54 protein-coding genes, 2 tRNA genes, 1 pseudogene and 2 other annotated features (1 of these 59 only partly in view) are annotated in these 57,671 nt (G+C 37.4%); of the genes and pseudogenes, 7 read left to right on the plus strand and 50 right to left on the minus strand.

Features of this window, described 5'->3' with window-relative positions:
• Positions 1 to 536: 536 nt before the first annotated feature.
• From safA to nadB, 4 genes and pseudogenes are all read right to left on the minus strand, one after another.
• Positions 537 to 705 (minus strand): annotated as a pseudogene (gene safA, locus NSQ40_RS29535) (SafA/ExsA family spore coat assembly protein); the annotation flags it as partial.
• A 204-nt stretch (positions 706 to 909) separates the two neighbouring features.
• Positions 910 to 2,016, minus strand: a complete 1,107-nt coding sequence (nadA, locus tag NSQ40_RS22505; protein ID WP_003200876.1) for a quinolinate synthase NadA — start codon at positions 2,014 to 2,016, stop codon at positions 910 to 912.
• A 29-nt stretch (positions 2,017 to 2,045) separates the two neighbouring features.
• Positions 2,046 to 2,879: a carboxylating nicotinate-nucleotide diphosphorylase gene (gene nadC / locus NSQ40_RS22510; RefSeq protein ID WP_003200874.1), complete on the minus strand. Its 834-nt coding sequence runs from the start codon at positions 2,877 to 2,879 to the stop codon at positions 2,046 to 2,048.
• 19 nt (positions 2,880 to 2,898) lie between these two features.
• Positions 2,899 to 4,425, minus strand: a complete 1,527-nt coding sequence (nadB, locus tag NSQ40_RS22515) for an L-aspartate oxidase (RefSeq protein WP_033796432.1) — start codon at positions 4,423 to 4,425, stop codon at positions 2,899 to 2,901.
• 371 nt (positions 4,426 to 4,796) lie between these two features.
• Here nadB and NSQ40_RS22520 point away from each other — a divergent pair, with 371 nt between their 5' ends.
• The 3 genes from NSQ40_RS22520 (at position 4,797) to NSQ40_RS22530 (ending at position 7,217) form a co-directional block, all read left to right on the plus strand.
• Positions 4,797 to 5,939: an IscS subfamily cysteine desulfurase gene (locus tag NSQ40_RS22520; RefSeq protein WP_033796433.1), complete on the plus strand. Its 1,143-nt coding sequence runs from the start codon at positions 4,797 to 4,799 to the stop codon at positions 5,937 to 5,939.
• Positions 5,939 to 6,481 carry a transcription repressor NadR gene (locus NSQ40_RS22525; RefSeq protein ID WP_003200868.1) on the plus strand — a complete coding sequence of 181 codons (543 nt, stop codon included), beginning with the start codon at positions 5,939 to 5,941 and terminating at the stop codon, positions 6,479 to 6,481. The genes NSQ40_RS22520 and NSQ40_RS22525 overlap by 1 nt, the downstream gene beginning before the upstream one ends.
• 88 nt (positions 6,482 to 6,569) lie before the next feature.
• On the plus strand, positions 6,570 to 7,217 hold the full coding sequence (locus NSQ40_RS22530; RefSeq protein ID WP_003200867.1) for an MOSC domain-containing protein: 648 nt from the start codon (positions 6,570 to 6,572) through the stop codon (positions 7,215 to 7,217).
• A gap of 34 nt (positions 7,218 to 7,251) precedes the next feature.
• Here NSQ40_RS22530 and pheA read toward each other — a convergent pair whose 3' ends face one another.
• The 24 genes from pheA to NSQ40_RS22650 form a co-directional block, all read right to left on the minus strand.
• The gene (gene pheA, locus NSQ40_RS22535; protein WP_098802630.1) at positions 7,252 to 8,103 is read right to left on the minus strand and encodes a prephenate dehydratase; all 852 of its coding nucleotides are present in this window, start codon (positions 8,101 to 8,103) and stop codon (positions 7,252 to 7,254) included.
• 96 nt (positions 8,104 to 8,199) lie between these two features.
• Positions 8,200 to 10,113 (minus strand): ABC transporter permease, encoded by a 1,914-nt coding sequence (locus tag NSQ40_RS22540; protein ID WP_003200862.1) that lies wholly within the window; start codon positions 10,111 to 10,113, stop codon positions 8,200 to 8,202.
• A 49-nt stretch (positions 10,114 to 10,162) separates the two neighbouring features.
• Positions 10,163 to 12,076, minus strand: coding sequence for an ABC transporter permease (locus tag NSQ40_RS22545; RefSeq protein ID WP_341286149.1), 1,914 nt, complete (start codon positions 12,074 to 12,076; stop codon positions 10,163 to 10,165).
• Positions 12,051 to 12,827, minus strand: a complete 777-nt coding sequence (locus NSQ40_RS22550; RefSeq protein WP_003200858.1) for an ABC transporter ATP-binding protein — start codon at positions 12,825 to 12,827, stop codon at positions 12,051 to 12,053. Before NSQ40_RS22550 ends, NSQ40_RS22545 begins: the two co-directional genes overlap by 26 nt.
• A gap of 94 nt (positions 12,828 to 12,921) precedes the next feature.
• The gene (locus NSQ40_RS22555) at positions 12,922 to 14,004 is read right to left on the minus strand and encodes a HAMP domain-containing histidine kinase (protein WP_033797278.1); all 1,083 of its coding nucleotides are present in this window, start codon (positions 14,002 to 14,004) and stop codon (positions 12,922 to 12,924) included.
• Entirely contained in the window at positions 13,994 to 14,701 is a 708-nt protein-coding gene (locus NSQ40_RS22560; RefSeq protein WP_003200854.1) for a response regulator transcription factor, read from the minus strand. The genes NSQ40_RS22555 and NSQ40_RS22560 overlap by 11 nt, the downstream gene beginning before the upstream one ends.
• Before the next feature lie 497 nt (positions 14,702 to 15,198).
• Positions 15,199 to 16,485 carry a GTPase ObgE gene (obgE, locus tag NSQ40_RS22565; protein ID WP_003200852.1) on the minus strand — a complete coding sequence of 429 codons (1,287 nt, stop codon included), beginning with the start codon at positions 16,483 to 16,485 and terminating at the stop codon, positions 15,199 to 15,201.
• A complete protein-coding gene (locus NSQ40_RS22570) occupies positions 16,485 to 17,033 on the minus strand; it encodes a sporulation initiation phosphotransferase B (RefSeq protein ID WP_003208615.1) in 549 nt (182 codons plus the stop codon). The genes obgE and NSQ40_RS22570 overlap by 1 nt, the downstream gene beginning before the upstream one ends.
• Positions 17,034 to 17,097: 64 nt before the next feature.
• Positions 17,098 to 17,388, minus strand: coding sequence for a 50S ribosomal protein L27 (gene rpmA / locus NSQ40_RS22575; protein ID WP_000944957.1), 291 nt, complete (start codon positions 17,386 to 17,388; stop codon positions 17,098 to 17,100).
• Between the two features lie 3 nt (positions 17,389 to 17,391).
• The gene (locus NSQ40_RS22580) at positions 17,392 to 17,736 is read right to left on the minus strand and encodes a ribosomal-processing cysteine protease Prp (protein WP_006096063.1); all 345 of its coding nucleotides are present in this window, start codon (positions 17,734 to 17,736) and stop codon (positions 17,392 to 17,394) included.
• 11 nt (positions 17,737 to 17,747) lie between these two features.
• Positions 17,748 to 18,056, minus strand: a complete 309-nt coding sequence (gene rplU, locus NSQ40_RS22585; RefSeq protein ID WP_003200848.1) for a 50S ribosomal protein L21 — start codon at positions 18,054 to 18,056, stop codon at positions 17,748 to 17,750.
• A 14-nt stretch (positions 18,057 to 18,070) separates the two neighbouring features.
• Positions 18,071 to 18,148 (minus strand) — a sequence feature (ribosomal protein L21 leader region).
• A 73-nt stretch (positions 18,149 to 18,221) separates the two neighbouring features.
• Entirely contained in the window at positions 18,222 to 19,613 is a 1,392-nt protein-coding gene (locus NSQ40_RS22590) for an Rne/Rng family ribonuclease (protein ID WP_098802634.1), read from the minus strand.
• Positions 19,614 to 19,680: 67 nt separating this feature from the next.
• Entirely contained in the window at positions 19,681 to 20,541 is an 861-nt protein-coding gene (locus NSQ40_RS22595; protein WP_033797282.1) for a M50 family metallopeptidase, read from the minus strand.
• Positions 20,534 to 21,277, minus strand: coding sequence for a M23 family metallopeptidase (locus NSQ40_RS22600; protein ID WP_003208625.1), 744 nt, complete (start codon positions 21,275 to 21,277; stop codon positions 20,534 to 20,536). The genes NSQ40_RS22595 and NSQ40_RS22600 overlap by 8 nt, the downstream gene beginning before the upstream one ends.
• A gap of 209 nt (positions 21,278 to 21,486) precedes the next feature.
• Positions 21,487 to 22,290 (minus strand): septum site-determining protein MinD, encoded by an 804-nt coding sequence (gene minD, locus NSQ40_RS22605; RefSeq protein WP_003200838.1) that lies wholly within the window; start codon positions 22,288 to 22,290, stop codon positions 21,487 to 21,489.
• Positions 22,291 to 22,292: 2 nt separating this feature from the next.
• On the minus strand, positions 22,293 to 22,979 hold the full coding sequence (gene minC, locus NSQ40_RS22610) for a septum site-determining protein MinC (RefSeq protein WP_003200837.1): 687 nt from the start codon (positions 22,977 to 22,979) through the stop codon (positions 22,293 to 22,295).
• Positions 22,980 to 23,014: 35 nt separating this feature from the next.
• Positions 23,015 to 23,557: a rod shape-determining protein MreD gene (gene mreD / locus NSQ40_RS22615; protein ID WP_003200835.1), complete on the minus strand. Its 543-nt coding sequence runs from the start codon at positions 23,555 to 23,557 to the stop codon at positions 23,015 to 23,017.
• A 12-nt stretch (positions 23,558 to 23,569) separates the two neighbouring features.
• Positions 23,570 to 24,424, minus strand: coding sequence for a rod shape-determining protein MreC (gene mreC, locus NSQ40_RS22620; RefSeq protein ID WP_018764385.1), 855 nt, complete (start codon positions 24,422 to 24,424; stop codon positions 23,570 to 23,572).
• A gap of 41 nt (positions 24,425 to 24,465) precedes the next feature.
• Complete coding sequence (gene mreB, locus NSQ40_RS22625; RefSeq protein WP_003200832.1) at positions 24,466 to 25,482, minus strand: cell shape-determining protein MreB; 1,017 nt, start codon at positions 25,480 to 25,482, stop codon at positions 24,466 to 24,468.
• Positions 25,483 to 25,641: 159 nt separating this feature from the next.
• Positions 25,642 to 26,319 (minus strand): RadC family protein, encoded by a 678-nt coding sequence (radC, locus tag NSQ40_RS22630; protein WP_003200830.1) that lies wholly within the window; start codon positions 26,317 to 26,319, stop codon positions 25,642 to 25,644.
• Between the two features lie 47 nt (positions 26,320 to 26,366).
• A complete protein-coding gene (locus NSQ40_RS22635; protein ID WP_003208628.1) occupies positions 26,367 to 26,942 on the minus strand; it encodes a Maf family protein in 576 nt (191 codons plus the stop codon).
• A 198-nt stretch (positions 26,943 to 27,140) separates the two neighbouring features.
• Complete coding sequence (locus NSQ40_RS22640) at positions 27,141 to 28,100, minus strand: hypothetical protein (protein WP_003200826.1); 960 nt, start codon at positions 28,098 to 28,100, stop codon at positions 27,141 to 27,143.
• Between the two features lie 322 nt (positions 28,101 to 28,422).
• Positions 28,423 to 29,724, minus strand: a complete 1,302-nt coding sequence (locus tag NSQ40_RS22645; RefSeq protein WP_033796436.1) for a bifunctional folylpolyglutamate synthase/dihydrofolate synthase — start codon at positions 29,722 to 29,724, stop codon at positions 28,423 to 28,425.
• Positions 29,725 to 29,839: 115 nt separating this feature from the next.
• On the minus strand, positions 29,840 to 32,485 hold the full coding sequence (locus NSQ40_RS22650; protein WP_003208630.1) for a valine--tRNA ligase: 2,646 nt from the start codon (positions 32,483 to 32,485) through the stop codon (positions 29,840 to 29,842).
• 37 nt (positions 32,486 to 32,522) lie between these two features.
• Positions 32,523 to 32,754: a binding site (T-box leader), on the minus strand.
• Between the two features lie 278 nt (positions 32,755 to 33,032).
• Between NSQ40_RS22650 and NSQ40_RS22655 the strand changes: the two genes are divergently transcribed.
• Positions 33,033 to 33,227, plus strand: coding sequence for a hypothetical protein (locus tag NSQ40_RS22655; RefSeq protein ID WP_018764391.1), 195 nt, complete (start codon positions 33,033 to 33,035; stop codon positions 33,225 to 33,227).
• A gap of 27 nt (positions 33,228 to 33,254) precedes the next feature.
• Here the strand turns inward: NSQ40_RS22655 and ysxE are convergent, their stop codons facing one another.
• From ysxE to hemA, 8 genes are all read right to left on the minus strand, one after another.
• The gene (ysxE, locus tag NSQ40_RS22660; RefSeq protein WP_258248319.1) at positions 33,255 to 34,280 is read right to left on the minus strand and encodes a spore coat protein YsxE; all 1,026 of its coding nucleotides are present in this window, start codon (positions 34,278 to 34,280) and stop codon (positions 33,255 to 33,257) included.
• Positions 34,281 to 34,358: 78 nt separating this feature from the next.
• The gene (gene spoVID, locus NSQ40_RS22665) at positions 34,359 to 35,390 is read right to left on the minus strand and encodes a stage VI sporulation protein D (RefSeq protein ID WP_003200816.1); all 1,032 of its coding nucleotides are present in this window, start codon (positions 35,388 to 35,390) and stop codon (positions 34,359 to 34,361) included.
• A gap of 181 nt (positions 35,391 to 35,571) precedes the next feature.
• The gene (hemL, locus tag NSQ40_RS22670) at positions 35,572 to 36,861 is read right to left on the minus strand and encodes a glutamate-1-semialdehyde 2,1-aminomutase (RefSeq protein ID WP_258248318.1); all 1,290 of its coding nucleotides are present in this window, start codon (positions 36,859 to 36,861) and stop codon (positions 35,572 to 35,574) included.
• A complete protein-coding gene (gene hemB / locus NSQ40_RS22675) occupies positions 36,861 to 37,850 on the minus strand; it encodes a porphobilinogen synthase (RefSeq protein WP_003200813.1) in 990 nt (329 codons plus the stop codon). The genes hemL and hemB overlap by 1 nt, the downstream gene beginning before the upstream one ends.
• Before the next feature lie 31 nt (positions 37,851 to 37,881).
• Positions 37,882 to 38,640 (minus strand): uroporphyrinogen-III synthase, encoded by a 759-nt coding sequence (hemD, locus tag NSQ40_RS22680; RefSeq protein ID WP_003200811.1) that lies wholly within the window; start codon positions 38,638 to 38,640, stop codon positions 37,882 to 37,884.
• 2 nt (positions 38,641 to 38,642) lie between these two features.
• A complete protein-coding gene (hemC, locus tag NSQ40_RS22685) occupies positions 38,643 to 39,572 on the minus strand; it encodes a hydroxymethylbilane synthase (RefSeq protein ID WP_003200809.1) in 930 nt (309 codons plus the stop codon).
• Between the two features lie 15 nt (positions 39,573 to 39,587).
• Positions 39,588 to 40,421 (minus strand): cytochrome c biogenesis protein, encoded by an 834-nt coding sequence (locus tag NSQ40_RS22690; protein WP_003200806.1) that lies wholly within the window; start codon positions 40,419 to 40,421, stop codon positions 39,588 to 39,590.
• A 16-nt stretch (positions 40,422 to 40,437) separates the two neighbouring features.
• Positions 40,438 to 41,775 carry a glutamyl-tRNA reductase gene (hemA, locus tag NSQ40_RS22695; protein ID WP_003200805.1) on the minus strand — a complete coding sequence of 446 codons (1,338 nt, stop codon included), beginning with the start codon at positions 41,773 to 41,775 and terminating at the stop codon, positions 40,438 to 40,440.
• Between the two features lie 626 nt (positions 41,776 to 42,401).
• On the opposite strand from hemA, the gene NSQ40_RS22700 reads away from it, so the two are divergent.
• Complete coding sequence (locus NSQ40_RS22700; RefSeq protein WP_003200802.1) at positions 42,402 to 42,854, plus strand: MarR family winged helix-turn-helix transcriptional regulator; 453 nt, start codon at positions 42,402 to 42,404, stop codon at positions 42,852 to 42,854.
• A gap of 2 nt (positions 42,855 to 42,856) precedes the next feature.
• Entirely contained in the window at positions 42,857 to 43,273 is a 417-nt protein-coding gene (locus NSQ40_RS22705; RefSeq protein WP_003200800.1) for an organic hydroperoxide resistance protein, read from the plus strand.
• A 27-nt stretch (positions 43,274 to 43,300) separates the two neighbouring features.
• On the opposite strand, the gene ysxC is transcribed toward NSQ40_RS22705, so the two are convergent.
• From ysxC to NSQ40_RS22740, 7 genes are all read right to left on the minus strand, one after another.
• Positions 43,301 to 43,897 (minus strand): ribosome biogenesis GTP-binding protein YsxC, encoded by a 597-nt coding sequence (ysxC, locus tag NSQ40_RS22710; RefSeq protein ID WP_018764396.1) that lies wholly within the window; start codon positions 43,895 to 43,897, stop codon positions 43,301 to 43,303.
• Positions 43,894 to 46,224, minus strand: coding sequence for an endopeptidase La (gene lon / locus NSQ40_RS22715; protein ID WP_003200793.1), 2,331 nt, complete (start codon positions 46,222 to 46,224; stop codon positions 43,894 to 43,896). Before lon ends, ysxC begins: the two co-directional genes overlap by 4 nt.
• 362 nt (positions 46,225 to 46,586) lie before the next feature.
• Entirely contained in the window at positions 46,587 to 48,257 is a 1,671-nt protein-coding gene (lonB, locus tag NSQ40_RS22720; protein WP_003200791.1) for an ATP-dependent protease LonB, read from the minus strand.
• Between the two features lie 106 nt (positions 48,258 to 48,363).
• Complete coding sequence (clpX, locus tag NSQ40_RS22725) at positions 48,364 to 49,623, minus strand: ATP-dependent protease ATP-binding subunit ClpX (protein WP_018764399.1); 1,260 nt, start codon at positions 49,621 to 49,623, stop codon at positions 48,364 to 48,366.
• A gap of 269 nt (positions 49,624 to 49,892) precedes the next feature.
• Positions 49,893 to 51,176 (minus strand): trigger factor, encoded by a 1,284-nt coding sequence (gene tig, locus NSQ40_RS22730; RefSeq protein ID WP_003200787.1) that lies wholly within the window; start codon positions 51,174 to 51,176, stop codon positions 49,893 to 49,895.
• 333 nt (positions 51,177 to 51,509) lie between these two features.
• On the minus strand, positions 51,510 to 52,508 hold the full coding sequence (locus tag NSQ40_RS22735) for a hypothetical protein (protein WP_003208642.1): 999 nt from the start codon (positions 52,506 to 52,508) through the stop codon (positions 51,510 to 51,512).
• A 198-nt stretch (positions 52,509 to 52,706) separates the two neighbouring features.
• A complete protein-coding gene (locus NSQ40_RS22740) occupies positions 52,707 to 52,955 on the minus strand; it encodes a hypothetical protein (protein ID WP_018764400.1) in 249 nt (82 codons plus the stop codon).
• Between the two features lie 520 nt (positions 52,956 to 53,475).
• Here NSQ40_RS22740 and NSQ40_RS22745 point away from each other — a divergent pair.
• The gene (locus tag NSQ40_RS22745) at positions 53,476 to 54,090 is read left to right on the plus strand and encodes a PH domain-containing protein (protein ID WP_003200781.1); all 615 of its coding nucleotides are present in this window, start codon (positions 53,476 to 53,478) and stop codon (positions 54,088 to 54,090) included.
• A 52-nt stretch (positions 54,091 to 54,142) separates the two neighbouring features.
• Here the strand turns inward: NSQ40_RS22745 and NSQ40_RS22750 are convergent.
• From NSQ40_RS22750 to racE, 7 genes are all read right to left on the minus strand, one after another.
• Positions 54,143 to 54,216, minus strand: a tRNA-Arg gene (locus NSQ40_RS22750).
• Position 54,217: 1 nt separating this feature from the next.
• Positions 54,218 to 54,291, minus strand: a tRNA-Gly gene (locus NSQ40_RS22755).
• A 101-nt stretch (positions 54,292 to 54,392) separates the two neighbouring features.
• A complete protein-coding gene (locus NSQ40_RS22760) occupies positions 54,393 to 54,899 on the minus strand; it encodes a metallophosphoesterase (protein WP_003200763.1) in 507 nt (168 codons plus the stop codon).
• Positions 54,900 to 54,912: 13 nt separating this feature from the next.
• Positions 54,913 to 55,524: an XTP/dITP diphosphatase gene (locus tag NSQ40_RS22765; RefSeq protein ID WP_018764401.1), complete on the minus strand. Its 612-nt coding sequence runs from the start codon at positions 55,522 to 55,524 to the stop codon at positions 54,913 to 54,915.
• Positions 55,525 to 55,535: 11 nt separating this feature from the next.
• A complete protein-coding gene (rph, locus tag NSQ40_RS22770) occupies positions 55,536 to 56,273 on the minus strand; it encodes a ribonuclease PH (protein WP_003200759.1) in 738 nt (245 codons plus the stop codon).
• A 136-nt stretch (positions 56,274 to 56,409) separates the two neighbouring features.
• Positions 56,410 to 57,456, minus strand: a complete 1,047-nt coding sequence (locus NSQ40_RS22775; protein WP_003200757.1) for a GerMN domain-containing protein — start codon at positions 57,454 to 57,456, stop codon at positions 56,410 to 56,412.
• Positions 57,457 to 57,607: 151 nt separating this feature from the next.
• On the minus strand, positions 57,608 to 57,671 hold the 3' end of the coding sequence (gene racE / locus NSQ40_RS22780) for a glutamate racemase (RefSeq protein WP_003208646.1). Its footprint extends 752 nt past the window's final position; 64 of the gene's 816 nt are visible here — the last part of the coding sequence; its start codon lies beyond the right edge, outside the window; it ends in the stop codon at positions 57,608 to 57,610.

Here is a 57,671-nt window from a genome sequence, read left to right on the forward strand (position 1 = left end):
CATTTGCGGCGCAACTATATTACTTACATTTTCTTTTTTCGTTTGTGGTGACACTATATTGTTCGGTTTCATCTTATTAATAATTTGCGGGGCAATTAACTCGCTTCCTTTTTTTATTACATCTGAAATTTTATAGTCTTTTGCAGGCTTAATCGGTGGTTGTGGCGGCTGCGGTAATATATTCACTGAAAACTTTGTGCTTTCTTTTCCCACAGGTTTCTCTACCTTTTCTACAACTGGTGGCTTTTCAATTACAGCTGGTTTTTCAACGACAGGCGGCTTTTGAATAGGTACTTCTTTTTGAATAGGTATTTCTTTCTGAATCGGCTTTTCTTTTTGAATGGGCATTTCTTTTTGCGGCTTCATTTGCATTTCTTTTTGCGTTTGCTGCATAGCCGGTTGCTGCGTAATCGGCGCAGATTGATATGGTGCTTCTTCTTCATCTTCTATTCCAAGCGGCGTAGGTGTCGCTGCAAATTCTTTTTGTTGTACCTCTTTTACATATTCTTTTGGAGGAGCTGAACCAGCACCCATATTTTTTTTCACATGCACACTGCTAGATGGCACTTTTATTTTCATACCTGGCATAATCAGATCGGGATTAGTAAGTTGCGTATTCGCCTTTTTTAACGTTTCAAAATCTACTCCGTACTTTTTCGCAATTTTCCAAAGGGTATCCCCTTTTTGCACGATATGAATTTTCAAATTTTCCCCCTCCTGTATTACTTATCTATAAGCCAAAATAATGTAAAGTGAAACTGTCCTCTATAATTTAACACTCTTGCTCTTACCATTTAGTCATACACAATATTGCACGAATATGAAAAAATACAATGATTCCCTCAACACAATGTATGACTGCAATTAGCTAATTATGTTTAATAAAAAAGCGACGAAAATCCGTCGCTTTTACACACGCTCTAACATACGATTTAAGGCAAGAACTGCTTCTTTTGTCACCTGCTTATCTACTTGAATAACATTGACTTCTTCTCCACACTCTATCGTTTCTAACACCCACAATAAATGTGGTAAATCAATACGATTCATCGTTAAACAAGGACACATAAAAGGGTTTAATGAAATAATTTCTTTATCAGGGTGTTGATGAATAATCCGGTTTACTAAGTTCATCTCTGTACCAATTGCCCATTTGCTTCCAGATGGTGCTTGTTCGATCATATCAATAATATACTTTGTTGACCCTGCATAGTCAGAAGCTGTTACCACTTCATAACAGCATTCTGGATGAACAATAATATTCATATCAGGATGATTTTTTCGTACGCTTTCAATATTTTTCACAGTAAAATTTTGATGAACCGAACAATGACCTTTCCATAAAATCACCTTCACATCTTCTATATTCCCATCATATTCTAATGAATCTGTATGCGGATCCCAAACCGCCATTTTATCTAATGAAATACCTAGGTCATACGCTGTATTTCTTCCTAAATGTTGATCTGGTAAAAAAACAAGACGCTCTTTTTGCGTAAATGCCCAAGATACCATTTTTTTTGCATTTGAAGATGTTACTGTCGCCCCGCCATTTCGTCCACAAAATGCCTTAATAGCTGCCGTAGAATTGACATATGTTAATGGAATCATCGTATCCCCAAATAACTGCGTAAGTTCGTTCCAAGCTCGTTCTGTTTGTTCGATATCTGCCATATCCGCCATGGAACAGCCAGCACGCATATCTGGTAAAATAACGACCTGTTCATCGGCCGTTAACATATCTGCTGTTTCAGCCATAAAATGCACACCGCAAAAGACAATATATTTCGCTGCTTTATTGCTAGCCGCTACTTGCGCAAGTTGCAATGAATCTCCCGCAGCATCTGAAAATTGAACAACTTCATCCTTTTGATAATGATGCCCTGGAATAAATAATGCTTCCCCTAATTTTTCTTTAATTTCACGAACGCGCTCTTCCATTTCTTGTACTGACATCGTTTGATAACACTCTGGTAACATCGTTTCAATTAGCTGAACTTTCTCTAAAATACTCATTTGTAATCTCCCCCTCTAACCCTCTCACCTTAAACTTCAATATTAAAGCTAATATCTAACGCCTTTACAGAATGTGTTAATAATCCGAGTGAAATGTAATCTACCCCTGTTCCACCATAGTTCGATAAATTTTCAATTGTAATGCCGCCGGATGCTTCTGTCACAATTGTACTTGGAACAATTTTAGAAAACTCACGAACTTCTTCTGGTGTACGGTTATCAAACATAATAATATCCGCTCCTGCGGCAATCGCTTCGCGCACTTGTTCTTCTGTCTCCGTTTCCACTTCAACTTTCACCATATGCCCAAGCTTTTCTTTCACAGATGTAACAGCTTTTGTAATAGACCCTGCAAAAGCAATATGGTTATCCTTAATCATGACACCATCGTATAATCCGAAGCGATGGTTATATCCGCCTCCGCAAACAACCGCATATTTATCAAACATGCGAAGCCCTGGCATCGTTTTTCTCGTATCACAAATACGTGTATGATCACTTTCTAGTGCCAGAACAGCTTTGCGCGTCATCGTTGCTATACCACTCATGCGTTGAATAATATTTAAAATTACACGCTCCGCTGTTAATAAAGATGCAATTGGTCCTTCGACACTTGCTAAAATCTCACCTTTTTCTACGAAATCTCCGTCTTTTTTATGAAGTGTAATTTGAATGCTGTCATCTAATAATCGAAATCCTTGTTCAATTACTGTTGTCCCTACGAATACCCCCGTTTCTTTCGCAAGGAACGTTCCCTTTGCCCTTAAATTATCAGGAAAAATAAGCTGAGATGTTACATCTTTTTCTCCAATATCTTCTAGAAAAAAACTTTCTAATGCTTTTCTTACCTTTAACGCGTTCATACAATCCCTCTTCCCCTCATTACACAAGTTGTAATTTTCTATTAGCAAGAATAATTTTTTTCGTTACTTGATTTCGTCTTGGATAATCACCACGATAATGTCCACCTATGCTCTCTTTTCTTTGCAGTGCCGCTTCTGTAATGAGCTGACAAACTGTTAGCATATTTATAATTGTTATATCTTCATTTGTAAAAGCTTCATATTGCATTCGAACACTTTGTACACGATAATGTTCAAACCATTGCTTCGCATATAATAAACTCTTTTCTGTTCGTACAATTCCTACGTACGTCATCATATGTTTTTGTATTTCTTTTTTCGTAGGTAACTGAGGAACTTTTGATATTCCATGTATTTCTTCGCTATTATTTATCTTTTCTTGTACCGGATGAGCTAAAATATGTGTTCCCATTCGTTTTCCAAACACAAGCCCTTCTAACAATGAGTTGCTCGCTAATCGGTTTGCACCATGCACACCGTTACAAGCTACTTCACCTACAGCATATAAATGCGGAATAGATGTTTCTCCATCACAATTCGTTTTAATGCCACCCATATGAAAATGAGCACCAGGAACAACTGGAATTCTATTTTTTTTTACATCTATACCATTCTTTTTGCATAATGCCGATACAGTAGGAAAACGTTCTTCAAAGTTTTGAATAGAAGAAATATCCAAGTATACACTTTCACCTGCAAGAAGCTGTTCATGAATCGCACGTGCCACTACGTCACGCGGTGCAAGATCATGTTGTGGATGTACATCCAGCATAAAACGCTGTCCTTTTTCATTTAACAGAACAGCTCCTTCACCCCGTACCGCTTCTGAAACAAGTCCACAGCAACGTCCGCCTACATATAGCATCGTTGGATGAAATTGCACAAATTCTAAATCAACAAGTTCGCCACCAGCTCTGTATACCATCGCGAGTCCGTCACCTGTAATCGTCTCGTCGTTAGACGTAAATGCATACACCCCTCCAACACCGCCTGTAGCTAATACAATATGTTCAGCATAGTAACGATGTATATTTCCTTCGCTATCACGGGTCAAAACACCCTTACATGTATCATTTTCTATAATTAAATCGAGCACCATTTCTCGCTCCACTACTGTAACGTACGGAGCGACTTCCTGAACCAAATGCTCTAATAAAATTCGTCCTGTTGCATCTCCACCAGCATGTAAAATACGTCGTTTTCGATGCGCACCTTCTTTTCCAAGATGGGGTCTGTTTTCATCTCCATCAAATTCCATCCCATTTGCAATGAGCTTACGAATCTCTTTCGGCCCTTCTTCCACTAAATATCGAACTGCTTCTTCATTGTTATAGCCACAACCGGCCGCTATTGTATCTTCGTAATGATCACTCGCATTGTCATATGTAGCTACAGCTGCTGCAATTCCGCCCTGCGCTAAATGCGTATTGTTATTGCGGCCTGTTTTCTTTGTGATAATCATCACATTCTTTTCGTGACAAATCTCTTTCGCAACACTAAGTGCTGCAACACCACTTCCGATAATTAAGACATCCGCACTTGGCATGATCATTGCCTCCTAGTTTACACTTTTCAACTGTCTTGACACCTATATTTACATAGTTTTAAAATAATGACAAGAGTTTTTTAGAAAGTAATATTTTCACCAAGGAGTTTAACGAAATTCTCTTGCTATATAAATCCATTTTATTTTTTCGACATATAAATCGCTGCTATGAAGAAGAAAAGGGGACTTACACTCATTTTCTCTCTCTGTTTTTACTTGGCACGGGGCAGGAAGAGGATCTGACCGCTTCTATGCATGGCCGGATGCTCTCTCCCACCTAAAAAGAAAGGGTTTATGTCGGGTTTTTAATTTGAATTTATATACTTTAAAATAAAAAAACGAATGTAACTCTACTATAGAGAGGACTATACATTATGATATATCTTGACTATGCAGCTACAACACCAATGAGCAAAGAAGCGATTGACACATATACGAAAGCAGCACAGCAATACTTCGGTAATGAACAAAGTTTACACGATATCGGAGGGACAGCTTCGTCTTTACTACAAGTTTGCAGGGGAGCATTGGCACAAATGATTAAAGGAAAAGAACAAGGCGTATTTTTCACAAGCGGTGGTTCTGAATCTAATTATCTTGCAATCCAGTCGCTCTTAAATGCAAAAAGCGGCAAGCACATACTTACAACACCGATGGAGCACGCATCGATTCGCAGCTACTTTCAGTCATTAACAAAGCAAGGATATACAATCACGGAAATTCCTGTGGATTCATGCGGGCTTATTAACCTTAAGGCTTTAGAAGCAGCAATTACAGACGATACAGTTTTAGCAAGTATTCAGCACGGTAATTCTGAAATTGGAACCGTTCAACCTATCTCAGAAATTGGAGCACTACTAAAAAAACACCATATTTTATTTCATACAGATTGTGTACAAACATTTGGTAAACTCCCAATTGATGTCACAACGATGCAAATTGATAGCCTTTCTGTTTCCGCACATAAAATTTACGGACCAAAGGGTGTCGGAGCTTGCTATTTAAACCCAAAAGTTCGCTGGGAACCAGTCTTCCCAGGGACATCTCACGAAAAAGGATTTCGCCCTGGTACAGTTAACGCCCCCGGTATCGCTTCGTTTCTGACAGCAGCAGAGCATATATTGGACGATCGTGAAGAAGAACGCGCTCGTTTTGAGCAATTACGATCCTATTTTACAGAACAATTACAAGCAATTCCCCTTGAAATTCAAGTAGAAGGACATTCTGCTTCTTGTTTACCTCATATTATTGGGGTTACAATAAAGGGAATAGAAGGTCAGTACACGATGTTAGAATGCAATCGCCATGGCATTGCCATTTCAACAGGAAGCGCATGTCAAGTCGGCAAACAAGAACCTTCAAAAACAATGCTTGCAATTGGAAAAACGTATGAAGAGGCAAAACAGTATGTCCGCTTTTCATTTGGACGTCATACAACGAAAGAACATATTGATACAACCATTCATGCACTATGCACAATTGGAAATCAATTTTATAGAGGTGTTAAATTATAATGAAACAAAATGACCAGAAAAAGATTTTAGGAGAAGAAAGAAGACAGTTCATCTTACAATGGCTCCTTGCTGCTAACGAACCGTTATCCGGGAGTGAATTATCTAAGAAAACAAATGTCAGCAGGCAAGTCATCGTACAAGATATTTCCTTACTAAAAGCGCGAAACGAACCAATTATCGCAACTGCACAAGGATATTTATATTTAAAACCACAAGCAAAGAAAAATACATTTGAACGTGTTATCGTCTGCCAGCATAAACCAGATGAAGTACGCCAAGAATTAACATTGCTAGTCGACCACGGTGTTACAATTAAAGATGTAAAAGTAGAACATCCTGTATACGGCGACATAACAGCTTCTATTATGGTGAGCACTCGTTTTGATGTTGAACAATATTTGCAAAAAATTGAAGATACAAATGCTTCCTATCTATCTCAATTAACAGATGGCATCCACTTACATACAATTGAAGCAGATTCCACAGAAAAATTAAACGCTGCTTGTGATGCGCTAGATCGCGCTGGATTTCTTGTTTATTAAAATAAAAGCACAGAGAGTTTCATTCTTCTCTGTGCTTTTATTTATGAAATGATATAATATTGAAATCAATTGGTAAAGGAGAGATGATATGGGAATCAAACTCGTTCACTTTAGCATTGGCAAACCAAAACAAATACAATATGGAGAAAATAAAGAAATGACAACAGGCATCTGTAAAGAGCTTACAGAAGAAGCCTTTCTATCAAAAGACGGATTTCTTGGAGATGGTGTAGCTGACCTAAGGTTTCACGGCGGACCTGATCGCGCTGTTTGTGTCTATCCGTATGAACATTACGCGCTATGGGAACAAGAATTTCAAATAACACTCCCACCCTCTGCATTTGGCGAAAATATTACCGTAACAAATATGTTAGAACATGATATTTTCATCGGCGATACATATCAATTAGGTGAGGCTGTCATTCAAATTACACAAGGCCGGATACCGTGTAGTACCATCTCAAAAAGAGTTGGCATCCCCGGTATTTTACCGCGCATTGTAGAAACCGGTTATACCGGCTATTTATGCCGTGTTCTTCAAGAAGGCGTTGTTCGCAAAGACTCACAAATGAAACTACTAGAGCGCCATCCAAATCAAGTTTCTATTCTGTTTTCTAACGAAGTATATTTTCATAGACGGAAAGATACAGAGGCAATGGAGAAAATTATTGCTGTTCCAGAACTAGCAGAAGCTTGGCGCGAGCAATTAGTAGATCGCTTAGCAAAATTGAAATAAACCTCACTGCATATGCAATGAGGTTTATTTTTGTTTACAACCAATAAGACGAATAACTCCCCAGCACCGTCACAGAAAAACCAAGTGCCTCAAGCTCCATGGTTACTCCTGGCAACAACACATCATCATATGCCTTATCCACATCAATTAAGAAAAAGTAATTACCAAGTCCCGTTTTCATTGGACGAGATTCGATTTTCGATAAATTTAATTTTCTCCATGCGAAAGCTGATAATACTTGATAAAGTGCTCCTGCATAATCAGCAGGTAACGTTATCATAAGTGTCGTTTTCTCCCCGCGGTTCTCACCGTTTTTCGGTAGTAGTGCCCGCTGTTTTTTATGTAACACGAGGAAACGTGTATGGTTATTTTTATGCGTATGAATATTACGCTGCACAATTGCTAAATCATACTTCTCTGCTGCCGCTTCATTTGCAATTGCAGCGATCCTTTCTTCCGGATGTTCTTTCACATATTGCGCCGCTGCACTTGTGGAAGTCATATCCCGAACCGTTACACCTTTTAATTCTTCATTTAAAAACCTATGACATTGCGCAATCGCATGCGGATGAGAATGAACTGCATATACTTCTTTCCACACCTCTTCATAATCTGAATGCACAAGTAAATGTTGCTGAATAGGCACTGTAATTTCTCCTACAATGAAGAGCGGCTGCTCATGCACAAGATAATCAACAGTAATATTAACAGAACCTTCAATCGCATTCTCTAACGGTACAACTGCAAAGTCTACATTTCCATTTGCTGCAGCATCCATGCAATCAGGAATCGTGCGATACGGCACATGCTCTGCCTCCGGAAAAAAACGACTCACCGCCATATTTGTAAATGTTGCTTCTGGTCCTAAATAGCCAACTCGAATCATCGTCTTTTCCCCTCTTTTTCGTTTTCTTACTGTTATACCATGAATATTTTTATTTTTCTATGTGAATTTTGAATATTTTAAAAAGACTAGCGCTTGCTAGTCTATATGTTTCATATATTCTTTTTGAGCGAAGAAGAAATAGATAGCTGTTGCTGCACAATATATACCGATGATCTTTATACTTGTAAATAACACATTCATTTCCATTAAATTACTCAATGCATAGAAAGCAAATATACTATGCACTATACCGACCACAATAGGAATAAAAAATAAACTCCCCATTTGCCGTCTAACAATCCGTTTTATTTCTCCTTTCTCCATCCCTATTTTCATTAAAGACTGATACTCTTTACGATCCTGCTCAATATCTGAAAACCATTTAAAATATGTCATACTGCAAGTTGCTAAGAAAAAGAGAATACTAATAAATGATCCGATAAATAATAACACTGCTCCCCCTTCCTTAAATTGGATATATATACTGATCTTATTTCTCATCGAAGAAGAATAATCTGGAGACACTTTTCCCCTCACTTCTAACGCGAATTTTTTTTGCTCCTGCCAATTTGGAATATTATAACCATAATATACATATTTTTCATGATTAGGAATGACACCTTCCCATTGTTTAAACTGTTCATCCCGTACAACTAATAATTGATTATGGTGCCCAGCGCCATCTCCATTAAAAACCATATCTGATTTAGATTCATGCAATTTAATTTGATATGGTACTCCTAACATTTGAAAATAGAATATTTCCTTGTTATACACATCCTGACCATCAAAAGCCATTGGGTTTATAAATGTGCCATAACCTTTTTTATTGTTTACCATGCTTTTTCCTTGCTTCTTTGCTTCTTTGTTATAATCCGTTTGTGAAATAACAGTAATCGGAAACAGACGTCCGTCATGTGTTGTAATAAACTTTCCTGGTAATCCGATAAACTGTACTTTCTCTACATTTTCATAACCATATTTTTCAAATAGTGCTAAGAGCTCATCGGGAGAAATCACCTCATGAGATTCTATTCCTTTTTCTGTATAGGAAATTTCATGAGGAAATGAAAACATAGCGCTTTTGGGAAGGTCAGAAAAATATGCATATGCAGTTCCTGTTGCTGTAATAACTGTTGCTGTCAAAATAGAAATGGAAAATAAAAACTTCGCATGATCTTTCAATTTATGCTCAAGGCTGCGAAGCACAAATAGATTTGGATATGTATAATAGATATTCTTCTGTTTTTGAAGTCCTTTCAAAACAAATAAACTGCCTTGAGTAAATAAAAAATAAGTTCCTATAATTACAGTACTAAGGATTGGATAAAAGTAGAGAAATAACTCTCCTAGCGTTACTTTTACCGCAAAGGTATATCCACATAAAAGTAAAATAATCCCTAAACCAAATCGCCATTTCCCTACTTTAAAAACTCTACGTCCTTTCCTCTTATCCAATAATAAATCAACAATTTCTAACCTCCGCACATTCCACAAACTAAATAGTGCTAAAGAAAAAAACAGAATTGCATATACAACAACGGTAATCAAGAATGGTTTTATTTGAAAGATGAAATAAATCCTATTCTCTAAATCTAAGAGTACACTTAATGTCATTAAAAATAAATTTGAAAATAACATTCCAACCCCAATCCCAATACAAGTTGATACCAAGCCCACTACAGCCTGTTCTAAGAATAGTAGAATTGAGATTCTAGCATTTGTAGATCCCATTAATTTAAGCAATCCTAATTCTTTCTTTCTCGCATCAAGAAAAGTAGCATTAGAACTTAACATAAACAGTGCCGAGAACATAAGAATAAGATAACTACACCCTTGTAAACCTGATCGAATTCCAATGTGGACATTACTGTGTGCAACTTCCGGATGATGAACAAAAGATGTATACATATAAAAAACTGCTACAGAAAAAGAGCTACTTAATACAAATGCTTTATAACTCCGCCAATTCCCCCTTATATTTTGTATCGCTAGCTGCCTGACATTCATCTGCATTCCCCCTGTAACCTGTTACACACGTAAAAAGCTAGAGGTTTCCCTAGCTTTTTACGTGTTTTAAATATCCTCTTTGTGCAATCATAAAGTAAATTGCCGAAGCTACAATATATGCTTCAATAACAATCGCACCTGATTTCCATAAATCTAAATAAAGCATTTTCCCTAATGTATGAAGAGCAAATCCGCTATGCAATGTACCAATGAGAATTGGAATAAAGAAAATGACTCCCATTTGGCGAATAGCAATTTTATGAATTTCTTTATCTGTCATACCGATTCTCTTTAATGACTTAAATTGAATACGATCTTGTTCTTTATCATTAAACCATTTAAAGTATGTCATGCTGCAAGCAAAGAAGAAAAATAGTACTGCTACAAAGAAACCGATGAACATTGTAATTGCCCCTTGTTCCTTTATTGCTTTATAAGTAAGAACTGAATTATGGAAATTCTGTTGTTGTTCTTGTGCAATTTCTTTTTTCAAGTCTACTACAAGATTCTCTGTTCCTTTCCAGTCTCCAATATAATATCCGTAATATTTTGTCTTTTCTTCATCTGATACAACCTTTGCATATTTCACAAAGTCTTGATCATTAACAATAAGGTACCCTTCATCGTTAAAAACAGATTGTGAAATTGAATCATTTAGCTTAATAGACTGTTTTTGTCCGTTCAGCGTGAACTCAAATGGTTTTGTACGATCTAACTTCACAAAGTCATTCATCATATCAATTAAAACCATCGTTGCGCTTCCTGGTGCATTATGAACTTCCTCTTTCTTTTGCTTACGTGCTTCTGCATTATATTCTTTTTCTGAGATAATACCTAAAGGCATCTCATGATTGCCATTCAACCCCTCTATTTTCTGTGTTGCTGGAAGTTTTACATATGTTACTTTTCGTGCATCTTCAAACCCATGATTTTTCAATAACTCTTGCATTTTCTCTTCACTAATGATGTTATGTGTATTTACTCCCTTTTCCTCATATGAAATAGCATGCGGCGTACTAGCTACTGTTTTATAACTCATATCTTCAAAGAATACATACAGTGTACCAACCGCGGAAGAAACAACAGCTGTAATAATGGATATAACAAAGAGAAAACGAGCATTATCTTTCATTTTATAAATAAGATTACTAAGTACAAACATATTGGGATATGTATAAAAAGATTTTTTTCGTTTTTGTAACACCTTTAATACAACAGTGCTACCTTGCGTAAATAGTAAGTACGTTCCTCCAATTGTCAGTCCTACAATCGGTAAAAATAGCATAACGAAATTCATAAGCGTAACTTGGAAACAAAGTACATACGCGACAATAATACATAATATCCCGACTACACATAGCCATGTAAATGCGAAAGGCTCTACTTTTTGTTTTCTTGCTTCTCTTAATAAATCAATAATTTGCAAACGACCGACCGTCCAAAGACCGAATAGTGATAGGATGAAAAAGAGAACGAAGTATACACTAGCTGTAATCAGAACTGCTTTTCCATTCCATACAAGTGGAAGTGTTTTATCTACACCAAGTAATACACTTAAAGCTTGAAAGAAGAGCTTTGAACAAAGCATACCAAGAGCGATCCCTACTACAATTGCGATTACACCTAAAATCATTTGCTCTAGTATAATCATACGACCAAGCTGCGCTTTTGTTCCACCTATTAATGTTAATAAACCAAACTCCTTTTTTCTCGCTCGTAAAAACGTTGAGTTAGCATATAAAATAAATAGTGCTGAAAAGGTGACAATGATATAGTTCATTGATTCTAGCCCTTTTGTAACCATCGTCTTCATGCTAATGTTTCCGCTCACTACATCTGGATGATAAATGAAGGAAGCGTACATGAAAAATACTAAGATTGATAAACAACTACTAATAAGAAAAGCTTTATAATTACGCCAATTTCCTTTTACATTATTAAGCGCGAGCTGGCGAAAGTTCATGATATTCCCCCCCTAGCATCGCAAGTACATCTAAAATTTCTTGGAAAAAGGCTTGCTTTGTTTTTCCTTTATGAATTTCTGAGAAAATTTCTCCATCGCGTATAAAGAGAATACGTTCGCAATAACTAGCTGCTACTGGATCATGTGTTACCATGGCAATTGTTACTTTTTTCTGTTCATGTAAATCTTGCAGTGCGCCCATTAAAGATTTCGCAGACTTAGAATCTAAATTCCCAGTTGGCTCATCTGCTAAAATTAATGTCGGTTCATGAATAATTGCTCGTGCAGCTGCCGCACGTTGTTGTTGTCCACCCGATACTTCATATACTTTTTTATTTAAAATTCCTTCGATATTTAAAAACTTCGAAATTTCAAGTACTTTCGTATCAATTTCTTTTACAGGGCGCTTCGCCATAACTAATGGCAAAATAATATTTTCTTTAATCGATAACGTATCAAGTAAGTTAAAGTCTTGGAAGATGAACCCTAAATGTGTACGGCGAAATTCCGCTAGTTTTGTAGCACGCATTTGACTAATCTCTTCACCATTCACATAAACATGGCCTGAAGTTTGCTTATCAATTGTTGCTAATAAATTTAGAAGTGTTGTTTTCCCACTTCCTGAAGGACCCATAATACCTACAAATTCGCCTTCTTCAATTTTAAAATTTATATCGTGTAAAGCAGTCGTTGCCACTGATCCTTTTGATTGATACACCTTCGTTAAACCTTTTACTTCAAGAACACTCATTTCTAAATCCCCCTATGTGCTTTCTTCTTACATTTACTATAAGAAAAATAAGAAAAAGAAACGAGTGATTTTCCTTACAAAACCGTTTGTTATCTTACAATTTTGTCATTTTTCTCATCAATGCATGATATTCTTCATCTTTTGCAAATTGGAATGTAAATGTTGTACTTTCTCCTTCGGTTGATTGCACGTAAATTCCGTGATGAAGATTATCACAAATTTCCTTTGTAATATATAATCCCATTCCTGTTGCTTCTCTTGTTTTTCTTCCATTTGTTCCTGTAAAGAATGGTTCAAAAACTCGTTTGATGTCTTGCTTTGGAATACCAATTCCAGTATCACAAATATGTAATAAAACTGTCTGTTCCTTCTCCTCTATTTGAAACTGAATTTCTTTCTTATCCACTTGCGAGATTTTTGTGTATTTAATTGCATTCATAACAATTTGATTGATTGCAATACTAATCCATTTTCGATCGGAAGCGATCGTACACGTTTCTTCTTCAAACATTACTTTCGGATATACAGAAGATTGAATGAAAGATTTTCGATTTTGGTTAATAACCTCTCGAACAACCTCTAGTACATTTACTACCTCCACTTTGTAATCTTTTGCAAACTGTTCTAACCTTGCCATATGTAACGCTAAATCTAAACCATGTAAAATACGATTATTTTCTTCACGAATACTTTCAACCGTTTCTCTTGCTTCGCGATGCGCTTTACCAAATTTCTGCAACAGTAATTCAATCACTGAAACTGGTGTTTTCATTTGGTGAATCCATTGGTTCATAAAGATCATTTGCTGTTGACCTTTCGCATGCTGCTGGTGAACCTCATTCATATATTGCTGTCTAAGCAAAATGAATGCTTCTACAATCATTTCTTGTTCAGCCGTATAGGAAGCATCAATTAATAAAGAGTCATGTAACGTATGTCCTCCAGCAATGTATTGTTCGATTCTGTTTAAAAACACGCTGCGTTTTCGATAATCATAAATCAGGTATATAATAAATACGATAGTCGCTAGTAAAAGGCCATACAACCATGTACTCCACTGTATCGATCGTTTCTCTAAAAGTCCTTGTAGTTGTAATACAAGTCCAAATAAGCAAAGGCTCACAATATATGAAACAATTAAAGGAAAACGATCAATGAGGTAACCCTTAAGCTTCATGCCCATCTCCCCACTCTGTAAGAAGTGCGTAACCGTATCCACGCTTTGTTACGATTGCATTTACAATCCCAAGCTCCTCTAGCTTCTTTCGGACACGCTTTACGTTCACTGTTAATGTATTATCATCAACGAATGCTAGTTCATCCCATAATGCCTCTAAGAGCTCCTCACGCGTTACATATTGATTTGCCTGCTTCATTAAACACTCTAATAAATAAAATTCATTTTTTGTGAGCTCTATTTGTTTCCCTTGCCACTCAACTGTATGTTGTGATGGAAATAGCAGCAATCCCCTCACACCAAAGCAATCGCTTTCTGCCGATGAAGCATACTCACCGTATCCACGACGCAAGGCGCTTTTTACTTTCGCCATAACAATATCTAAATGGAATGGCTTTGCAATATAATCGTCACCACCGTTTTCAATTGCCATGACCTGATCCATTTCTCCGGTTCGTGCAGAGACAAAAATGATTGGTGCATTAGATACAGTTCGAATTTGACGACACCAGTAAAAACCATCAAAGTACGGGAGATTAATATCGAGTAAAACTAAATGTGGATTCACTTTCACAAATTCATCTTTTATATGGCGTAAATCTGCCACTCGAAATGATTGATAGCCATACTTCTCTAAATGTTCTTCTAATATCCCAGCAATCTTTTCGTCATCTTCTACAATTAATATTTTATACATATACTCCCTCTCCCTTGTTTCTTACTACGGAGTGACTATTTCTTTCATTCTTCTGAATTTAAAAATAAATATCTATTTTGATTTTCCAACGTATAAGTCATGGCTATAAAAAACAAAAGATGACCTCTACTTACTTTCTCCTTTTGTTTTAACTTGGCATGGGGCAGAAAAAGGATCTGACCGTTTCTACGCTCGACCAGATCCTCTCTCCCACCTAAAGATTAGGCTTTCTAACGGTTTTTCAATCTGTATTTCTATCGCTTTGACTTCTAACATACAAATTGCGGCCTTGAAAACAAGAGGAAATCCCCACTCTTTTTCTCCCTCTGTTCTCACATAGCATGGGGCTCAAAAAGGCTCTGACCGTTTCTACGCTCGACCAGATCCTCTCTCCCACCTAAAAATTAAGCTTTCTATCGGTTTTCCAATCTGTATTTCTATCGCTTTATTTACACTCCTTTCTCGATTATAAAAAAGACTGCCGTATTTTGGCAGTCTTAATCGATAAATTCGAATTGATATTCAAGAATTTTTACAATGTCACCATCTTTTGCACCGCGTGCACGAAGAGCTTCATCAATACCCATTCCGCGCATTTGACGAGCGAAACGACGTACAGATTCATCACGTGAGAAGTCTGTCATCTTGAATGTTTTCTCAATATCATAACCAGAAATGACAAATGTACCGTCACTTTCGCGTGTAATTTCAAACTTAGATCCTTCAGATTCAAATTTGTACATTACACTTGCTTCAGATTCGTCTACAACATCATGTACTGGGAATTCTGGTGTTGTTTCCACTAAGTTTGCTACTTCAAATAATAGATCACGAACACCTTGTTTTGTTACGGCAGAGATTGGGAAGATTTGAACTTCGTCTCCTACTTTCTCTTTAAATGCTTGTAAATTTTCCTCTGCATCTGGCATATCCATTTTGTTTGCAACAACAACTTGTGGACGCTCTGTTAAACGCAGATTGTACTCTTTTAATTCAGCATTGATTGTAACATAATCCTCATATGGATCACGGCCTTCTAAACCAGACATATCAATAACATGCACGATAACACGTGTACGTTCGATATGACGTAAGAATTGGTGTCCAAGTCCAACGCCCGCATGTGCTCCTTCGATTAATCCAGGAAGGTCAGCCATAACGAAGCTGCGGTTATCACCAGTTTCAACAACACCAAGGTTTGGAACGATTGTTGTAAAGTGATATTCTGCAATTTTCGGACGTGCTGATGATACAACAGATAATAATGTTGATTTACCTACGCTTGGGAATCCAACAAGTCCAACATCCGCTAATACTTTTAATTCTAAGATTACATCACGTTCTTGACCTGGTTCCCCGTTCTCAGCGATTTCTGGTGCTGGGTTCGTCGGTGTTGCAAAACGTGAGTTACCACGGCCACCACGACCACCTCTTGCAATAACAGCTGATTGCTCATGCGTTACTAAATCCGCAAGAATTTGACCAGTTTCCTCATCTTTTACAACTGTTCCTGGTGGAACCTTTACGATTAAATCGTCAGCTTTACGGCCATGTTGCCCTTTGCTCATCCCGTGTTGACCGCGATCAGCTTTGAAATGACGTTGGTAGCGGAAGTCCATTAATGTACGTAAGCCTTCGTCAACAACGAAAACAACATCTGCACCTTTACCGCCATCGCCACCTGCTGGGCCACCCTTTGGAACATACTTCTCACGACGATACGCAACCATTCCGTTTCCACCGTCGCCGCCTTTTACATATATCTTGACCTGATCTACAAACATTATTTCACCACACTTTTTTCGATTGGTTGTAATATAACCGAGATTTCATCATCTCGCACTGTATAAGAAATGAAATACGATTCATTGTTTTGGTTTGTAAGCCACGTTTGTAGTTCTTCTACATTCGTTAGCTTGCCACGAAAATCAAAAAAGAAACGAGCATTCTCCGCGTCACATTCAATTGTGATACAAACATAATTTTCAACATAAACGTCTAAACTATGCTGAAGCATTGAGAAAAATTCATTCGTCCACGTACACACTTCTTCATCGTAATGAGATAAGTTATGTAATTTCCCTAATACTTCGTACTCCAATAAGCACGGCTGCTGTTTCCAATTATATGTTAAAATCCATTCTGAAAATAAAGGCATCGATAGCCCCATCAGATTGGATTCTTGTCTCGCTTCTTGGACAAAACGATCGATGAGCCCATGAATCTCTTCCACTCTTCCAAGGGAGAGGTTTCCTTTAATCATCTGCATACGATTGAGCCAATCATGCCTAGAATGGCTCAACGCATCTATAATTGTCCATTTTTTATTCATCCAGATACCCCTTAATATAGAAAAACTCTAACCTGCACTCAGGTTAGAGTTTTCCGTGAGTTTCTTATGCTTCTTGAGCAACAGGATATACGCTCACTTGTTTGCGGTCACGGCCAAGACGCTCGAAGCGTACTACGCCGTCAACTTTCGCGTATAAAGTGTCATCGCCACCACGACCAACGTTAACACCTGGATAAATTTTTGTACCGCGTTGACGGTAAAGAATTGAACCACCTGAAACCGTTTGACCATCTGCGCGTTTAGCACCAAGACGTTTTGACTGAGAGTCACGACCGTTCTTTGTACTACCTACACCTTTCTTAGATGCGAAAAACTGAAGATCTAATCTTAACATACGTTACACCTCCTGCATTTTTTCTATTAAACGGATATACTTTCCGTAATCAAGTTCAATCGTCTTAAGCGAAACAACCAATCCTTCTAAAAGCGTTTGAGCTTTCTCTGCTGTATGAGCATCTAAATCATTAGGCAACTCATACGTTAAGAATCCACCATCACTTCCGAGCTCAATAGTTGCTTGCACATTACAAAGTACTTCCACTGCATTTATAGATCCAAACACGACCGCAGTTGTTCCAGCACAGACAAGGTCTTGTCCATGTGGCGCATAATCGGCGTGCCCAGTCATTTTAAATGATTGGATACTTCCTAATTTCGTGCGACTTATCGTAATTTTAATCATCTTAACCAGAATTAAGCGTTGATTGCTTCAATCACTAGCTTAGTGTAAGGTTGACGATGACCTTGTTTCTTACGATTGTTCTTTTTCGCTTTGTATTTGAAAACGATGATTTTCTTAGCGCGACCTTGTTTTTCAACTTTCGCAGTAACTGTTGCACCTTCTACAACTGGGCTACCAACTTTCACGTTTTCGCCACCAACGAAAAGAACTTTGTCAAAAGTAACAGTTTCACCAGCTTCAGCATCTAATTTTTCAATGTAGATTTCTTGACCAGCTTCAACTTTAATTTGTTTTCCACCTGTTTCGATAATTGCGTACATACTTGCACCTCCTCATAATTACTAAGACTCGCCAAAACGAGGTAGACATAAAATGCCTTTTTGGAACCTGTCTTGTGCGGTTGTAGCATATAGCAGTTTAGGTGCTATAAACTATAACATAAAGATGTTATCACGAAACGTTGACTATTGTCAATAAATGTTCTGCTAACTATTTTTACGCAGCATCATTTCTTGCCTCGTTCCAAATCGAATAATTGCATATTTCTCAGCTTCTTCATCTGTGAAATAAACTTGGAACGGTATATTTTTTTGCAATTCTTTTTGTAAAAATATTTTTTGTACTTCTTTTGAAGCTGCAATTAATACCGCCTCGTCCTCCGAACTACTATATGTAACAAGTTCTCTTTCTAGCTCGTATGCAATTGATTCATGGGACATTACATATCCTGTCGCCTGGCACGCTGAGCAACCGTCTAATAATACATCACGGAGCGAGTGTTTTTTTCGCTTACGTGTCATTTCTAAAATACCGAGCTCTGTAAATCTAAGAACACGTGTATATGTACGATCCCTTTGTAATGAGGCAATGAGCCTCTCTCTTACTTTTTCTTTATTTTCTTCTTTTTTCATATTAATGAAGTCAATTAAAATCATACCACCAATATCACGCAGTCTTAATTGACGAGCAATTTCTTCAGCAGCTATTTCATTCGTCCGTAATACCGTATCTTGCAAGTTCTGCTTTCCAGTAAATTTACCGGTGTTCACATCAATTACCGTCATTGTCTCCATTTGCTCAATAATTAAATAAGAACCGTTTGATAACCACACTATTTTTTGCAGTGCTTTTTCAATCTCACGCTCCACACCATAGTGAATGAACATAGAAGTTGTTTCATTGTAAAACGAAACCTTTTCTTTTCCTACTTTATCTTGCAATTCCGGTACTATACTGCGTGTATCTACAATTACTTTTTCAATTGTTTCAATCGGATTTTCTTTAAATACACGATCTAAAAAGGTTGCTGGACGATGGAGTAATAACGGTGCCTTTCCATGCTCTTCTTTTCTTTTTAATTCTTTATACAGATCTTGAAAATGTTGCATTTCAATCTGCACTTCATCAATTGCACCTTTGTCACAAGCTGAACGGAAAATATAGCCTCCGGTTCCCTCTACTTGAATTTCAAGCAATTGTTGCCGTTTTTTATTATTTTTTATTTTCCGGGAAACAGCGCGCATTTCATCATAAGGCATATAAACGACATATTTCCCGGTAAATTCTACATTCGCTGTTAATTTTGGCCCTTTTGTATCAATCGCTTCTTTTACCACTTGCACGAGCAATGCTTGTCCTTCGTGCACTCGATATGATGATGGAACATCATCATATGAAAGATAGGCATGTTTTTCTAAACCGATATTTACAAACGCTGCATTCATCCCAGCAATCGTTCGTACGACACGTCCCACATAAATATGCCCAACAATCTCTTGCTCTTGATTTCGTTGCCATAAAAGCTCAACAATCTTTTGTTTTTCTTCTACAGCAACCCGTTTTTCCGAACCAGTATAGTTGATGTATAACGTCTTCAAAATACTTTCCTCACTTTTTCATTTTCTTTTCCTCTTACAATATAAAAGGTTAGTGTCCTCGTCAACACTAACCGATTAACTCTTCCACAGATGAAGTAGTTCGTTTTTCGGTAAAATAAGCATAAAGCAATTCGTTTTCGTCTAATGTATAATGCTCTTTATATTTACCATGAACGATAATCGAGTGCTTATACCCTCTCCGAAACTTTGTGAAAATCGTGTATAATCGATCCTCAGTTCGCACTTCAATTGGAGCAATCTTTTCAATATCTCGCTTGTTTCCATAATAACGTTCTAGTAAAAAACGCATAAACGCATAGCGCCGTTGCTTCCATTCTTGATATAAAGAAATAGCTAAAAACAGAAGCAGCACCCACATCATAATACTATTACTATTCCAAAACAGTTGCCAACCTAATATTACACTAAAAAAAACACATGATATTTTCATCATTTTCTCATGCGCTTGTAAATAAGGAAATTGATGTGATAAAACATTAAACAATACTTTCCCACCATCTAGTGGCCAAATTGGTAGTAAATTAAACCCTAGAATCATTAAATTGTTCCATACAAAGAAATGATAAAGTTCCTCACTAAACCATCCTGCCCTAGCCAAAACATAAGCTAGCCCAATCATCCATACATGTTGAATAGGTCCTGCTATTACAACGATTAATTCTTCCTTTAACGGCTTATTCCCATGTTCCTCAAGCTCTGCCACCCCGCCAAACGGCAAAAGTTGTATTTGCTTGATTCTCCATTTATAATGAGCAGCTGCGAAGGCGTGCCCAAGCTCATGAATCAAAACGATACAAAATAAAAGTAGTAATTCTTTAAAACGCGCCGTAAAAATCCCAATAGCTATAATTCCCCAAAACAGTGGATGCACTGTAATTTTTGACAATACTTCACTATATTTATTCAAATGAAATCACCTGAATCGGATCGATAAATTTTTCATTCTTTTTAATTGCAAAATAGAACTTGCCATTCTTGTTATCCGCATTGGTCCCAACTGTTCCAACCTTTTGTTTCTTTTCAACATAATCATATAATTTTACAGATGCCTCACCTAAATTTCCATACCATGACTCCGTACCATCTGCATGCTGGATCTCAACTATATTCCCAAACCCCTCTTTCTTACCAGCGAAAATAACAACCCCTTCATTTACCGATTCAACAGTTGTATTCGCGGCTGTTTGTACAAATACACCTTGGCCATCTTTTTGAAAACTTTGCATAACTTTCCCTGAAGCCGGAACTGCATAATCTTTTTGCTGTATGCCTTGCTTCTTTTCATTTGCAGGTAGAAAAGCGAGCGGTTTTCCAAATTGATTTTCGTACCACTTGGATACAGTAGCAAACTGAAATTCCTCTTGCATAACTTGTTTTACAACCGTTCTTGCTCCATCAAAAGAAGCTGGTGCATTTTTAAATAAAATGGCTACCGAGAGAACGAGAATCGTCGCTAATAAAAATTTAAATAAAAATACTTCCTTTCGAAAAAGAGGATGCACCTCTTTTTCACCTTCTTCAATGAACATCGTTTCTCCATCAAAGTTTCCTTCAGAAAAATACTGTTCTTCCTCGAGTCTCTCTTGTTCTTCTTTTCTCTTTGCAATCCGTTTTTTAATCTCTTCTACACGTCTATTCTTCATCCTGTCTCCTTCCTTTTGCCACCTCTTCTTGCAAGAGGCAAGTAAAGTGAAACTATCTTCCCTACTGATTATTTCCCCCGCAAATAGCAAGGAAAATAAAAGTTCTCTATTTTCCAAACTTTATACAGTTTGTACATATGTATGAACCCTAAGAGGAAGATATTCATGAGAATAAAAAAGAAAGCACCTCGCATACATGCGAAGTGCTTTTAACGAATTCCAAAGAAATTTTTCATCTTTGTAAAAACAGATACTTTTTCTTGCCCAAACGCTTGTAAAGGGACAGATTCACCTAGCAAACGTCTTGCAATATTCCGATAAGCTAATGATGCTTTTCCATTCGGCTGCAACGCTACAGGTTCACCTGTATTTGTAGCACGAATAACTTCATCATCATCCTCGACAACTCCGAGCAACTCAATCGAAAGTGTACGTACAATTTCATCTACATCTAGCATATCTTGCTCATGTAGCATATGGCTACGCACACGGTTAATAACAAGTTTTGGTGGTTCGATATCTTCTTTTTCTAAAAGCCCAATAATACGGTCTGCATCACGCATAGAAGATACTTCAGGCGTCGTTACAACAATCGCTTTGTCCGCACCTGCCACCGCGTTTTTGAATCCCTGCTCAATACCAGCAGGACAATCAATTAATATGTAATCATAATCATAATCTTGACGTAATAGTTGTATTAACTCATCCATTTGTTCAGGTGTTACCGCTGACTTATCGCTCGTTTGTGCTGCAGGTAATAAATAAAGTTCATCAAAGCGCTTATCTTTTATAAGAGCCTGAGGTAAACGACAACGACCTTCGACGACATCAACAAGATCAAATACAATACGATTTTCTAGCCCCATTACTACGTCTAAGTTTCTTAGACCAATATCCGTATCAATTAAACATACTTTTTTCCCGGATAATGCTAAGGCTGTACCAATGTTTGCAGACGTTGTAGTCTTTCCTACCCCGCCTTTTCCAGATGTAATTACTATTGCCTCTCCCACAGCTATACAATTCCCCTTTCTAACTTTGTTAAATTAGGTCTAAGATGAGTGAGAAGTTGCAGGCGATCGACAACAATGTGATTGTTCTCATCAATATACGCACATTCCGCCGCCTCTGCTCCGTCTTCTTTCTCTTCCGGAGCCCGCATTGTCACATCACTAATTCGAAGTTGCATTGGATTCATAACAGATGCTGCAATGACAGCATCTGTATCCCCATAATATCCAGCATGCGCAATTCCTCGTAATGATCCAACGACAAAAATATTTCCCCCAGCGATAACCGTTCCGCCTGGATTGACATCTCCAATTAACAATAGATTTCCTTTTACATGCAATACTTGACCTGAGCGAACAATTTTGGAAACAGGGACAATTTCTGTTTCTTCTTTCCACGCTATTGCTTCAGCTTTTGTTATGACATCACTCTCAATGGAATCCACAACAAGATTTTTTTTATTACGAATCAAAGTGCGAATTTCTTCTTGCTGTACATCTGTCAAATAGCGATTACCAACTTTAACATGTACTTCGATTAATGAACGTCCATCACCATCGTAATAGTGAGTGGAAAGCTTTTCGTCCAGTTCTTGCAGTAATTCAGAGAATGAACAGCAATCATCTAAATGTAATGTCAGTCCATCTTTTGTCCCTTTTATCGTTATATTTTGTTGCTTTTTTTCTTCCACTAAAGTTCACCCCAACGATTCAATTCGACATAAAATTAGAAAATCCTTTTTTCTTTTTCTTCCATCGCTTTTGAAAGACGCACAAGATATCGTCTCAGTGGGAAACAAACTAGTAATAAGAAAATTCCATTTAACAATAAAGTAGCAAGGAGACGATCTGAGAAAAAGATATGCGCTGGTACATGAATACGTCCTAGTAGCGTTAAAAATCCATATACATAATACTCTAATGCTGCAATTCCCGTTAATACGATAAAAGAAACAATAAATAAATTCAATTGCAATACTCTCATCGTACTATACACAAGATACGCCAAAATTGGATAAGCAAATATATATACACCAACAAGTTCTGTATATACAGTATCAAATAAAAAACCAAATAATAGCCCATAGTAAATACCTTGTAAAGGACTAAAATAAACGGTAATAAAACATAGCACAATCATAAAGAAATGCGGAGCTGCAATACTGTCTTTCCAAAACAATGCTGTTGGAACTACAGTAGAAAACATATTTTCGAATAAAAACACAAAAAGAAGCAGCAGAGGAAGAATTGCTCTTTTCAAAATAGCCATATCTTCTCCCCCTTACTGTTCTAACGCTGCTGAGGGCATAACTCTTTTTGTAACCATAATATGGTCTACATCATTTAAATCCGCAGCAGGTTTTACGTAAGCTGTTTGTGTTAATCCATATTCATCTGGTGCAACATCTACAATTTTCCCAATTACTAACCCTTTCGGGAAAATATCACTTAATCCTGATGTTACAACCGTTTGATCTTTTTCTACTTTTACATCAGATGGAATCTTTGTGAAAACAAGAGATTGTTTTTCCTTGTCGTATCCTTCAATCAATCCAAAAATACGCTCTTGCCCTTCTACTACAGCAGAAATACGATTTGTTCGATTCAGTGAACTCAATAATTCTACAGTTGATGTAAATTGAGACACACTTTTCACTCGTCCGACTAGCCCTTTTGAAGTCATAACAGCCATATCCTTCTGGATTCCTTGCTGTGCACCTCTATCAATTCCGATTAAGTCATACCACTTGTCCGGATTGCGTGCAATCACTGTAGCTTGGATTGGCTTATAGTCACGAAGAGAATCTTTTTTATCAATCGTTTCACGAAGCTTCGCATTATCTTTTTCCAAATCTTTTACTTTCACGGATAATTCCGCATACTTATCTAATTTTTCTTTTAATGTTTTATTTTCTTCATACGTGCGCTTTACATCTTCTACGTTCTCAAAGAACCCGGCAACATAATTCGCTGGCTTTTGGAATACACGTTCTACAACACCGACAGTATCTTTTACAAACTGCTCTGGCCATGTTAGATTTTTCCGTTCTTTCAGTGAGATTCCAATCAATGCCACGAGAAGAATAATACTAACTAGCAAAACAATTAATCTTTTGTTTAAGAAAAACTGTGGCACGTTCACACCCTCTTAATTTCATTGATTTTTATTTTGGAATATTATCGAGCAGTTTTGAAAAGGTCGATATTATCTAAAGCTTTACCTGTTCCAATTGCTACACAGTCAAGTGGATTTTCTGCAACAAGAACTGGCATTTTCGTTTCTTCACTAATTACTTTGTCCAAGTTGCGAAGTAATGCACCGCCTCCTGTTAATACAATTCCACGGTCCATAATATCCGCTGCTAATTCAGGTGGCGTTTTTTCTAATGTGTTTTTCACTGATTCTACAATTGCATCTACTGTATCTTTTAACGCATCTGCAATCTCTTCTGGCTTGATTAATACTGTTTTTGGTAAACCACTTACTAAATCACGGCCACGAATTTCCATTGGCTCAATACCTTCTGGCTCGCCTGCAGAACCGATTTCTAATTTTAATGCTTCTGCTGTTCTTTCACCGATCATTAAGTTGTAGCTTTTCTTAATGTATTGAATGATTGAATCGTCCATATCATCACCAGCAACACGAACAGATTGACTTGTTACAATCCCGCCTAAAGAAATGATCGCAACTTCTGTTGTTCCGCCGCCAATATCAACAACCATACTACCAGTTGGTTCCCAAACAGGTAAGTTTGCACCGATTGCTGCTGCAAATGGTTCTTCAATTGGATATGCATCACGCGCACCTGCTTGGCGAGTTGCATCGATTACTGCACGTCTTTCTACAGCAGTAATACCAGATGGCACACATACCATTACATATGGCTTACGAGAGAAAAATCCATTTGATTTTTGCGCTTGTTGAATATAGTATTTCATCATTGTCGCTGTTGTTTCATAATCAGCGATTACACCATCTTTCATAGGGCGAAGAGCCACTACGTTTCCTGGTGTACGACCAATCATTTGTTTTGCATCGCTACCAACTGCAACGATTTGTTTCGAATCAGTTTGCAATGCTACAACTGAAGGTTCACGTAAAACTACACCTTTTCCTTTCACGTATACAAGCGTGTTTGCTGTTCCTAAATCAATTCCAAGATCACGAGTAAAACCACCAAATCCAAACATATCATCTATCTTCCTTTCTCATTTTCACGGACTCATTTTCTTACTTTATATTTATAATAAAACAGTACGTTTTTATATTTTCTATCCTTTATTGTAAGCGAATGCCTACAAAAAACTCATAAATCACATTATAAAACAAAATAGGTAAAAAGAATAGTCTTAAATATGACCTTTTTCTTTTAAACTCACGAATTTATGGTCGCCTATAATAATGTGATCAAGGACTTCAATCCCAATGATCCTTCCACATTCTACCAATCGTTTTGTCACTTCAATATCTTCCCGACTCGGCGTAGGATCTCCTGAAGGGTGGTTATGCAGACATATAATAGAGGCTGCTGCGCGACGAAAAGCTTCTTTGAAAACCTCGCGAGGATGCACAATTGAGGCATTTAAACTCCCAATAAACACAGTCTGCCGATGCATAACTTGATTTTTCGTATTCAAGTATAAACAGACAAAGTGCTCTTGTTGTAAAAAACGCATCTCTTCCATCATATAACTAGCGCAATCTTCTGGACTCCGAATACTATATCGATTTTGGTACTCTAAACGCACCATCCTTCTCCCTAGTTCAAAAGCAGCGATTAACTGAGAGGCCTTTGCTATTCCTACACCATGAATACTCGTCATCTCTTCTATTGTAGCATCTTTTAACATTCGTAATCCGTCAAAATGATATAAAATTTGATCCGCTAATGTTAGAACTGATTCTTCTTTAGAACCAGTTCTAAGTAGCACTGCGAGAAGTTCCCGATTCGATAAACTGCTTGCTCCTTCTACTAATAAACGCTCCCGTGGTTGTTCTTCTTTCAAAACATCACGAATACCGTTCATATTTTCACTCCTTTTTCAATTTTTCGCAAAGAAAACCCCATGCAATTTTACGCATGGGATGCATCATTATCGAACTGTTTTAATTCACGAACAAGTCGTGCAATTGGTAATCCCACTACACTGTAGTAATCTCCCTGAATATGTTGAACAAAGATAGAACCTTTTCCTTGAATACCGTAACTTCCAGCCTTATCAAGTGGTTCTTTCGTCGCAATATACGCATCAACCTCTTCTTCTGTTAACTCCCAAAACGTAACTTCTGTACGTTCGTAGAAAGTTACTGTTTTTTCTTTTGAAATGAGCGCAACGCCTGTATATACTTCATGTGTTTTTCCTGATAATAGCTGCAGTATTTCTTTCGCTTCCGCTTCATCTTTAGGCTTTCCAAGAATACGCGATTCATATGTAACAATTGTATCTGCACCTAATACCACACTATCTTCGTGATTTTCTACTACAGCAGACGCTTTTTGCAAAGCAAGTGACATCACAATATCAGCGGGCGATGAATACGCACCGATTGTTTCTTCTATTTCACTCACAACAATTTCAAATGGTACACCCGCTAGTTCAAGTAATTCCTTCCGGCGCGGTGACCCAGATGCTAAAATAAGTTTTTTCATATATGCTCCTTTCTTACATAAAGCAGAAAAATATAGCTTGATCGTATCAAACAAATACCTTTCCTACAAATTGCAAAAACATCATTTTCTTTTTAAGAAATGATGTTTTCTCACTATAAGGTGAAAACATTTCTATAGCTATATAATTCAAAAGAAAAGAAAGAAGTATGCATACTTCTTTCCTCTTATTCCATTATCCTACTCTTTGGCTTTTTGCGAAACCACTTTTTCATAAGAAAGCAAACCATCAATGATAACTTGATTCAATTTAGCTACTGCTTCTTTATCAGTCTTTCCTTCTTTTATTGTTTGCACAGCTACTGATGCATACGTATATATTTTTTTTACATCCTCACGCTTAATTGATTTCCCCTCTTTTTCAATTGCCTTCCATTCCTTTTCAATCGCTTCTATTTCTTTTGAATTACTTTTACTTCCAGGTTGTATACTAGTCGCGTATTTTACAAAATGGACGTATAAGAGTTGTAACTTACTTAACAATGGACCAGATTCTTTATCGCTTTTCAGCAATGCCCAATCTGTAATTTCCCATTTCTTTTTCAAAACTGATACGCCATCTTTCTTATATTGTCCGATTAATTTATCTAACGATTGCTCATCACTAGCAATTCCAACTACAAGTGAATACTTATCATCAGTCGGTTTAATCGCTGCTATGCCCCCATTGTCTTTCCATTCCTGAGTAGCTGCCTGTCCTTTTTCTTCAGAAGAATAGAGACCTCCCTGCACGAAATATAAAGTGATTGGTTCTAAAGCAGCTGCATTCCCCACCTTTTGTTTTTCTTCTTTTTTCTCCCCAGCTGTTACTTCTTTTTGCTCTGCTCCATTATTCTTTTCTCCACTTGTTATCGTAGCTTCCCGAACTGTACCTTGTCCCGTTAACAAGTGAAGCATTCCCATCCCTAACACTGTGCCAATGATAACCGCAGTAGCAACTGTAAAAATAAGCACATTATTCCATTTCTTTCGGTGCTGCCGGATAGATGGTAACTTGTTTTTTTGAAAGGGCACTACATTTTGCGACGTTTCACTATCAACTACCATCCAATCAAATTCTTCCTTTTCTTTCTGCTTTTCTTCATACTTTGCTTCCGTTCCGTTTACTTTAACCGAGATTGTTCGTGATTGCTTGTCCATACCCTCACACCTCACCTCTTATCATTGTCCGCATCATATCATATTCACTTCACAAAAAAACGAGATATCTGTCGGAGGGATTCGTCAAATTTTCCCATATAGTTATCTTATCCCGCATTAATAGGCAGTAATATCCCCTACCTCAAAATTGCGGATAAAAATTATGAAGGTTGCTAGGGGATAAACTGCCCCTAAAAGCCCGATTGGTGAAGGCTAACCATCAGTGGGAAATAAAAAAACCTCCACTGATGGAAGTTTCACTTTATATGTATGTATTTGACTTCATTTGTAGAACAAAAAACTAGGGCAGCAAGTTGCTGTCCTAGTTTTTTTCACGAATGTATTTTCTAACTTCTGAAATAAAGTAAAGAGAGCCTGTTATGATGAAAACATCATTTTCTTGGAGGTTGTTCATTTTCGCATCAATAGCTTCTTTCCAATTCTCAAAAACTTGTTTTGTTTCCTTACGTGAGTAATCTGCAAGCTCCTCAGCAGAAATCGCACGATCAAATGTGAATGTTGTAAAAGTCATTTCATCTGCAATTGTTTCTAATTGCCCTACCATATTGTCTAGCTGTTTATCACCTAAAGCGGTAAATAAAACAAGGATGTTTTTATCGTTATAATGAGCCGTTACTGTTTTCACAAGGCTTGCAATTCCTTCTGGATTATGAGCGCCATCTATAATTACGTCCGGATTGCTTTGCAGTCGTTCAAATCGGCCAATCCAATATGCTTCACTTAATCCTACGCCAATATGCTCTTCCTCCATTAAGAATGATAGGTATGTTTTAAGATACATAATCCCCATCAACGCCAATGCTGCATTTCCGACTTGATGACTTCCTTTCATCGAAATCTGAACTTCCTCAAATGAAGCAAACGGGCAAGAAAAATCAAAATGCTCTCCATCTTCATCGGAACGCTGATGAACAGCTGTAAATTGCTTTCCAAACTCATATAGATTTGCAGTCTTTTCCTGAGCAACCTTTTGGATAACCTCAAGTGCTTCTTCATCCTGCACACCAGTAATAACAGGAACTCCTGATTTAATAATTCCTGCTTTTTCGTACGCAATTTCAGCTAATGTATTCCCTAAAATATGCATATGATCATGGCCGATATTTGTAATCATTGTAAGAACTGGATGAACTACATTTGTAGAATCAAAACGACCACCAAGCCCTGTTTCAAACAAGACGATGTCACAGAAGTTTATTTTACCAAAATAGCAGATTGCCATTACTGTAATAATTTCAAACTCCGTTGCTTCTCCTAAATCTGTTTCATCTAATTTTTCAACAACCGGTTTTACCATATTTACAAGCTCAGTAATTTCTTTATCTGCAATCGGTGTACCGTTAACACTAATTCGCTCATTAAACGTTTCAATGTATGGAGACGTAAATGTACCAACTTTATATTTTCCCGCCTCTAGCATATAACGCATATATGTTAAAGTTGAACCTTTTCCATTTGTTCCTGCAAGATGAACGCATTTTATGTGACGCTCAGGATTTCCAAGCTCCCCTAGCATCCACTGCATTCTCTCTAATCCTGGTTTAATTCCAAACTTTAATCGGCTATGGATCCAACCTATCGCTTCTTCGTATGTATGTACCACGCTTGCCATTCCCCTTTCAAATCAATAAAAAAGAACTAAAACAAAGAATTATCCTAGCTCTATTATACGCAAATAAAAGAGACTCACCAATATAGCGAGTCTCTTTCGAATGACTTTATTTTTGAAGATCAGCTAGACGTTGACGAACTGCTTCGCGTTTCTCTAAATAATCTTGCTCTTTTGCACGCTCTCCTTCAATAACTGCCGCTGGAGCTTTTGCTACGAAACCTTGGTTTGCAAGTTTCTTCTGTACACGTTCTACTTCTTTATCGAACTTCTCAAGTTCTTTTTCAAGACGCGCTTTCTCTTCATCAAGATTGATAAGATCAGCTAACGGTAAGAATAACTCTGCACCTGATACGATTGCAGTCATCGCTTTTTCTGGCGCTTGTAAATCAGTCTTAATTGTTAATTCACTTGGATTACAGAAACGCTCAATGTAAGAGCTGTTTTTCATAAGCTGTGCTAGTACTGCTTCGTCTTTTGCTTTAATTTGCATTTGAACTTTTTTGCTCATTGGCGTATTTACTTCAGCACGAATGTTTCGAACAGAGCGAATGATATCAACTAGAAGGTGCATTTCTGCTGCTGCTTCTTTATCTTGTAAATCTTCGCGAACTGTCGGCCATGCTGCTACTGTAATAGATTCACCTTCATGCGGTAAGTGTTGCCAAATCTTCTCTGTTACGAATGGCATGAATGGGTGTAGTAGACGCATCGTTTGGTCTAGTACGTATGCTAGAATTGAACGAGTTGTTTTCTTAGCCACTTCATCTTCACCGTATAATGGAAGTTTCGCCATTTCAATATACCAATCACAGAAATCATCCCAAATGAAGTTGTATAATGAACGGCCAGCTTCACCGAACTCATATTTATCCATGTTACGTGTTACACTTTCAATCGTTTCATTTAAGCGGGTTAAAATCCACTTATCTGCAACTGACTTTTCACCAGTTAAATCGATATCTTCATATTTCATGTCATCCATGTTCATTAATACGAAACGGGATGCATTCCAAATTTTATTAATGAAGTTCCAAGTAGATTCTACTTTCTCCATGCTGAAGCGTAAATCTTGTCCTGGTGCACTTCCTGTTGATAAGAAGAAGCGCATTGCATCTGCACCGTACTTATCAATAACATCCATTGGATCAATACCGTTACCAAGAGATTTACTCATTTTACGTCCTTGCTCATCACGAACTAAACCGTGAATTAATACGTCTTTAAATGGGCGCTCTCCTGTAAACTCTAAACCTTGGAAAATCATACGAGATACCCAGAAGAAGATGATATCATAACCAGTTACTAGAGCATCTGTTGAATAGTAACGTTTGAAGTCTTCTGCATCTTCATTCGGCCAACCAAGTGTTGAGAATGGCCATAACGCTGAGCTAAACCATGTATCAAGTACGTCGTTATCTTGATTCCAGTTTTCAATATCTGCTGGTGCTTCCGTACCTACGTATACTTCACCAGTTTCTTTATGATACCAAGCTGGAATGCGGTGTCCCCACCATAATTGACGAGAAATACACCAGTCGTGAATGTTTTCCATCCAGCGTAAGTATGTGTTCTCGAAACGCTCTGGTACGAACGTTACTTTTTCTTCTTCTTTTTGTTGAAGTTCTACTGCCTTTTCTGCAAGTGGTCCCATTTTTACGAACCATTGTGTTGATAAGTAAGGCTCAACAACTGCACCGCTACGCTCACTATGTCCCACTGAATGCATATGAGGCTCGATTTCTACTAATACGCCAGCATCTTGTAAGTCTTTTACTAACTCTTTACGGCATTCGAAACGATCCATACCGTTATACTTACCAGCTTTTTCGTTCATCGTTCCATCTTCGTTCATTACTAAAATACGGGGTAAGTCATGACGGTTACCTACTTCAAAGTCATTCGGATCGTGAGCTGGTGTAATTTTCACAACGCCTGTTCCGAAATCTTTTTCTACGTACTCATCAGCAATAATCGGAATTTCACGGCCTACGATTGGAAGTGTAACTGTTTTTCCGATTAAATGCTTGTAACGATCATCTTCTGGATGAACTGCTACTGCCGTATCGCCAAGCATTGTTTCTGGACGAGTTGTCGCAAGTCGAATGTGACCAGATCCATCTGTCAATGGGTAGTTCATATGGTAGAATGCACCTTGAATCTCTTTATGAATTACTTCAATATCAGAAAGAGCTGTGCGTGTTGCTGGATCCCAGTTAATAATATATTCACCGCGGTAAATTAAACCTTTTTCGTATAATTGAACGAATACTTTATTAACCGCATCAGATAAACCTTCGTCTAATGTAAAGCGCTCACGAGAGTAATCTAATCCTAAACCAACTTTTCCCCATTGCTGACGAATGTGAGAAGCATATTCTTCTTTCCATTCCCATGCTTTCTCAAGGAATTTCTCACGGCCAAGATCGTAACGTGAAATACCTTCTTCACGAAGTTTTCCTTCTACTTTTGCCTGTGTTGCGATACCAGCATGGTCCATTCCTGGAAGCCATAATACATCGTAACCTTGCATACGCTTTGTACGCGTCAAAATATCTTGAAGCGTCGTATCCCAAGCGTGCCCTAAGTGCAGTTTACCTGTTACGTTTGGAGGCGGGATTACAATTGTATACGGCTGCTTTTCCGCATCTCCTTTTGCTTCGAAATATTTGCCGTCTAGCCACCATTTATAAAGGCCTTCTTCAACGGACATATGATCATATTTAGTCGGTAAATTCTTTTCCGTATTTGACATTATTTTCCCTCCTTAAAATAAAAAATGCCCCTCATCCAAAAAGGACGAGGGACATCGTGGTACCACCTTTATTTACAAACAAATTCAAAATTTGCTTATACTCTTAATTTGATAACGGACAGATCCGTCTTTTCCTAATGAGAATGACTCCGTTCAGAAAAGATGCTCCAGAGCTACCTTCTAACATGACTATCTAGAGAATCTCACAGCTAATAATTCTCCTCTCTGCAGACGTTTAATGTTATACTCTTCCCCTTCAACGCATTTATATAATTGTTATTTATTATATACAATAGTGTAAAAAACGAAACCATATTCGTCAAGATAAAAATATTTTTCAGCAAGTTTCTACAATTAATAAATTCTATTTTGATAAAAACAACATACAATTACCAATCAGCTTAACTAATTTCCCTGTAATATATACACGGAAAATGAAGGTACGCAGCACAAGCACCTTAGGTACTTACCCCGCATACTGTAATATTACCCTTTCATCTTTTAAGGTTCATGTGCAGCAATAGCCTTTCTATACGGAGGAATGATTATGCGACGATACCGACGCACCTACAATTTTTCGGCCCCTTCATGGGTTAGAAATTTACAAACGATGTTTGCTGATTTTGCAATTCCCCTTACGATTTTCCAAGGGATTCGTACATTACTACTTCCAACTTTCTTAGATTTCATCATCCTTATCATCTTTGTTGTAGCAACGATTCGCTTGCATTTTCAGCCGTAGCCTCAAGGACACTTGAGACTACGGCTGTTACTCATTCCCTTGCTGCGCTGCTTGTAATTGTGAAATAAAATATTCTATATTACTTACAAGCCAATGCGCCTGTTGTAACATTTTCACACCTTGAAGTTCTTGCTTTTCACTACGGCTCTGCTGTTTGCTTGTATAAGATTGGATTTGTCGAATAAATGGGGACGGATATGTTAGATACGCAAACATAAGGAGTTGTTCTTCTTTCGTAAACGGAAAATTCTTTTGATACACCTGATACCATTCAAAGCGATCGCTTCTCGTAATTGGATATGTGTTCAATGAGCGGGAATAAAAGCGAACAAGATCTTGAACTGGTGTTGCAAATTGAGACCTTTCTAAACTAATAAAATAACCATTTCGTTCATAATCGAATAAAAAATGATTCATCGATACATTGCCATGAATAAAAGAAACTCTTGTTTTTTCTTTTTCTTTCATCGCTTCATTCCACTCCGAAAGCTGTTTCGTTGCAAATTCACGCGCCCTCATCACATGATGAAAATACGTACAATACTGCAATTCAAACGGCGACATATACCATTTCGCCTCAGACTCTACGAGGAATTGCTCTAAGAATTCTCCATCTTTCTCCCAACGATCAGAGACATTTGTATAATGCTCCTCTAACGCTTCTTCAGTATACGTTTCTTCTTTTATCGTCCTTTGATGAAGCAGCGCTAGCGTCTGAAACATTTTATGATATTGATCATTGTCCTCTCCGTTCCCTTCTGCTCGCTCAAGCCAAGGCATTAAATAATAACTATATGTTTCGTCACTCAAAATATGATTTCCATCTGTTGCATGGTAAATCGGTACATAATGTGTAAATCCCTTTTCACGTAAAAATTGAACATGATACATTAAATTATTTCGCTTCAATCGATGAGATGGTAATTTTTTTAATGCATATGGACCTTGATTCGTATAAATTTTTATTACACTCCCATGCTCTTCCATATGGTGGGCATCCAATTGATACCGCTGTACGATCGGCGCATAACGATCTCGCAATTCTATATCCATACGAATGATCCTTTCTCATTCAAAAACGTAAGATGAACTATAGTAAAAGAAAAGAGATGAGTGGAGAAAATTCTCCACTCACTTTGTCTTTGCTTTTGACACAGGTATATATATAATTTGCCCTGCAGTTAAATATACATCATCTGTTTGATTCACACGATGTAAATGCTGGACCGACGTTTCATATCGATCCGCAACCGATTCAATTGTATCCCCTTCTTGCACAAAATACATACGTAATTTCGTAAATTCTTCTTCCGGCTCTTTCGTAAACAATTTTGTTAAATATAATGCATTTTCATCCCGTTGTGAGTATGCCGTTTCTGCTTCTTCCTGTAATTCCTTTTCCTTCTTTTTCTGAAAATCCTTCCGGCCAAAGAATTCAAACTGTGGTGTAGTTTCTTTTGCTTCCTCTTCTCGTTCTTCCTCTTCATGTTCTTCTAGATCTTCTACCTCTTCTTCTAATTCTTGTTCTTTGCGCTCCTCTAATTGGAAAGGCTCAAATGCATAATCTTCCCATCCGTTTGATTCTGTATGAACTGTTACTTCTTCCACTTCTACCGGCAATGTATCCTCATCCACCAGTTTTATTTCCTCGGTTCTATCAACTTCCACATTCTCTATCTCTTCCTCTTGCACTTCATTCTGTATTCTCTCATCCTCACATAATCCAGATATCGATATATCCGCTAATAGCTGTAAACAACCATTTTCCTTTAATTCATAATCGAATTCCTCAATGGAAACATACAATTCTTCAACTTGTTTCACTCGGTTTCGTGGAATCGAAATTTCTAACGGAAAAGAGTGCACAAGTTCGTTTACACCATCTTCTCGCGTTTCTACATAATCAATGGATTTCGCTGGAGATAAATCTCGTAATGAAAACGTAGAATCATCTTGCCTTGCAACATATTCTCCCGTTAAATCCAATTGACCTCTCACAATTACTTCGTATTCAAGCTCTTCTATCTCAACGTCTGGATCTAACGAAATTGACAAAAGTTCTTCGACTTCCTGTCCTTTTTGGAACCAAACCGATTCTTTTAATGAAAAACGTAATGAATGATCTGTTGCCACTTCTTTTCCCCCTCCCAAACTGTATGTCATTACAGGTTTATGTGTCTGGGAATCATTTTATGAGTAAAAAATCGAACTGCACATGTGATCTTCCTATTCATTTTTCATATATCGACGCTTTTTAAAATATATCGGCATTCCGACAATATGCGACATGATCTCTAGTCATTAATAAAAAAGGTTGCCAGGACGATCCCGGCAACCTTTTTATTTACGCTTTTAATTTCGACATCGCAATTTCTGCCGCTTCAATTGTCGCTTCAATATCTGCATCACTATGTGCTGTTGATAAGAATAATCCTTCAAATTGAGAAGGTGGTAAGAATACACCTTGCTCTACCATTTCACGATAGTAAGCTGCGAAGAACTCTAAGTTAGACGTTTTTGCTGCATCGTAGTTAATAACTGGTTCATTCGTGAAGAATATACCTATCATTGAACCTGCGCGGTTTATATGATGCGGAATACCGTGTTTTTCAGCCGCTTTACGCAGGCCATTTTCTAACATTTCAGCTTTACGCTCAAACTCTTGATAACACTCTGGCGTTAATTGTACTAATGTTTCATAACCTGCAGTCATTGCTAAAGGATTACCAGATAATGTACCTGCTTGGTAAATCGGTCCGCTCGGTGCAACTTGGCGCATAATTTCCGCTTTACCACCGTATGCTCCTACTGGTAGGCCGCCACCGATTACTTTTCCTAAACAAGTTAAATCAGGTGTTACACCGTAATAACCTTGTCCACAGTTGTAAGCAACGCGGAATCCTGTCATCACTTCATCAAAAATAAGCAATGCACCATTTTGCTCTGTCACTTCACGAAGTCCTTCTAAAAATCCTTGTTGTGGTGGAACTACTCCCATATTTCCTGCCACTGGCTCTACGATAACACAAGCAATATCGTCACCGAATTGCTCAAACGCATATTTTACGCTCTCCAAATCGTTATACGCTACTGTAATCGTATTTTTCGCTACACCTTCAGGTACACCTGGGCTATCTGGTAAACCAAGCGTCGCAACACCTGAACCTGCTTTAATTAATAGCGAATCACCATGACCATGGTAACAACCAATAAATTTCAAAATTTTATTACGACCTGTATAACCACGTGCTAGACGAAGGGCACTCATCGTCGCTTCTGTTCCTGAATTTACCATACGTACAATTTCAATCGATGGCACACGCTCAATTACAAGCTGCGCTAATTTATTTTCAATCTCTGTTGGCGCACCAAAGCTCGTTCCTTTTTCAGCAACAGCTTTTAATGATTCCACAACACGTTCATTTGCATGTCCGTGAATAAGCGGTCCCCATGATAATACGTAGTCGATATATTCGTTCCCATCAATATCATACACTTTAGAGCCTTTTCCGCGCTCCATAAAAAGCGGATTCATACCAACGGACTTAAATGCACGAACTGGGCTATTTACGCCGCCAGGCATTAAATCTTGCGCTGTTTCAAACGCTTCAATCGATTTATCAAACTTTTTCATTATTGTATTCCTCCTTCTTGTAACCATCGTGCTGCGTCTTTCGCATGATACGTAATAATTAAATCTGCTCCTGCACGTTTCATGCTCAATAGTTTCTCAAGTACAATCTCTTTTTCATTAATCCAACCATTTTGCGCTGCCGCTTTAATCATTGAGTATTCTCCGCTCACATTATAAGCCACGATTGGTAAATTGAAATTGTTTTTCACATCGCGAATGATATCTAAGTAAGAAAGGGCCGGTTTTACAATTAAGAAATCCGCTCCTTCCATTACATCTGATTCAGCCTCACGGAATGCTTCCATACGGTTTGCTGGATCCATTTGATACGTTTTACGATCACCAAATTGCGGTGCACCGTGCGCAGCATCGCGGAATGGACCGTAAAATGCAGACGAGTATTTCACAGCGTATGACATAACCGGTACGTGTGCAAAACCGTTCTCATCTAACGCATGGCGAATCGCCGTTACAAATCCATCCATCATGTTAGATGGTGCGATAATATCTGCTCCTGCTTTTGCTTGGCTCACTGCTGTTTTTGCAAGAACTTCAAGTGATTCATCATTTAAAATGATTCCATCCTCAATAACCCCGCAATGCCCATGGCTTGTATATTGGCATAAACATGTATCCGCCACTACTACTAACTCTGGAAACTGCTCTTTAATTTGTTTGATCGTACGTTGTACAATGCCGTGTTCACAAAATGCAGAAGATCCAACTTCATCTTTTTCAGCAGGCAAACCAAATACGATAACAGAACGAATACCTAAATCTACCACTTCTTGCATTTCAGCTTGCAGAAGATCTAAAGAAATTTGATATACATCCGGCATAGAAGGAACTTCGTTACGAACATTCTCTCCTTCTAATACAAAAATAGGATAAATAAAATCTTCTGTATGTAAAAATGTTTCACGTACAAGCGCACGCATATTTTTGCTTTGTCTTAAACGACGATGACGATTAAATTGTAAAGAATTCATAGATTTCTATCTCCCATTCTTTTTATTTAGACTATGCATTTTGATTATATTTTGAAATACACTGTATTAATGCTTCTACTGTATATTCTTTTGGAACGATTACACCAGCAAAATAACGCCTTGCCTCTTGCTCTGTTATCGGTCCTATACAAGCAATTGTACATTTTTTTGTCCATTCTCTCCAGTTTGTGCCCTCAAGTAATTTCACAAAGCTTGTAACAGTAGAGGGACTCGTAAATGTAACAACATCTACCTTACCTAACTCTAGAGCTGCGATAAGGTCTGGCTGCTTCTCATGATTTGTTTTCGTTTCATACACAACAAATTCTTCTAAAAACACATCAAGATCGCGGAGTTTATTTGGAATAATATCTCTAGCTAAATTCCCTTTGGGAAATAAAATGCGTTCTGTCCCGTTTAACTCTCTTACAAATTCTAAAACGAAAGCTTCCGCGACAAAAGTCTTTGGGACAAAATGAACCTCATAACCCCGCTTTTCTAATTCTTGCCCTGTTTTCACTCCTACTGCAGCAATGCGAACAGTAGGGGGTATTTCCTGACACAAACCATCTAAAAAAAAACTCACACCATTTTTACTCGTAAAAATAACCCAGTCATATGTGTGAAGCTGCTGAGATATACCTTGAAATTCCTGCTGAGATACACCTTCTATATGCAAAAGCGGAATTTCCAATGGAATTCCGCCCTGTTTTTTCACCGCTACACTCATTTGTTTTGCTTGATGCTGGGCACGCGTAATCAGTACTGTTTTGCCAGCAAGAGCATCCATGATTAATGTTGCTCCTTATTCGCAGCAAGAATGAGCTCTTTTGCTCCTTGCTTAATTAAACGATCCGCTGCCTCTAAGCCAACTTGCTCTGGATTCACACCTGTGACAATTTCTTTTAACAAGACTGAACCATCCATAGAACCGACAAGAGCTGTTAATTCAATTTCATCATTCTTCTGAAGCGTTGCATAACCAGCGATCGGTACTTGGCAACCACCTTCAAGTTTATGAAGGAATACTCGTTCAGCCGCTACTGTTCGTTCTGTTACAGCATCATTCATATGTGATAATAATTGCAATAGATCTGCATCATCCTCACGACATTCAATCGCTAAGGCACCTTGTCCTACAGCTGGTACACATAATGTTTCATCTAAGTGTTCTGTAATTACATCATCATCCCAGCCCATTCTCTGCAATCCAGCCGTTGCTAAAATGATTGCATCATAATCTTCTTCTTTTAATTTACGTAATCTCGTATCAATATTTCCACGAATCCACTTCACTTGTAAATCTGGTCTAGCAGCGAGTAACTGCGCACTACGTCGTAAACTACTCGTACCAAGAATTGCACCTTCTGCTAAATCCTCAAATGATTCCCCGTTTTTTGAGATGAACGCATCACGCGGATCGACACGCTTTGGTATACACCCGATTGTTAATCCATCTGGAAGTACAGCTGGCATATCCTTCATACTATGTACAGCCATATCGATTTCTTTCATAAGTAGTGCGTGTTCAATTTCTTTTACAAACAAGCCTTTCCCACCTACTTTAGAAAGCGTCACATCTAAAATAACATCACCTTTTGTAACAATTTCTTTCACTTCAAATTCATATGGTAAACCAAGCGCTTTTAATTGATCAATAAACCAATTTGTTTGTGTTAATGCTAGCTTACTCTTTCTTGAACCTACAATAATTTTGCGCATAATGTTCTCTCCTCATTATAAATACCAAAAGTGGAAGTTGGATAAACTGCTTAATAGAAAAATATTGATTAACATAACGAGAAAGGCTCCAATGTTCCAGTTTATAATTTTCTTACCTTGCAATATATCTGACCCTCGTAAATATAGACCCATGCAATAGACAAACAAAACAACAAAAGACCCGATTACTTTCGTGTCATACCAATGGAAATTATCTAGTTTTGTATATCCCCATATACATCCAAGCAAAATAGCTAATAGGAAAAACGGAACAGAAAATAAATTTAATCCATATGACATCGACTCAAGCTTCGGTAAGTTTCCTAACCTTCTTAATCTTGCATTCCATTTTTTTTGTTTTAATAATCGATATTGCAACAAGTACATAATGGAAAAAATAAACGATACTGTAAACGCCGCATAGGAAATAATCGCCATTCCTACATGCACGTATACAAGCTCTGAAACTAATTGATGTGCGAGTACAGGCGACATTTTTCCGAGCGGAGTGAAAATAGAAAAAGCGCTTACGCCAAAAGCAATGACATTTGTAAAAAAGACTAAAAAGTCAATGCGCATAAATCGATTGATTACGAGTGACATTGTAATTAATAGCCACACATAAAAATAAATCCCTGACAATAATGTCAAAATCGGATTCGTCTCTGATTCCGTAGCTCGAAGTAACATAAAAATAGACTGTAATACCCATACAATCGCAAGTAACCAAAAAGCAATTCGATTCGCCTTTCGGTTACTTTGGAAATAATCTATAAAATATAAACTAATGCTACAAGCATATAAAATAATTGCGATATGATAAATAATACTATTATTTAAAAAACCCATCCGATCATCCTTCCAGTTATAAAGATGGAACGGATGCTGTCCACACTCGTTTATGCTCTGGTTCTTCAATATGTTCCATGGCCGCTTCTTGCACTTCTAAATCAAAAATTTTCGCAAATAAAGCGAGCTTTTCCGTAGCTCCCTCTTCGGCCGCTAACTCTTTCGCTACTAAAATTGGATCCTTTAGCAGTTGATTGATAATACTTTTCGTATGCTTACTAATCACTTTTCTTTCACGATCACTAAGCGTTGGAATTTTTCGTTCAAGACTTTGCATCGTATCACTTTGAATCGCTAATGCTTTATCACGTAAAGCTGATATTAAAGGAACAACGCCAAGCGTATTTAACCAAGCTTTAAATATAACGATTTCCTCTTCGATCATAAGCTGAATTTTTTCCGCCTCTTTCAAACGTTCAGCACGATTGGCTTCTACTACACCTTGTAAATCATCAATATCGTACAAGAAAGAACCTTCTAGCTCATCGATTGTCGGATCAATATCACGCGGCACTGCAATATCTACCATAAATAATGGACGACCACAGCGTATACGTTCCACTCTTGTCATCATTTCTTTCGTAATCACGTAATCTGAAGCACCAGTTGAACTAATTAAAATATCCGCTTCTAAAAGCGCACACTGCAATTCACTTAACGGTTTTGCATGCCCCATATATTTCTCGGCCATTGTTTCCGCTTTCGTAAACGTACGGTTCATAACGGTCACTTTACGAGCTCCGCTTCCATATAAGTTTTGCAGGGCAAGTTCACCCATCTTTCCAGCGCCAAGAATCAAAACATGACAGTCTGTTAAATCGCCGAAAATTTTCTTTCCAAGTTCAACAGCAGCATAGCTAACAGACATGGCACTTTCACCAATTGTTGTTTCTGAATGCGCACGCTTTGCTAACGTAATGACTTGTTTGAACAATTCATTAAAAATTGTCCCTGTTGCTTTCACTTTTTGCGCCTCTAAGAAGCTATTTCGAATTTGTCCTAAGATTTGTGTTTCACCCACTACCATAGAATCTAATCCGCACGTTACATGGAATAAATGTTCCACGGCACCATCTTGTTCAAAAATAGACAAATATGGTGAAACCTCTTCTATACCAAGCTGAAACCAATCAGCTAAAAATTTCTTAATGTAATATCGTCCCGTGTGTAATTGATCGACGACAGCATAGATTTCTGTGCGGTTACACGTTGATACAATGACATTTTCTAACACGCTCTTTTGATTTTGTAACGTTGTCATTGCCTGCTCTAACTCCGCTGCCTGAAATGTTAGTTTCTCACGAAATTCTACAGGGGCTGTTCGATAATTTACACCAACAACAAGAATATGCACGCAGCATGTCCCCCTTCAACCGTTTTATCACCTTATCTACTATCATAATACAACTTTCCTGTTATGAATCTGACAATCGTGTGAACATCAACAAATTATTTTTTCTGCTTTTCACACCTAGCAGGAAATACATTACTCATCTGACTATATAAATGCAAATTGAAAAAACGACATAAAACCTAATCTTTAGGTGGGAGAGAGCATCCAGCCACGCATAGAAGCTGTCAGATCCTCTCCCTGCCCCATGCCAAGTTAAAACAAAGAGAGAAAACGAGTACATGTCACCTTTTGTTCTTCATAACAGCGACTTATATGTTAGAAAATCAAAATGTATATATACCTTACTTTATAATCATTATAAAATAATAACTCTATTTGTACGTTACCAAAAAAATCTATCAGAATCAAGTGATGGAAACTATTCCATACGAATTGAAATACTCTCTTTCTCTATCTTCTTTCATCATACAGAAAAATATGTATGATTGTTCCAAAATGTAACAACTTCTTTCATGTGACACATTACTCAAAATTTTTTCGTTGCAATGTATTTGACATCTCATTTCTTTTTCGTTATATTTATTTTACAAAATTTAATTGCGCACAATTAAAAAGGAGGGATGCTCATGAAAGATAATCCTTTGCATCTCGATAATCAGCTTTGCTTTTCTATTTATGCTTGCTCTAGGGAAGTAACACGCTTTTATCGACCTTATTTAGAAGAAATGGGTATTACGTATCCACAGTACATTACATTATTAGTACTTTGGGAGCAAGATGGATTAACTGTAAAAGAAATTGGTGAACGTCTATTTTTAGATTCCGGCACTTTAACCCCTATGTTAAAACGCATGGAAACATTAGGATTAGTTAAACGTGTTCGTTCTAAGGAAGATGAACGCAAGGTGTGCATTGAACTAACAGACCAAGGACACGCTTTAAAAGAAAAAGCATGTTCATTGCCAAAAACCATTGCTACCAATTTAGGAATTACAGAGCAAGAATACCGATCATTATTAGTTCAATTAAATAAATTAATTGAAACCATGAAACCAATAAATGATAGAAAAGGGGAATGAGGATGGAAAAATTATACACAGCAACTGTAACTGCAACAGGTGGAAGAAACGGGAAAGTTGTTTCAGAAGACGGCATTCTAAACCTTGATGTGAAGATGCCAAAAGCATTAGGCGGTATGGGCGGCGAAGCAACGAACCCAGAACAATTATTTGCAGCTGGTTATGCAGCATGCTTTGATAGTGCATTACAACTTGTTATTCGTACAAAACGTGTAAAAGTAGAAAGTACAGAAGTGACAGCTCATATTTCAATTGGGAAAGATACGGACGGTGGTTTTGGATTATCTGCTGTACTTGATGTACGTGTAGCTGGCGTTTCTCATGCTGAAGCACGAGAGCTTGTAGAAGCTGCACATGGCGTATGTCCATATTCAAAAGCGACTAGAGGAAATATTGAGGTTACATTAAACGTACTATAAGTAAACAAAAAAACGTGCGACGAATCGTCACACGTTTTTTGTTTTTGTAAACTTATGAATGGCTTTCCACGCTTCTTCTTTTCCAAGCCCTGTTTCCGATGAAAATAGAACAACTTCATCACCTTGTTCAATATCAAGCGTTTCTTTCACAACCTTCAAATGCTTTTGCCATTTCCCTTTCGGAATTTTATCGGCTTTTGTTGCAATGATGATTGTTGGAATTTCATAATGCTTTAAGAAATCATACATCATAACATCATCGTTTGTCGGCGGGTGACGTAGATCAACTACTAATACAGCCGCATCTAATTGCTCACGCGTTGTAAAATAGGTTTCAATCATTCTGCCCCATGCCGCTCGCTCTGTTTTCGATACTTTCGCATATCCATAACCTGGAACATCGACAAAATGCATCATTTCATTAATTAAGAAAAAGTTGAGTGTCTGCGTTTTTCCTGGTTTAGAAGAAATACGTACTAACTTTTTACGATTTAAAATTTTATTAATAAAGGAAGACTTCCCAACATTAGAACGACCTGCTAATGCAATTTCTGGTAAGTCACCATCTGGATATTGTTCTGGTTTAACAGCACTAATGACAATATCTGCTTTTGTTACTTTCATTGTTTCACTCCTACTAATGCGTGCTCCAATACTTCGTCTAAATGAGACACAAGCACAAACGTAAGGTTTTCTTTTACGCTTTCTGGAATATCATCTAAATCCTTTTCATTTTCGGCTGGCAAAATAATTTTTGTTAAGCCTGCGCGATGAGCACTTAATGTTTTTTCTTTTAAACCACCGATTGGTAATACACGACCACGAAGGGTAATTTCACCTGTCATCCCTACTTCTTTACTGACAGGTACACCTGTCAATGCGGAAATAAGCGCCGTTGCCATCGTAATACCAGCTGATGGACCATCCTTTGGCACTGCTCCTTCTGGAACATGAATATGGATGTCATTCTTTTCATGGAAATTTGAATCGATATGAAGTTCTTCTGCACGAGAGCGAATATAACTAAATGCAGCTTGTGCGGATTCTTTCATAACATCCCCAAGTTTCCCTGTTAAAATTAATTTTCCTTTTCCTGGTGATACAGATACTTCAATTGCGAGTGTATCACCGCCAGCAGCTGTATACGCTAAACCAGTTGCCATTCCAACTTGATCTTTCGTTTCAGCTTGCCCATAACGGAATATATGTTTACCAAGTAGGTCTGTAATATTTTTTTCCGTTACAATAATACGTTTACGCTCTTCTGTTACAATAATCTTTGCTGCTTTACGACAAATCTTTGCAATTTGACGTTCTAACGTTCGAACACCAGCCTCGCGCGTATAGTAGCGAATAATTTCAAGCAAGGCTTCATCACGAATTTGTAAATTCCCTTTTCGCAAGCCATGTTCTTTTAATTGCTTCGGCAATAAATGTTCACGAGCAATATGTACCTTTTCAATCTCTGTATAACCAGCAATCGAAATAATTTCCATACGATCAAGGAGTGGACCTGGAATGCTCGCAAGCGTATTTGCAGTTGCAACAAACATTACTTTTGATAGGTCGTACGGCTCTTCAATATAATGATCGCTAAAATTATGGTTTTGCTCCGGGTCTAATACTTCTAATAATGCAGCAGACGGATCGCCGCGGAAATCATTGGACATCTTATCAATCTCATCTAATAAAAAGACTGGGTTGATTGTTTTTGCCTTCTTCATCCCTTGAATAATACGCCCTGGCATTGCTCCCACATATGTACGACGGTGACCACGAATTTCAGATTCATCACGAACACCACCAAGGGAAACACGGACAAAATTACGATTTAACGATGTGGCAATCGAACGAGCTAAAGATGTTTTCCCAACACCCGGAGGGCCTACTAGACAAAGAATTGGTCCTTTTAAAGAATTTGTTAGCTTTTGTACAGCTAAATATTCCAGTACACGTTCTTTCACTTTCTCAAGACCATAATGATCTCTATTTAAAATCGTTTCAGAATGTGCTAAATCGATCATATCCTCTGTCGCTTCTGTCCACGGAAGTGCTAATAACCAATCCAGATAATTGCGAATGACACCACTCTCTGCAGAACTTACTGGCAACTTTTCATAACGATCTAATTCTTTTAGGGCAGCTTTCTTCGTTTCTTCTGGCATTCCAGCCTCTTCGATTTTTTCGCGAAGTTCCTCTACTTCGCCGCCTTTACCTTCTTTATCACCAAGTTCTGTTTGAATCGCCTTCATTTGTTCACGCAAGAAATATTCTTTTTGCGTACGTTCCATCGAACGTTTCACCTTTTGTCCAATTTTCTTTTCTAAACTAAGTAGTTCCTGTTCATCTTGAATAATGGAAATGAGCGTATGTAATCTTTCTTTCGCTGATCTAATCTCCAAAATTTCTTGCTTTTGTTTTGTTTTAATTGGTAGATGAGAAGAAATCAAATCAGCTAGGCGGCCAGGTTCTTCAACATCTACTACTGTCGCAAACGTTTCATTCGATACTTTTTTCGAAACTTTAATATATTGCTCGAAATGTTCAAGTAACGTGCGCATTAGAGCCTTTTCTTCTAAATCGCCTTCCTCTTCCTCTGTTACTGTTTGAATAGAAACCTGTATTACATTTTCTTCTTCAATAAATTCTACAATTTCTGCTCTATGTAAACCTTCTACAAGGACACGAAGCGTACCGTTCGGCAGTTTTAACATCTGCTTTACTTTCGCTACTGTACCCACACTATATATGTCATCTTCTTTTGGATCATCGATATTCATTTCTTTTTGCATCGCTAAAAAGATGATATTTTCATCCATTGCTGCCTGCTCTAGTGCTTGTATTGATTTATCACGTCCTACATCAAGATGCAGAACCATCGTTGGATATACGAGAACGCCTCTTAATGGTAGGAGGGGCACAATTCTTTCGTTCGTATTCATACTAGACATAGCACCTCCATAATAAATTAAACTCCTGTTCAACTATTTTATATTACAATACACTTGGATGCAATTGCAGAGATTCCTTGCAATTGCAAATCTCCTACTTTTTCTTTCTCTATAAAGTGAAACTTCCAGCCGTAGGGGCCTTAGTTAACCATCACCAATCGGGCTTTTACAGGTAAGTTGCCCTACCTATTCCCTCCTCTTCTCTCTGAGCTTTGAAGTAGGGGCTTATTGCCCACGAATAGCGGGATAAAAGAAAAAGGGACCTCGCTTAAGCATACAAACTTAAACGAAGTCTGGCAAATATTACATGTTCTATTTCCCATTTACCTAAAAGGAAATCACTTCTTAGAACCCGATTTAATTTACATCGATTGTACATCGCCTTCATCTAGCTCGCGATGCACATCAATTTCACGATGCAATTTTTCCTGGACGAATGTTAACGCAAAAACTTCTTTTAATTTTCGAACGGGAATAATCTCGATACCCTTTATCGTATATAAAAATGGCTGCATGTTTTCAGCAGGAATAATAACCTTTTTCGCTCCTGCCTTTTTTGCTGCCTTTACTTTTGCATATACGCCGCCTACTGGTTTTACTTCTCCATGAATGCTTATTTCTCCGGTCATCGCTATTTCGTTATTCACATACACTTGGTGAAGCGCTGAATATACACCTGTTGCCATTGCAATGCCTGCTGAAGGACCATCAATTGGAATACCACCTGGGAAATTAATATGTATATCATATCCTTCTGGTAACAAGTCTAGGGAGCGGAGCACGGTTAATACATTATCAACGGATCCTTTTGCCATACTTTTACGGCGAATCGATTTTGTTTGACTACCAATACTCTCTTCTTCCACAATTCCTGTAACATTTATCGTACCTTTTTCCGCAGCTGGAATTGCCATTACTTCAATTTCTAATAGCGCCCCTGTATTCGGTCCATATACTGCAAGACCGTTTACAAGACCGATCTTCGGAATTGGATAAATACGCTTTTCATATTTTGGAGTAAGCTGACTAGAATGTACAACCCATTCAATATCCTCATCTTTAATAAAAGAACGTCCCTCATTAATCGCCATTCCTGCAGAAATTTGCACAAGATTAATGGCTTCTCTTCCATTTCTTGCATACATGCCGATCATTTCAACACCTTGTTTTCCAATTTCCATTTTCACTTTTTCAGCTGCATTCTTCGCTACTTTTTGAATTTCTTCTGTATCAAGTTCACGGAAGAAAACTTCTAAACAACGCGAACGAATAGCAGGAGGAATTTCATCTGGAGAACGAGTTGTCGCTCCGACTAAGCGGAAATCTGCTGGTAAGCCTTTTTGAAAAATATCATGTATGTATGTTGGAATCATTGAATTTTCTTCACTGTAGTATGCACTTTCCAAAAATACTTTGCGATCTTCTAATACTTTTAACATCTTATTCATCTGGATTGGATGCAATTCACCAATTTCATCAATAAATAAAATGCCACCATGTGCATCTGTTACGGCACCTTTTTTCGGTTGTGGAATTCCTGCTTGCCCCATTGCACCTGCACCTTGATAAATCGGATCATGTACCGAGCCAATTAAAGGATCAGCAATGCCACGCTCATCAAAGCGGGCAGTTGTTGCATCTAGTTCAATAAATGTTGCATTCATACGAAATGGTGATTTTTGATTTTTCTTCGCTTCTTCTAACACAAGACGTGCTGCCGCTGTTTTCCCTACCCCAGGAGGTCCATATATAATGACATGCTGCGGGTTCGGTCCACACAGTGCTGCCTTTAATGATCTAATTCCGTCCTCTTGGCCAACAATATCTAAAAAAGATGTAGGACGTACCTTCTCGGCAAGTGGTTCTGTCAAAGAAATCTCGCGCATTTTGCGAAGTTGTTCTAATTCTTTTTTCGATTCTCGATCAATTGAAACTTTCTGTGTTCGCTGGTTTCGGAGCAAATGCCAAAAATACAATCCGACAATTACACCAAAAACAAGTTGAACAAGTAAGAATATGTTTGTCCAGCTCATAATTCATTTCCTCCCGCTATGTTTTACCATTTAGTATTTCCTGGGAGGAATAGTGCTAAACATAATAAGAAACAGCAATTATAAAAATTGCTGTTTCATTTTTACACTATGCAGATGTTTTTGTATCGAGTACAGTACCGTCTTGTAACACCAATTTTGGCGGTGCATTGTCCGCTACTGTTTCTTTTGAAAGAATACACTTCTCGATATCTTTACGAGATGGAAGCTCGAACATTACATCTAGCATTAAGCCTTCAATAATAGAGCGAAGTCCACGAGCACCTGTTTTACGTTCAATTGCTTTTTTCGCAATTTCAATCAGTGCTCCTTCTTCAAATTCCAACTCAACATCGTCAAGCTCCAATAATTTTTGGAACTGTTTTACAAGCGCATTTTTCGGTTTTGTTAAAATATCAACAAGAGCACCTTCATCAAGTGGTTCTAGGTTCGCAATAACTGGAAGACGACCAATAAACTCTGGAATTAAACCAAATCGTAAAAGGTCTTCTGGTAATACGTGAGATAAAACATGCTTTTCATTTACATCAGCATTTTTCTTCTCTGAACCAAATCCAATTACTTTTTCACCAAGGCGACGTTTAATAATTGGCTCAATGCCATCAAACGCACCACCACAAATGAATAAGATGTTCGTTGTATCAATTTGAATAAACTCTTGATGCGGATGTTTACGACCACCTTGAGGCGGAACGCTTGCTACAGTACCCTCTAAAATTTTCAGAAGGGCCTGCTGTACACCCTCACCAGATACATCACGTGTAATTGATGGATTTTCTGACTTACGCGCCACTTTATCAATCTCATCAATATAAATGATTCCTTTTTCAGCTTTCTCTACATCGTAATCAGCTGCTTGAATAAGTTTTAGTAAGATGTTTTCTACATCTTCCCCTACATATCCAGCTTCTGTTAAAGATGTTGCGTCCGCGATTGCAAATGGAACATTTAAAATACGCGCTAATGTTTGTGCCAATAATGTTTTACCACTACCTGTTGGCCCGATAAGTGCGATATTACTTTTCGCCAATTCTACATCATCAATTTTGCTGTTAGAATTGATGCGTTTGTAATGATTATATACCGCTACCGCTAATGCTTTCTTCGCATTATCTTGTCCGATTACATACTCATCTAAGATTTCACGAATTTCTACCGGTTTCGGTACATCTTTGAATTCTACTTCTTCGTCCTTCGCAAGCTCCTCTTGCACAATCTCTGTACAAAGCTCAATGCACTCATCACAAATGTAAACACCAGGACCAGCAACAAGCTTTCGGACTTGCGTTTGTGTTTTACCACAGAAAGAACATTTTAATTGCCCTTTTTCATCATTAAATTTAAACATATTTTCACACCCCTTACAAAGTGCTAATATCTTGCCTTCGTATGTACACGATAAATGTATCGTATGTAAATACATATTATGTCACTACGTGGCGAGAAATACAAATAATATGACTAGTTATGTACAAATAAAAAATTTTTAAAACTTTTGAAATATGTATATTCGACTTTAGAAGGATCATTTCCTTCTTCATCGAAAAGTTTTATAAATATATTTATATCTATATTTATAAAACAAGGCACGATCCAAAATCGCGCCTTGTTATTTTATTATGCAGCTTTGCTGTTGTCTACTAAGAAGTCTACAGCTTTACGAACTTTAATGTCTTCAGATAAAGCATCTAAGCTTCCAAGAGCTTGTGTGATAGCGTCAACTGGCATATTGTACATTGCAGCCATTTTTTCAACTTCTGCAGTTACTTCTTCTTCAGTAACTTCGATGTTTTCAGCTTCAATGATCGCTTCAAGAACAAGGTTGATTCTTACACGTTTTTGTGCATCTTCTTTCATTTGTTCTTTTAGCTTGTCAGCGTCAGTACCTGTGAATTGGTAGTAAAGCTCAAGGTTCATACCTTGTTGGCTTAAGCGTTGTTCGAATTCACGAATCATACGATCTAACTCAGTTTCGATCATAGCTTCTGGAATTTCGATTTCAGCGTTATCAGCAGCTTTTTCTACTACTTCGTCACGAACTTTGTGCTCAGCTTCGTGCTTTTTGCCTTCTTCTAAGTTTGTACGAAGTTTTGCTTTTAACTCTTCAAGAGTTGCAACTTCTTCGTCTGCATCTTTAGCGAACTCGTCATCTAAAGCTGGAAGTTCTTTTGCTTTAATTTCATGAACTGTTACTTTAAATGTTGCTGGTTTACCAGCAAGTTCTTCTGCATGGTACTCTTCTGGGAATGATACTTCAACGTCTTTTGACTCGCCAGCTTTTAGACCAATTAATTGCTCTTCAAAACCTGGGATGAATGTACCAGAACCGATTGCTAGAGAGTAGTTCTCGCCTTTTCCGCCTTCGAATGCTTCGCCATCAACGAAACCTTCAAAGTCGATTACAGCTGTATCGCCGTTTTCAGCAGTACCTTCTTCTTTAACAACTAGTTCAGCTTGACGCTCTTGTAAAGATTGTAATTCGTTCTCTACATCTTCGTCAGTTACAGTTGTTTCAACTTTTTCTACTGCTAGTCCTTTGTATTCACCTAATTTAACTTCAGGTTTTACAGTAACTTTTGCAGTGAAGATTAAGTTTTCATTTTTCTCGAACTTCTCGATGTCGATTTCAGGATGAGCAACTGGGAAGATACCAGTTTCATCGATTGCTTCACCGTATGCTTTTGGTAAGATAATATCTAAAGCATCTTGGTATAAAGATTCAATACCAAAGCGTTGTTCGAATAACGGACGAGGCATTTTTCCTTTACGGAAACCAGGTACGTTAATTGTTTTTACTACTTTTTTGAACGCAGCGTCGATAGAGTTGTTTACTTCTTTAGCATCAACTTCGATTGTTAAAACGCCAACGTTACCTTCTAATTTTTCCCATTTTGCAGCCATTTATTCTTTCCCTCCAACTATAATAATGTATGCACATACCTCTACAGATTGAGATTTTCGTTATTTCTTTTTTAGAAACAACAAAAGCATGAAAGCCAATTTATTTAAGCTTTCTAATCTTCTAGCAATAAGCCTTAAGACACGCGATTCTCAATCTATTATTTGTCTATAAGACAAACACGGTATATTTTGTTCGAGAATAATATGAAACATATTAAGTAAGAGAATTATACTTCTCTCCTCTTACAAGCAGGCATAATTCAGCCTTTTGCAACCCTTACATTATAACATAGAATATTCTCGTTTCAATAACTGAACGATTCTTTTTCATAATTATACAGGTAAATGCCCTTCTCTCTCCACGCGTAAAAACCATTGATAGGCAATATGAAACTCTTCAACGGTAATATTATACGCCACCATAAGTTCCTCTTCATCGATGATCAATCCGAAACGCTTTCTCCCGATTCGCTCTAAAACCGCTGCCCATACTTCTACTTTATCTATTAGTAATGGGAACGGGAAAATACTAGCTTGCATTTCTCTCCAATATGTAATAATCGCCTCAAACATATTTGGATTATCACTTTCTAAACGATTAGATAATATATGTATAACTTTCTTCGAGTACTCATCATTATGATCCAAATGAGCTGGAATAATCATTATTCTTTCGCCAAATTTCTCTACTTCTATTTCTTCTTTCATACGCTTCTCTACCATTTTGTATATAATAGAAGTTTTTAAATATGGATGTCGCGTGCTATCAACGAGAAATTTCCGTAAAGCTGGCAAAGCTTTTTCGAGGTTTTTAATTAAAAGAGCATGAATTACCTGTAGCTGCTGCCCAAAATTTTCTACAAATAGTTTTTTCGAAAATTCTTCCAGATCAAAATCTGATTCTACTAGCGTCGTTTCCTCACCATTTAGCATATTCTCCGCAAATTGGGCAAGCTGCGCTAACTTTTCTCTTTGCTCTATAGTCAATTCTTTCTTCTGCAAAACCTCTTCAACAGTCTCAATTACACCTACATAATCATTTGTTTGAACTAAAATAGTCACGTATGTTTCAAGAATATCCCCAAACAAGACTGTTCCTGTTTCAAGCAACTTCTCACATCGGTCTTTTGATTCTTCCATTCGCTTTAATTCTAATAAACAAATAACTGAAGCTAATTCTGTTTGCTCTGTTTCTCCATTATACTGGCGTAATATTTCAAAACAGCGCAATGCATCTTCGAACTTCCGCTCCCGCAGCGCCATAAACCCTTGATCAATATAACGCTCTGACAACTGCGGAAACAATACGACCGTATTTTCTTTTTTATCCATACGTCCGCCTCTTTTTTTAGATTTTAAATATCTTCAAAGTAAATATAACAAATGGCTGTTAAGAAAACAACATTCCAAATACATTTATTTGAAATATGAAAATATTTGACTTTTATAATTAAAACGAAAAAATCATATCAGAAAATCCTCTTTATACATATAAAAAACCCTCAGCAAATAACGCAGAGGATTTCCTCATTAATGGGCAGCTTTTATAATTGTAGGATATACGAAAAGAGTAATCATTTGGAGAACAATAATTGTAACAACAACCATGCTAAAAAAGAAGATTGGCTTACTTCGTTTCATCAAAAACATAATAATAAGCATAATGCAGGCAAGTAAACACATAAAAAATAAACTTGTAGTAGGACTCAGTATTCCGCTAGGGACAAATGACAATAATATAACACTACAAACACCTATAATTCCGAGTAACCATTCCATTCATTTACCCTTTCCCTCTCATAACAATTCTCTCTATGCTACTAAATGTTTTACAACCTCAATTACATCTGTTAATTTCTCATATGCAACAAACCCGAAAGCTACTGTTAAAGCCGTTACGACTAATCCTTTCATGTTTTTCTTCCTCCTCGTGTCATCTTCGTTACCTTAATTATAAAGAACTGGCATTTTGTTACCATCGAACTTTCTTACACTTACCTTACAGAATTGTAAGATTTCAAAAGAAAAAAACCACCTAACATAATTGAAAGTGGTTTTACGGGAGTTCTCTATAATCGTCTGCAAAATTAACATTCTTTTCTTAGTACTTCTTTGGTGGATTTATTCTTAAACTAATTGATTTACGAAACACTTTTGTAATTATTTATTACATCACATTCGGGATATTTCTCTCCTTCACCTTCTTATAAATTTTTAAATACAGCCTAATTCCCTTGTTGAAAAATGTTAAAATATTTTTATGTAATTCAAAATCCAGAAATTAAAGGGGATGATCCATATGTTCAAAAAAGTAGCTGCTGATGTTCTCGGGCTAAGCGATGTAGGTTCTGTAATCACACCGAAAGATTATGATAAAGTGGATGCTGATGATTATGTGATGCATGAAGATGGAGAAAAAATTTATTTTCTAATCAAATCAAAATCAGATGAATATTGTTTTACAAACAAAGGGTTAATTCACTTAGATGGTACGAGTGCAGCAAGTAAAAAACGTACATTACGCCGCTTCAGCTACAGCAAACATCAAATTAAAAATGTAGCGTTAGAAACTGCTGGTACAATCGATTTAGATGTAGAAATTAAATTCCATATGGGAGATGAATATTACTCAATTGACGTTCATAAAAAACATATCGAGGAATTAAAAGACTTATATAAAGCTCTTCTCAAAATTGAGGAAATTTCATACGAAAATGATATTACATTACAATATGCTCATAAAAGTTTAGATATGGCTTCTAACACATTTAGTCGTATTACAAATGCACAAGTTAATTTAGCAGAGCAATTTAAAGAAATGAATCAAATTGCGTTTAATTGGCTTGTGGATACGAAGAAGCAATATAACGTGAAAGATTATGGGTTTGTTTTTGAAAAATTTATTAACGATTAATTTTTGAATAAACAAAAAACCTTGTCATCAAAAGATAACAAGGTTTTTTTAGCGTCCCAGGAGAGATTCGAACTCCCGACCGACGGCTTAGAAGGCCGTTGCTCTATCCTGCTGAGCTACTGGGACATGGAGCGGGTGAAGAGAATCGAACTCTCGACCAGAGCTTGGAAGGCTCTTGTTTTACCACTAAACTACACCCGCATATTTTATTTTCATTTCCATCTGATATCTTATCGACAAGGTTTATTATATTTGCACACGCAGATAAAGTCAACACCTTTTTTCAAAGAGGATAATTTTTCTTATCCTCTTTGAAAAGTTTTATGTGCGACAACTTTTCCAGCTAATGTTTCAAATCGAATTTCAATGTCCTTTTCATTTACTTCTAACAAAGTAAATGTTTTTTCTTTACGGGAACGTGGCAGTAAAATGCTTCCTGGATTGATGAATAAAATACCATCAATAAATTCCGCTCCCAACATATGAGAATGTCCAAAACATACAATATTCGCTCCCACTTCTTTTGCACGATATAAAAGTGTTTGCAAAGTCATTTTAATATTGTATCGATGACCGTGTGTAGCAAAAAAGCGCATTTCATCTACATCAGTAATGATTTCTTCTTCAAAACCATTATAAAGATCGCAATTCCCTTTTACTACTTGGAACCCTCGTAAATCTGGATGATCTGGCGTTAGTTCTGAATCACCGCAATGAATCATAACATCTACATTTCCCTCATATGTATCTTTTAATTGCTGTAATTCTTTCGTAGAACCGTGACTATCGCTTACAATTAAAGCTCTCATCGGTCTCTCTCCCTTATTCTTCTTCTAAAAACCACGCTGAAATCTTTTCTTCCAACTTACGAAGAGCACGCCCGCGGTGACTGATTTCATTTTTCTCATCTGAAGTTAACTCTGCCATCGCTCGTTTGTATTCTTCTACATAAAAGATTGGATCATATCCGAAGCCATTTTCACCACGACGTTGCTCTAGAATTTTCCCTTCGCACGTTCCATTTACAATAACCGCCTCTTTATTTTCTTCTGGAAAAGCAACCGCTAACGCACAATAAAAACGCGCTGTACGCTTTTCCATCGAAACGCCATCTAATCCTGTTAAAACTTTATCGATATTTGCCTGATCATCTTTTTGCTCACCAGCATAGCGAGCAGAGCGCACACCAGGATTTCCATTCAACGCATCAACAATTAGCCCTGAATCATCCGCAATAACAATTGAATTTAACTGTTTACATAAACTGTCCGCTTTCAAAAGTGCATTTTCTTCAAATGTTTCACCAGTTTCCTCGACTTCTTCAATATTAGGGAAGTCATGAAGAGATTTTACTTCTAAGTCAAATCTCTCAAATAGCTCGGCAAATTCACGTACTTTCCCCATATTTTTCGTTGCTACAACAACATGTTTCATATTTCCCACCTCTACTCTATATGAGATACGATGTCACCTAATGCTTCTTTTTGTTTTTCAATGAGTTGTAAAATCCCATTTTCAGCTGCATCAAGTAATTCATTTAACTCCGCACGGCTAAATGTTGCTTCTTCTCCAGTTCCTTGCACTTCAACAAAATGGCCTTTCCCCGTCATAATAACGTTCATATCAACATCAGCTTGAGAATCTTCTGCATAGTTTAGATCTAAAACTACACCTTGGTCTTCAACAATTCCAACGGATGTTGCAGCTAAATAATCTTTTACTGGAATTTTAGATACTTTTTCTGCTTGTAATAACTTTTCAAATGCTAACACCATCGCGACATAAGCACCCGTAATAGACGCTGTTCGTGTTCCTCCATCTGCCTGGATTACATCACAATCAATCCAAACCGTTCTTTCCCCAAGTGCTTCCAAATCAACAACCGCACGTAATGCTCGTCCAATTAAACGTTGAATTTCCATTGTACGACCAGTTACTTTCCCTTTACTGGACTCACGAATTGTACGTTGTTCTGTTGCGCGTGGAATCATGGCGTATTCAGCTGTTACCCACCCTTTTCCTTCGCCTCTCATAAATGGTGGCACACGTTCTTCAATCGTTGCCGAACAAATAACCTTTGTATCTCCAACTTCAATTAGTACAGACCCTTCTGGATGTTTTAAATAATTTGTATGAAGATGTATATTGCGCAGTTCTGCCGCTTGTCTACCATCTACTCGCATAAAATAACCCCCTACCTAGTAACTGCTACTTGTTAGTATAGCCCGTTTTAAATTTATGATTATGTATATCAACAGAAGAAGGGGAACTCAAAAAGAAATTCCCCTTTCCTACATAAGTATATCAAATTATTTACGATTAAAAACTACCTGTATTCACGTTTTGCGGACGATCAACAGGTTTTGTTAATTTCTCACCCTTCTCGTTAACAAGATTTGCTTTTCCATTTACTTCAACAGAAACATTTTTCACACCTTGTTTTTCCGTTAAAGATAGAACGAGTGATTGCAGTACATAATTTGAAATCATACTTTTTCCTTTGTTCACATATATATTTTCATTGAAATTCAATGTAACCTTTCCATCTTGCACTTTCGGTTCACTAACGAGCTTTACATCTGGATTAAAATCATTAAGTAAAGCTGAACCCGACGGTCCTTTAACAAGCTCATTCACAACCGTTGCTACTTCATGTTCCTTTCCTTCTGCCACGCGGCGTGTTACTGGCACATAGTACTGTTTTTTATTATTTCGCGCTAGGAAATAAAGTGTAACCGGCTTCGTATTCGTTACATCCGCCACTTGCTCATCATCAAAGTTAATTCCATCCGCACGGCTAACCCCTTCACCAATCGGTGTACCAGCAACCGGCATCGTTTCTAAATTTTTACCGTTCATCTGAAATTTGACTTGCTTAATTTCTTTAAATTGCGTCAATGTCCATGCTACAGATTCCACGATTTGACGCTCTTCTTCTTTTTTATAATTTTTTATTTCCTTTGAGAAATCAACAACTGCTGTCCCATCTTTTTTCACATCAACTGACAGCGTTGTATTCGCTGGAAGAACCGCTTGAAATCCATTTGGCAACATATTTGTTACAGGACCATCCTTCACAAGATATTCCAATGTTTGCTTCACAACTGCATTCCCTTTGGGCGCAGGTAAATCAAATGTTTGCGGTACAACATAACCATTTTTATCAACGAGGTATAAATCATATTTCTTCGTTTGCCCTTGTTTTTCTTTTGTAGCAGTCTCTTTCTTCTCACCATCTGTATACGTAACTTTTTTCGGTGGATCAATTTGTTCCGTTTCTTTCTCCTGATTTAACAAACCGCATCCTGATAATAAAACTGCGCTTACTGTAACACAAACAAGCCATTTAAAAGTGGATTTAGGCATACCATTTCCCCCTAAAATCTAAGTTTGTACTATATGTATACGAGCTCTTTATCATTTTAGAACAAGCAATAACAACTTATCTTACAATTTACTAAACAAAAAAACTCCTGATTTCTCAGAAGTTTTTTATACAAATCTATTATTAACTTGTTTACAAATTAATATGTTTTACATTTTCAATCGGCTGTCCAAACCATTTAGAAGCAATTTCTTTG

Origin of the sequence: Bacillus sp. FSL K6-6038, from assembly GCF_038050455.1 — a bacterium.
Taxonomy (GTDB): domain Bacteria; phylum Bacillota; class Bacilli; order Bacillales; family Bacillaceae_G; genus Bacillus_A; species Bacillus_A pseudomycoides.

Bases quoted from the DNA above. Each gene is read 5' to 3' on its own strand.
- nadA (WP_003200876.1), bottom strand. From the start codon at position 2,016: ATGAGTATTTTAGAGAAAGTTCAGCTAATTGAAACGATGTTACCAGAG.
- nadC (WP_003200874.1), bottom strand. From the start codon at position 2,879: ATGAACGCGTTAAAGGTAAGAAAAGCATTAGAAAGTTTTTTTCTAGAA.
- nadB (WP_033796432.1), bottom strand. From the start codon at position 4,425: ATGCCAAGTGCGGATGTCTTAATTATCGGAAGTGGTGTTGCAGCACTT.
- NSQ40_RS22525 (WP_003200868.1), top strand. From the start codon at position 5,939: ATGAAACAAAATGACCAGAAAAAGATTTTAGGAGAAGAAAGAAGACAG.
- NSQ40_RS22530 (WP_003200867.1), top strand. From the start codon at position 6,570: ATGGGAATCAAACTCGTTCACTTTAGCATTGGCAAACCAAAACAAATA.
- pheA (WP_098802630.1), bottom strand. From the start codon at position 8,103: ATGATTCGAGTTGGCTATTTAGGACCAGAAGCAACATTTACAAATATG.
- NSQ40_RS22540 (WP_003200862.1), bottom strand. From the start codon at position 10,113: ATGAATGTCAGGCAGCTAGCGATACAAAATATAAGGGGGAATTGGCGG.
- NSQ40_RS22545 (WP_341286149.1), bottom strand. From the start codon at position 12,076: ATGAACTTTCGCCAGCTCGCGCTTAATAATGTAAAAGGAAATTGGCGT.
- NSQ40_RS22550 (WP_003200858.1), bottom strand. From the start codon at position 12,827: ATGAGTGTTCTTGAAGTAAAAGGTTTAACGAAGGTGTATCAATCAAAA.
- NSQ40_RS22555 (WP_033797278.1), bottom strand. From the start codon at position 14,004: ATGAAGCTTAAGGGTTACCTCATTGATCGTTTTCCTTTAATTGTTTCA.
- NSQ40_RS22560 (WP_003200854.1), bottom strand. From the start codon at position 14,701: ATGTATAAAATATTAATTGTAGAAGATGACGAAAAGATTGCTGGGATA.
- obgE (WP_003200852.1), bottom strand. From the start codon at position 16,485: ATGTTTGTAGATCAGGTCAAGATATATGTAAAAGGCGGCGACGGTGGA.
- NSQ40_RS22570 (WP_003208615.1), bottom strand. From the start codon at position 17,033: ATGAATAAAAAATGGACAATTATAGATGCGTTGAGCCATTCTAGGCAT.
- rpmA (WP_000944957.1), bottom strand. From the start codon at position 17,388: ATGTTAAGATTAGATCTTCAGTTTTTCGCATCTAAGAAAGGTGTAGGT.
- NSQ40_RS22580 (WP_006096063.1), bottom strand. From the start codon at position 17,736: ATGATTAAAATTACGATAAGTCGCACGAAATTAGGAAGTATCCAATCA.
- rplU (WP_003200848.1), bottom strand. From the start codon at position 18,056: ATGTACGCAATTATCGAAACAGGTGGAAAACAAATTAAAGTTGAAGCT.
- NSQ40_RS22600 (WP_003208625.1), bottom strand. From the start codon at position 21,277: ATGAAGAATAGACGTGTAGAAGAGATTAAAAAACGGATTGCAAAGAGA.
- mreD (WP_003200835.1), bottom strand. From the start codon at position 23,557: ATGGCTATTTTGAAAAGAGCAATTCTTCCTCTGCTGCTTCTTTTTGTG.
- mreB (WP_003200832.1), bottom strand. From the start codon at position 25,482: ATGTTTGGATTTGGTGGTTTTACTCGTGATCTTGGAATTGATTTAGGA.
- radC (WP_003200830.1), bottom strand. From the start codon at position 26,319: ATGAACGGTATTCGTGATGTTTTGAAAGAAGAACAACCACGGGAGCGT.
- NSQ40_RS22635 (WP_003208628.1), bottom strand. From the start codon at position 26,942: ATGAAAAAACTTATTTTAGCATCTGGGTCACCGCGCCGGAAGGAATTA.
- NSQ40_RS22640 (WP_003200826.1), bottom strand. From the start codon at position 28,100: ATGGACAAGCAATCACGAACAATCTCGGTTAAAGTAAACGGAACGGAA.
- NSQ40_RS22650 (WP_003208630.1), bottom strand. From the start codon at position 32,485: ATGTCAAATACGGAAAAGAATTTACCGACTAAATATGATCATATGTCC.
- NSQ40_RS22655 (WP_018764391.1), top strand. From the start codon at position 33,033: ATGCGACGATACCGACGCACCTACAATTTTTCGGCCCCTTCATGGGTT.
- ysxE (WP_258248319.1), bottom strand. From the start codon at position 34,280: ATGGATATAGAATTGCGAGATCGTTATGCGCCGATCGTACAGCGGTAT.
- spoVID (WP_003200816.1), bottom strand. From the start codon at position 35,390: ATGACATACAGTTTGGGAGGGGGAAAAGAAGTGGCAACAGATCATTCA.
- hemL (WP_258248318.1), bottom strand. From the start codon at position 36,861: ATGAAAAAGTTTGATAAATCGATTGAAGCGTTTGAAACAGCGCAAGAT.
- hemB (WP_003200813.1), bottom strand. From the start codon at position 37,850: ATGAATTCTTTACAATTTAATCGTCATCGTCGTTTAAGACAAAGCAAA.
- hemD (WP_003200811.1), bottom strand. From the start codon at position 38,640: ATGGATGCTCTTGCTGGCAAAACAGTACTGATTACGCGTGCCCAGCAT.
- hemC (WP_003200809.1), bottom strand. From the start codon at position 39,572: ATGCGCAAAATTATTGTAGGTTCAAGAAAGAGTAAGCTAGCATTAACA.
- NSQ40_RS22690 (WP_003200806.1), bottom strand. From the start codon at position 40,421: ATGGGTTTTTTAAATAATAGTATTATTTATCATATCGCAATTATTTTA.
- NSQ40_RS22700 (WP_003200802.1), top strand. From the start codon at position 42,402: ATGAAAGATAATCCTTTGCATCTCGATAATCAGCTTTGCTTTTCTATT.
- NSQ40_RS22705 (WP_003200800.1), top strand. From the start codon at position 42,857: ATGGAAAAATTATACACAGCAACTGTAACTGCAACAGGTGGAAGAAAC.
- ysxC (WP_018764396.1), bottom strand. From the start codon at position 43,897: ATGAAAGTAACAAAAGCAGATATTGTCATTAGTGCTGTTAAACCAGAA.
- lon (WP_003200793.1), bottom strand. From the start codon at position 46,224: ATGTCTAGTATGAATACGAACGAAAGAATTGTGCCCCTCCTACCATTA.
- lonB (WP_003200791.1), bottom strand. From the start codon at position 48,257: ATGAGCTGGACAAACATATTCTTACTTGTTCAACTTGTTTTTGGTGTA.
- clpX (WP_018764399.1), bottom strand. From the start codon at position 49,623: ATGTTTAAATTTAATGATGAAAAAGGGCAATTAAAATGTTCTTTCTGT.
- tig (WP_003200787.1), bottom strand. From the start codon at position 51,176: ATGGCTGCAAAATGGGAAAAATTAGAAGGTAACGTTGGCGTTTTAACA.
- NSQ40_RS22735 (WP_003208642.1), bottom strand. From the start codon at position 52,508: ATGGATAAAAAAGAAAATACGGTCGTATTGTTTCCGCAGTTGTCAGAG.
- NSQ40_RS22740 (WP_018764400.1), bottom strand. From the start codon at position 52,955: ATGGAATGGTTACTCGGAATTATAGGTGTTTGTAGTGTTATATTATTG.
- NSQ40_RS22745 (WP_003200781.1), top strand. From the start codon at position 53,476: ATGTTCAAAAAAGTAGCTGCTGATGTTCTCGGGCTAAGCGATGTAGGT.
- NSQ40_RS22760 (WP_003200763.1), bottom strand. From the start codon at position 54,899: ATGAGAGCTTTAATTGTAAGCGATAGTCACGGTTCTACGAAAGAATTA.
- NSQ40_RS22765 (WP_018764401.1), bottom strand. From the start codon at position 55,524: ATGAAACATGTTGTTGTAGCAACGAAAAATATGGGGAAAGTACGTGAA.
- rph (WP_003200759.1), bottom strand. From the start codon at position 56,273: ATGCGAGTAGATGGTAGACAAGCGGCAGAACTGCGCAATATACATCTT.
- NSQ40_RS22775 (WP_003200757.1), bottom strand. From the start codon at position 57,456: ATGCCTAAATCCACTTTTAAATGGCTTGTTTGTGTTACAGTAAGCGCA.